Raw genomic sequence first — 55,538 nt, 5'->3', positions numbered from 1 at the left:
TGCTGATGGTGGCCCTCATCGGCGGCTTCTACCTGCTGCGCGAGCACTGGAGCCATGTCGCAGGCAATTGGGTATACCTGTTGCTGCTGGCGTGCCCGCTGATGCACCTGCTGCATGGCCACGGTGGCGATGGCGGGCATGGTGCGCCGCCCGACAAACCCGCCAACAGGGAGGCGTGAAGTCATGGACCTGCGATCAGACCACGAACACCGCCGACACGCCCATGACCACCCGAGCGCACTGCAGTGGGCCGAAGGTCTGAAGGACCCTGTCTGCGGCATGGACGTTACCGCGCAGTCCGAGCACCACGTCGAGCACGCAGGCCGACTCTTTTACTTCTGCAGCGCCAAGTGCCGGGCGAAGTTCGTCGCCGAGCCGGCGCGCTATGCCCACAGCGGCCACGCGCCTTCGTCTGTCGAAGCGCCGGCGCTGGCGGCAGGCACGATCTACACCTGCCCCATGCACCCCGAGATCCGGCAGGATCACCCCGGCTATTGTCCGAAGTGCGGCATGGCGCTGGAGCCGGTGCTGCCGGATCTCGAAGGAGAAGAGAGTCCCGAGCTGCGCGATTTCCAGCGCCGCTTCTGGTGCACCCTGCCGCTGACCGTCATGGTCACTGTGCTTGCCATGTTCGGCCACCAGTTGCATTGGTTCGAGGCGCGCACACAGACCTGGATCGAACTCGTTCTGTCCCTGCCCATCGTCCTGTGGGCGGGTCGGCCGTTCTTCGTGCGCGGCTGGCAGTCCGTGGTCCATCGCAGCCCGAACATGTGGACCCTGATCGGGCTGGGCACCGGGGCGGCGTTCGTCTACAGCGTGGCGGCGACCGTGGCCCCACAACTGTTCCCGGACTCGTTCGTGTCCATGGGACGGGTCGCGGTGTACTTCGAGGCGGCGGCGGTGATCATTTCCCTGACCCTGCTGGGGCAGATACTGGAACTCAAGGCGCGTTCGCAGATCTCGGCCGCCATCAAGTCCTTGCTCGGACTGGCCCCCAAGACCGCCCGGCGCCTTCGCGACGATGGCACGGAAGAGGACGTGCCCCTGACGCACATCCATGTCGGCGATCGGCTGCGCATTCGACCCGGCGAAAAGGTTCCGGTAGATGGTACGGTAATCGAGGGCAGCAGCGCTGTGGACGAATCGATGCTGACGGGGGAGTCCCTGCCCGTGACCAAGCGGGTGGGCGACAAGGTCATCGGTGCGACGCTCAATACCAGTGGCGCGCTCGTCATGGTCGCCGAACGTGTCGGCTCGGCGACCATGCTGTCCCAGATTGTGCAGATGGTGGCGCAGGCGCAGCGGTCCAAGGCGCCGATGCAGCGCATGGCCGATGTCGTGGCGGGCCACTTCGTGGTCGCGGTGGTGGTCATCGCCGTGTTGACCTTTTTTGCCTGGGGCCTGTTCGGGCCGGAACCGCGTTGGGTTTTTGGCCTCATCAACGCCGTGGCTGTGCTGATCATCGCCTGCCCCTGCGCGCTGGGCTTGGCCACGCCCATGTCGATCATGGTGGCGACCGGGCGAGGGGCTACGCAGGGGGTGCTGTTTCGCGATGCCGCCGCGATCGAGAAAATGCGCCAGGTCGATACCCTGATCGTCGACAAGACCGGCACATTGACCGAGGGCCGGCCGCGCTATCAGACGACGATCGCAGCCGAAGGCTTCACCGCCGGCGAAGCCTTGCGACTGGCTGCCAGCCTCGACCAGGGCAGCGAGCACCCGCTGGCGGAAGCCATCGTCACGGCCGCGCGCGAGCAGGGCCTGGTGCTCTCACGCGCCGAGGAGTTCGACTCGCACTCAGGCATCGGCGTGCGCGGGCGCGTCGATGGACATGCCGTGGCACTGGGCAACACCGCGCTGATGGAACAGCTCGGTGTGGACGTGCGGCCATTGGCCGAGCGGGCGGAGGCGCTGCGCACCGAGGGGGCCAGCGTCATGTATCTGGCCGTCGATGGCGTGCTCGCCGCAGTCCTGGCCGTCGCCGACCCGGTGAAGAAGACCACACCGCAAGCGCTGGCGTCGTTGCGCGCGGAGGGCTTGCGCGTCGTCATGGCCACGGGCGACGGTCTGACCACGGCCAAGGCCGTGGCGGCGCGCTTGGGCATCGATGAGGTGCATGGCGAGGTCAAGCCCGCCGACAAACTGCAACTGGTGGAGCGGCTGCAGCGCGAGGGGCGTATCGTTGCGATGGCTGGTGACGGCATCAATGATGCCCCGGCCTTGGCAAAGGCCGACGTCGGTATCGCCATGGGCACCGGCACCGACGTGGCGATCAACAGCGCACAGATCACGCTCGTCAAGGGTGACCTGCGCGGTATTGCGGTGGCGCGCGCCTTGTCAGTGGCCACGGTCCGCAACATGAAGCAGAACCTGATGTTCGCCTTTCTCTACAACGCACTGGGCATTCCCATTGCGGCCGGCGTGCTGTATCCGCTCACCGGTTGGCTGCTTTCACCGTTGATCGCCGCCCTGGCGATGAGTCTCAGCTCCGCATCGGTGATCGGCAATGCGCTGCGTTTGCGCGGCGTCCGTCTTGTCTGAACACGAGGATCGTCGCGCGTGCCGTGGTGGGTGCTGGTTGCACTCCCAGATCGCTGGGTCTGTCGTATCGGTTGCCACCCGACGTTGGACACCTGATCCCTATCGAGGCCTGGAATGCTCTCGACCACGGCACCTGAGCCGCCTCACACCGATACCGCACTTGGCGCCCAGTCGGCATCGCCATAAGCACTTGCACCGATGTGGCGATGAGTCCGCGCCCCCCGCCTCGGTGAGCAGGAATGCATTGAGATTGGCACACGATTAATCCCGATCCCATCCCGAACGGAATCTGACATATACGTAACGGCCGTCTCATCTTCCCGTCAGCGGTGGCTTCGCAGAATACTTCGCAGAATACATACTGTGCAGTCGCACAAGGCATTGACAGAAATGCCTTCACGTTTGATTGAAAGGAGTGTAGAGATGAAAGCCAGGATTACCGCTGTTGTCGCCGCCACCGTGCTGAGCGCCATCGTAACCCCATCGTTCGCTGGTGACGCGGCAGCGGCCAGCGCCAAGAAAATGTTCCTCCTCAAGGACGGTGGAACCCTGTATGTATTCGAGGACGGCAAGACGGCGCTGGAAGACAAGTTCGGACGGGCTATCAACCTGAAAGAGGGGCAATTGCTCGAAACGGCCGATGGCCAGAAGATTACAGCCAACGGCAACGAGGTCGCTCGACTCGATGGTCTTCTCCGTCAGGGTCATTCCGGCGGTTGACTACTCGATTCAATTCGTGAACTGCACGCCAGCGGATGTCGGGCCAACTCGTTGACCAACACGCGCTGGCGGGCCATCGGTCATAGCTGGGGCTAACCACTCGATGGTAGGCTGCGACGCTACCGGTCAATCGGCGCCGCACAAGGTGAGAGTCCGCCCTGCACTGACTGACCGGCGTTCATTGCCGAGGCCATTGCGTCCACAACAACCCGCAGGATTGCCCGGGATTGCTCAATCGTTGAGAGAGTGGGTTGGATTCCGGTCGCGTCTGCACCACCAATTCCAAAAAAACCAACCACTCTCGGTTGGTTTTTTTCGTCTGTTGTTCCCAGTGTTGGCGCGGTATCCAGGCATGGCCTCGCGAGCGCCGCTCCTTCAGAACTCGCGTTTTCTGCCCCACCGCCGCCTCTCCGTTCTCCGTTTTCTCTGGTGGTCTCGCGAGCGTTCGCGAGGGCACTTCCTGTGTTGGCGCGGGTTTAGAGGCGGTCGGTTGTGGTTGGCAAGTCCTGTAGCGGTGGCGACCGAGCGCCACGCGGTCACAAAAAAACTACCTCAACAGGCAGGCGACGCCGCTCGTCACGAGATCCGTGCCCAGATCCATTAACCTTCAACCCAAGGGCCACAACCGAATTACTGGTACGGCTGAAGGGGGCAGGTCACTTCCACCTAGTAGCTGAGCTGCTGGCAACAAGCTAGAATCTTCGAAACAAAAAGTAGATAGGAGGGAGGTTGCGTGAGCTCAACATCACGCTATGAAACTGCAGCAGACTGGCTCAGCAGCGCCGTCATTAGGACACGGTGCCTTGCGCCGTTGATGGTTGTTGTCGCTTTGGCGGCGATCTCAGCCCCGACTAGAGCTGACAACCGGACTGAGTTGGCTCTCGCCGGGTATGCGTACCTGGGCTCCGAGTCTCAGATATCGACGCGGTTTCCCTACTCAAGGCGCTACGAACAAGCGCAGCAGGCTGCGGGACTACCGATCTACCAGCGCTTAGTGGTCGGGCTGAAGGACGCCCCGCCGCAGAACTTCCGCATCTCGACGCAGCTCGAGTCGCTCAGAGGGCGTGATCAAGCGCTCGCTGCAGCTCTGGTCATCGGCAACGAGACCGTCTCTATCGAGCAATTCGGAAACCTCAGAAAGCTTGCCGTCATCATTCGCGGCCAAGCAATGGTGTTCGACTTCAAGTCGATGAACGTGGTCCGCGCATATCCATTGAGCTTTGCCTACGTCGACCTCCTAGATCACGCGCCAACAGACGAGGAGATTGACGCGCGAGTCAAGCTCGTGTTTGAAGGGGCAAATGGCAAACCTGGATTGATTAGTCGGTTCGTGCAAAGCCTCAGTGCTGCTGTGCCGCCGGCGTCGGTGAGCCGCTTCCTACAGGTCACAAAAGTCGAGATCAAGCCCGAAGCTAACGAAGGGCTGCCCGCATTCGTTCGAGACGTCCCCTCAGATGCTCAGACATGGGCTGCAGACGTGGTGGCTGAGGCTATCTCGACCCGAGTAGGTGTGCCAATCGTTCCGTACTCCAAGGGCTACGCCATCGGGAATGTGATGTCTGTTCGAGTTTCGGACGGTACGGTCTGGGAGCTTAAGCTGCCCAAGCCGGACTACGAGATCAGCGTGACTCTGTCTGGCTTCCGGAAGATCAAGTTTGCTGAGGTTGCCGGTGGTGCAACGAGCTACGTCTATGGCGCATATGCCGACCTTCGCATTGAGGAGCCGCTGAGCGGCAAGCTGTTCTTTAGTTCAGCACTGAAGAACGGTGAGACACGGGTCATTCCAGCCAGTCAGACGTACGTTGACGATGGACCGCACTTTTACGACGCATTGAACGGTCTGTTCGTCAAGACAGCATTGGCTATCAATGAGTCTGGTGACCCCAAGTGGATTCAGTCTGCTGCGTCGGCCAAAGACATTTCCGCCCAGCTTATCCAAGTTAAGGAGTTGATGAAGCTATGCAAACAATGAAGTACTTCGCTTTCTTCGCAGCATTGTTGGTGTTCCTCACGCCCGTCAAAGCTCAGATTCATCAAGCTCGCGGGCAGTTTGTTATTAACTACAAGGATGCACTCGGCACCTTCGACCGAAAGCAAGTGCCGGCTAGCGTCAAGCAGAAGGCTCAACAAGAGGCCATGCTGAAGGCCGTTGAAGCCTACTTTGCTGAGGCTGGGCAGGCAGAAGCCGCAAGCTTTGATTCAATTCGGGCAAAGGTCCTCGCCGAGCCAGGGCGGTACATCTTGGATTCGGTGGTGCTTTCCGAGGACGACAACACAAAGGACTTGAAGTACTCAGTCGTTGTTCGAGCTTCACTGAACGTTGCCAACCTGCGTAATGCCATGCAGTCAAGCTCGGCGATTGGGAAGGCTGCGGAGAGTGAGAAGTCGGCAATGAGCTTCGTGTTCGTCTCTCGGGAGATGGCGAGCATGAAGTCCTTCGACGATCGGGTCTACAAGCGTGCCGACGCGTCTGTTCAGGTAACGGCGAATGCATCCCAGTCCGGAAAAAGTACGGTCAAAGAGAAGACCAGCGAGGGGGAGTCGATCAAGAAGGGGCAGATCGAAACCTCTGGCTCTAGGACTGATGAGGTTGATGTCGCCGTTGCTTCCAAGGCCGGCACAACGAGTACCGCCATTGTCGAGACCGGCGGTAGCATCACCCGCAAGGCAAGCGAGACCTCATGGCGAATCTTGCCCAGCGCAAACCTCAACCAGGTGTTCGTCTCGGCGTTCTCGCAGGCGGGCTATGACGTCATTGAAGGCGCCATGGTCGAAACAGACAAGTTCAAGATCGCGGCTATTGAAGCCGACTACCAGTCGGGGAATGACCTTCAGCCGCAGACCCTGCGAAACATCGCGGCTGCTATGAAGCAGTCGGAGATCCCCCTGGTCGCTTTGGGTACCCTCGACGTGGGCTTGGCCGAGAAGGATCCGCAGACTGGTTTGCAGCGTGTCGCCGTCACTGTGAATGCCAAGCTTTGGGATGTGACTCGTCCCATTCCGCGTACTCGCGCAGCAGTCGGCCCTATCGTTTATGCAGGCGTCGGTCCGACAGAGGCTGAAGCAAGGGCCAATGCCCTCAAGTCCGCCGCTAGCAATGCAGCTCAAGAACTCTCAACTCGCCTGGCCAATCTGGGCGTACGTTGATTGCCCAGCCTAGTCGTAGGCAACGTTCCTCAACCCCAAATAGGAGCCCGCTGTGAATAAGTACCTCATTACCCTCTGCGCCATCGGTGCCCTCACTTTGTCCCCCGTCTGCCAGGCGCAATTTGGCGGCATGCTCGGCGGCATGCTCGGCGGCAAGAAGTCCGAGGCGTCCGCTGATCTTGGCGCACAGCAGGATCAACTAGTCCGTCGCTATGTCGCCGCCGGTAAGGATGTGCTGACAGCAAACGGTCACTTCGCTGATGCGCTTGGCATCAAGGCGCAGGCTGTCAATGCATCCGCTACTTCTGACTCGCTTTCGGCGAAGGACATCGAGGCCCAAGATAAGGTTATCAGCGCTGATGCAGCCGCAGTCTCAGAAGCCCTTAAGTCTGGCGCTAAGTTGAAGGATGCCGAAGCCAAGGCGAAGTACGCCCAAGGGCTGGTCGCACTTGCGAGCGGAGTCAAGAAGTACGTGGACATGCGCAACGATGCGCAAGGTTTCGCGTCGGGGCTGTCGTCGATATCTCCCCTGCAAATGGGCAAGCTGCAAGCTGGCGCCTACATCGTAAAGACCCTCCCGTCGAGCGTCACGAATCTGACGAGCGTTCTTCACAGCGCAGTGGACTTTGCCAAGAGCAACGGCGTCGAAGTGCCCAAGGACGCTACCAGCCTGCTCTGAACCTGAACTACCGCAACGAAAAGGGAGAGTCGTAATGCATCAATTGAAATGCTGTCTGGCTGGTGTCCTGCTCGTAGTCTTGGCTGCTTGCAGCAAGCAGGAGGAGGCGCCCGCACCTAGTGCGGCCAGCGCGCCTGCGCCAGCAGCCTCTACGCAAAAGGGCTCTCCTGATTTCGGTGGCGTCACTAAGGTCACTCGAGAGGTTGAAGGGATCGGCAGTACGCAAGAGTTGGCCGTAGTTTCTGCGTTGCAGTCCGCCGTGGCGCAGGTCAACGGTGTACGTGTGGCAGGTCAAATGCAAAGCCTCAGGGCAGAGCTCGGAATTTCCTCCAGCAGCGGGGGCGCCGACTCTATTCGAGGGGAGGCCTTCGTTCAGAAGGTCCTTGCGGCTAGCCAAGGTGCCGTGACCGGTTTTGAGATCCTGTCTCAAGAAGAAGTTACCAAGTTGGACGAGGAAACTATCGGGCGGGTTCGGGCAAGTGACGAAGGCTATAGCTACTCCGCGTCAGCTTCGGTTAGCAATTCGGCCAATGTGCGCAGCAACAGCAGCGCTACCGCCAAGTCGGGAACTGACTCGGCCAACGCGTCAGGCTCATTCAGCGGTTCGGCCAACTACAGCGAGAAGGCCCAGGTCGACGTCAAGCGCGGCGCCTCCTCTTACGAGTCTGACGTGCACTACAAGAAGATGCGTAGTTACTGGAAGGTGCGCCTGAAGGTAGATGTTGCGCAGTACCGAGCACCGGACGAGCAAGGACGCCCGAAGATTGTGGTCGCCATGCCGAAGATGCTGACCGCGACTTACGCGGTTGGTGACCGGAAAGTCCCGGCTGAGGAAGTAGCGCGCACAGTGCGCGCCAGGCTCTCAGACATCCTGACTCAGACGAAGCGCTTCATCGTTCTGGATCGCGAGTTTGGGGCTGATTTGCAAGCTGAGGTGGACCACATCAGCAGCGGAAATGTCCGTATCCAGGATTCGGCTCGTATCGGGCAACAATTGGCGACGGACCTAATCCTGATTCCTACCGTCGAGCAGTTTGAATACCCTCGTACGGTGCAGAAGCTACGGATGTCCGATCGGGAGCTCATCTCGTACTCGGGCGGTGGACGAATCACCCTCCGTTTGCTGAACGCTTCGACCGGCCAAGTGGTGATGTCCAACAGCTTTGAGCACAAGCTCGCCTCGGCTGATCCGAGCACGATGCCCCGCGTGATCGACGGCAAAAGCATGTCGGAGGAAATGATGAATTCGTTGGCGACACAGATCGGCGCAGCCATCGTCACGGAAATCTTCCCGGTGTCCGTGGTTTCTATGAGCGGCGACCAGGTGGTGTTGAGCCAGGGCGGAGATGTGCTGAAAGTGGGTCAACGGTGGCAAGCTGTCCTGCTGGGTGAGGAGCTCAAGGACCCCCAGACCGGCCGCTCCTTGGGCCGTAATGAGCAACCGGTTGGCACAGTTCGCATCGATCGAGTTTCTAGTCAGACCTCCTATGGGACCATGGAAGATGGAGCACTGAAGCAGCCGGTCCAAGCTGGGTCGATCCTCCTGAAGCAGTTGCTCGCTGCTCGCGCCTCTTCGGAATCACCGAATGGCGACACCGTCAGCACAGCTTCTGCTGCAGAGCGGCGTCCCCGGCCGGAGGCTCAGGCAGCCAAAGATTCAAAGCGAACGGAGAAACCGAAAGATCAAGAGCCGGCTCCTAAGCCTGCTGATGACAAGAACTGGTAACTGAGGCCGAATTCGACGGATCAGGGTGATTCCCAGGTCCGAACCTTTTCAGAGTCGGGCCTGCAATTCGGCTGCAACCCGCATGAACACTGGCTCGGCGGGGTGAATGCCGATGGCGATAACTCCCGGGAAGTGATTCAATGGAGCGCAGTTCCGGGGAGTTTTTGACTGGCGATGGCCACCGACGACTTCTTCCGCGCCCGCCTGGATCAGATGATCGACTTGCGCCACCCGCTGGCGGTAGTGGCCACGCGCATGCCGTGGGATGAGATCGAGAAATCGCTGGCGCCGGCGTTCGCGCACAAGGACCGCGCCGGCCGCGTGGTCGAGGGCGCGGATCTGTTCGGCACCACGCTGCAATTGGCTGGTGCTGGCGTGAGCAACCGCGGCCGGCCGCGGTTGCCGATCCGCCTGATGGTGGCGCTGCTGTACCTGAAGCACGCGTTCGACGTGAGCGACGAGAAACTCGTCGAGCGCTGGACCGAGAACGTCGTTTGGCAGTTCTTCAGCGGCATGCAGTACTACACGCCCAAGTTGCTGTGCGACGCCCGGTCGCTTCGAGCACTTCCTTGACGGTGAGGTAGAAGGAGTCAGCGGCAGACTCTTCCGGCGGAGGCGCTTCCTTCAGCGGGCGAGCGACGACCTTGGGCACACGTTCGCCGTCGTCGAGGATGGTGCTCCAGTACTAAGCGCCCCGGCGTTCAAACTCGAGCACGTCGGCCTTGTGGTAGCGGACGAGGTTGAACAGCTTATGCCAGCGCAGCCCCTCGCCGGACGCGCGCCAGCGCCGCAGCGTCTTGGTGCTGATCTTCCAGCGGTGGGCAACCTGCCATCCGCTCATCACGGGGTAGTCCATCGTCTTCTCCTTGTCGCCGAGGTCCCCATGACAACGCTGTTCGCAGCAGAAACCAAGCGCGACAACCAGGGCATGCCTGCGTCGCCCAGTTCGCGTGGCAGAGGAACATCGAGATCGACGTCCAAGCCTGCGCTCAGTGCGCGACAACGCCCTGCGAGTTTGGCATCGACCGGGCGCAACACGTCGGGATGCTGATCGATATCGCGCGCAATCGCATCGAGCATGGCTTGTTCCGGGGACTTCATAGCCTCACAGCACCGCCTCCAACCCTTTGCGCTCGATCAGGTTGAGGAGTTTTAGGGACGGGCCGCTCGGCTTCTTGTCGCCAACTTCCCATTTCTGCACCGTGGACAAGCTGGTATTGAGCACGGCCGCAAACACCGCCTGGCTCAGGTGAGCCTGCTCGCGCAGCGATTTGATCCGCTGCGGCGGCATCTCTTGGACGTCGAGATGGCACAGCGCATCAAACTCGCCCATGCGGCGCTTGCTGATGAACCCGGCGCTGCGCAGCCCGCGCGCGGTTTCATGCATCTCGTCCAGGATACGGCTCTTACGTTTGGTCGTTGCCATTGCATGCCTCCACAATCTCGCCCGCCGCCAGGGCGGTCGCCAACTGGCGGTCGTCAAACCCCAGCAGGTCTTTCGCCACCTCCTGGAGCACCTTCAGTTCGTCCTTGTCGATATTGGCCCGTTCATTCCAAAGCCGTAGAGAAAGAACCACCGGTCGGCCAGCTTGGTCGCGACGATGGTGCGCGCTCCACCGCGCTTGCCCTGACCAGGTAGCGCGACCCGTTTCTTCACCACATGGCCGCCTAGATCAGCGTCGATGAGCCCCTGAACCATCTCGGAGACGGCATCGCAGAGGGCGTCATCTGTCAGGCCTGCCTTCCGCATCCAGCGGGTGAAGGTTCGGGTGCGGAACACTCTTCTCATCGGCAAACCATACCACTTAGTGCAATAGATTTCCAGTAGAGGGTTCGCCGGCCGGCGCAGTCATCTACCGGTGCGCGATCCCGAATTGCCCGTTTCGTACAGGTGTCCGCCCTCAAGAGCCTTGCTTTACTATGGGAACTGAGAATCCGGCGTCGGTTCGGTTCCGTGCTCCGCCACCATATGCTCGGGCCCAAGCCTCACTGCTTGGGCTTTTTCGTTTGGGCTTTGCTTTCCGGGTTCGGCCTGAAAACCCGGCTCGGGGTAACGCCGAAGCAGCCCCCAGTGATGGCCGCACGGTACCCGCGGGACCTGTCTTGCGTTGCTCTAAGGCAACGCTGAACAAGTCCCTCGCGCGTCGCGCATCCCGGCTGCGGGCGGTCTGCTTCGTTGCAAATCCTCGCCATAGCTGCAGCTATGGCTGCGGTTTGCGCCTCGCATCCCATCCCGCGGCCAGGCGCGCGCCATCACGGGGACTTATTCAGCGTTGCCCTAAGATCGGCGCCAGTCTCAACAACCGCTCGGCCCTGGGGTCAGCCGATAGATGAATTCCATTGGAGATTTTTGGCGGGTCGCTGCGTGGGCGGGCGGCGGTGCATTTTTGGCATCGCTGTTGACGGCCGGTTTGATCGTGGGCACGCGCGGCCGTCACCTGCATCTGACGGGCGATCGGCCCGGAGACGGGCCACAGAAGCAGCACGACGAAGACACGCCGCGTATTGGGGGCGTGGCGGTGGCGGCCGGCTTGGCGGCAGCGGCTGGGATCGATGCGGCGTGCTTGGGGGCATCGCTTCGCGGGGCCTTTCCTGCGGGGGCGAGCGGGTGGCTGCTGGCGCTGTTGCCCCTTTTGCTTTTGGGCCTGACGGAGGATGTGCGAAAGTCGCTGAGCGTGCGGCTACGGCTGGCGGTGGCGATCGCATGCGGCGCGGCGGCTTGGTGGCTGGCTGGCGTGCGCATCGAGGCGCTGGGGATTGGCTGGGTGGACGCGGCACTGGCTCATGCGTCCTGGCTGAGCCTCGGGGTGACTGCGGTCGCCGTCGCCGGGCTCGTGCACGCGATGAACATCGTCGACGGTTTGCATGGTCTGTTGGCGGGCATTGCACTGACGGTTTTGATGGCGGTTGCTGCCGTCGCGTGGCGTTATGGCGACCTGGGCCTATTTTCCGCAGCGATCGTGACCGTTGGAGCGGTTGCCGGGTTCGCGGTGTTCAATTTTCCGAGGGGCGTTCTGTTTTGTGGGGATGGCGGGGCCTATTTGATCGGCTTCGTCTGTGCCAGCCTGCTGATCGTTCTGGTGCGCGCCCACCCGACGGTCAGCCCCTGGTTCGCCCTGGCGGCGGCTTTGCATCCGGTGACCGAGACCCTGTATTCGGCTTGGCGCCGATTTCGCGCCGGCCACAGCCCGACGGCGCCGGATGCGCGCCATTTTCATTCGCTGTGGTCTGCTTGGCTGGCCGTGCGGCAGGCGCGCGGGGAGCGCATCTGGGGCGGACCGAATGCCGGGGCGGCCTGGCGTACGGTGGTCTTTGCCGCCATGCCCCCTCTGTTCGCGCTTGGCTTCGAGACGCAAACGTATGTGTTGCAGGTGATTTGCGTTGCCTACGTGGTGGCTTACCTGGCATGGACGAAGCGCCTCGAGCAGGCCATGGCGAATGCCGAACGGAGCGCATCGATCCGGCGCGGCTGAGCGATCGCTTGGGCGCTGCCGCCGAACGGCTCTGTCTTGTGGCTATTTGGATGCGTCGATCCATCCGCGACGAAGCAACCAGGGCTTGAGCCACAGTTGATCGGCCGACCAAGCGCCCGGTCCGTGCAGCGCGAGATAGGCCAGCAACACGCCCCAGGTCAGATGCTGTTGCAAGGCGGCGGGGGCGATCTCGGACAGACTCAGCACGGCTACTGCATTGACCACGCTGAGGCCCAGTGCTGCGAAGCGGCCGCCCAGGCCGAACAGCAGCAGCACCGGCAGCACCAGTTCGCCCGCCGTTCCCATCACGGCCGCCACGGTTGGTGGCAGCAGCGGCACATGGTATTCGTCTTGGAACAGCGCGAGGGTGGTGTCCCAATCGCGGATCTTCGTCAGGCCCGAGAGGAAGAAGCCTTCGGCCACATACGCGCGGGCGAGCAGGGCGGCAAGCGGCTGGGCGTGGTCGAGGGTGCGCGTGAGCACCGACCACGCACGCAGGAGGGTCGGGATCAGGGGAGCGGACATGAGCAGGCCTCCATCAGCGTGAGTCGGGGTCAAGCGAGCGGATGCGGCGTGGGCTCTTCGCCTGGGTCCGGTTCGAGCCCGAGCACCCAGCCTTCTCGGATGCCCTCGCTGATCCAGGCCAGCGCCGCCTCGGCTCCGCCTTCTGCGGCCTCGATCACCGTCTGGAGTGAGGCGCCGGCCAAGGCGGCCGACAGACGCTGCGCGTCCGAGGACTGGATCGCGCGCAGCCGTGGCCGCAGACCCTCGCGCCAGATGCGCACGGTTTCGCCCACGCCAGCATGAAGCCGGGCGGCTGCCTCGCGCAGATCGGGCGGGTCGGTCTGGTGCGCAAGGATCATCGATGCGACCGGCCAGCGGCTGGTGTAGAGCGCGGTGCCGGGCGCGAGGCGCAGGCGCAACCGTTCCGGGGCGTGCTGGGCCAGCAAGGCAAAGCTCGCAGGCGCCGCCTCGCCATCGGCAGCGCTCGCCGCGCGATGCAGCCCCCATTCGACCCGGGCGACATCGGCGAGATAGGGCGTGTCGGCCAGTTGCGCGTCCGCTTCGAGGAAGGCTGCCAGGGTGGCGCCCCAATGCGCGAGGTCGCCTCGTTGCGGCGGGGCGTGGTGCCAGTACGCCCGCGAGAGGCTGTCGAAGCTGTCGGGCCCGAGCAAGGCACGCAGCACCGGGTAGGCGGCGGCCAGGGCGCGCGCGGCCGTTGCGTGGGCGTTGGCGCGATACGCCGCAAGCCCCATCGCCCACGGGCGGGCCAAGGTCGCGTCCAATGGGGTCGGGTCGGCCGGGGTGGCGCGAGTGGCGAAGAGGGCGGCCGCCAACGTCTGTTGTTGCTGCTCCAGCGTGGCCAGCGTGGTGGCGGTCATGGTTCGGCCTCCAGGGCAGGACTTGCGGTTCTTCCGCGGGCGGCGAGTGCGGCTGAGCCGATGTGGCGGGCGCGCGCCGCTTCGTCGAGTAACACGTCGAGAGTTGGGAGATCGGTGTCCCATTCGATCAAGCTGGGCACCGGGCCGTAGCGTTCGATGGCATGGCGGTAGAGCCGCCAGACCGGCTCGATCACGCGACTGCCGTGGTCGTCGATGACCAGACCGCCGCCGTCGTGGTGGCCGGCGAGGTGAATCTCGGCCACATGCTCGGGGTCGATGGCGTCGATCCATCGTTGGCATGCCTGGAGCGGGTCGGCGCTGCCGCCGAAGTGGCGCGCGTCGTTGAGCGCGTTCACGTAGAGATTGTTGACGTCTACCAGCAAATGGCAGCCGGTGCGACGAGCGAGGGCGCTGAGGAAGGCCGGCTCATCCCATTGCGCATCGCGCCAGCGCACATAGGCGGAGAGGTTTTCGACCGCGATGGGCCGGCGCAGTCGCTCTTGCACCTGCGTGACGTTGCGGCACAGGGTGTCGAGTGCGCTGTTGGACAGGGGCAGTGGCAGCAAGTCGGCGGCGTGCAAGGCATCGGTGTGCGCGGTCGATGCGCTGGGGACGATGCGCGCAAAGCTGGCGTGGTCGCTGACCCGCACCGGGTCGATGCGCTCGACGAGCCGGGCAAGCTGATCCAAATGCCAAGCATCGATGCCGCAGGCGCTGCCGAGGGACAGGCCGACGCCGTGCAGGCTGACGGGGTAATGGTCACGGCCCGCGCGCAGCACGGCCAGTGCGGCCCCGCCCTCGGCAAAGAAGTTTTCGGAATGGACTTCGATGAAGTCGAGTGCGGGCTGCTGCTCGAGCAGTACCGCGTAATGAGGGTGCCGCCAGCCGATGCCGACCGGCGGCGCCGCGGGCGTTGTCGATCGACTGGACTTCGGCATGGCGGCGGGCCTGTGGGTGTGTGACCCGGGTGCGGATCAGGACTTCTTCATGGCCGCCTTGGCTTCGTCCATGGTCATGCCGTTCATGGTCTTGCAGGTGCCGGCGGCGACGAACTTCCATTCGTCCTTGCCGTTGTCCACCTTCGCTTGTCCAGCGCAGGAGTGCGTGCCGGAGAGGTTCGCACAATCGTTCTGGCCAGCTTTGGCGATGCCAAAGCATTTTTCTTTGGCGGCGTTCTGCGCCATGGCGGGGCTCGAGAGCAGGGCGAGCGACATCAGCGAGGTGGCGGCGGCGAGCAGGGCTTTCTGGTTCATGGTGAGACTCCTAGGTTCCAGGGTTGAGGGTTGCGCCACATCGGGTTCGGCGGCTGCCGGAAACGCGCGGTGGCTGATCGTCAGTCGGATCTGGGCGAAGTGTCTTACAGGCTTCAAAAAAAATCGCGAGGCATCGGGCGGGATTTGCTTTTTTTTGGAGATGAGTTCGGTCCGAGCGCGCGGTGACGAACTAAACTGCCGCCCACATGACGATGCCCGATCCCACCGACTTTGAAGCCGAACTCGTCGCCCAGCGCAGCTACCTGATGCGCTTTGCGCGCCTGCAGCTGCGCAACGAAACCTGGGCGGAGGATGCGGTGTCCGAGACGCTGCTCGCGGCGCTGGCGCGGCCGCAGGCGTTTGGCGGGCGTGCGCAGCTCAAGACCTGGCTCGTGGGCATCCTCAAGCACAAGATCATCGATGCCTTGCGCGCGCGTGGGCGCGAGGTTTGCGTCGATGGCGCGTCGGCTGATGACGACGAAGATCCGCTCGCGCACATGGCCTTCCAGGCCGATGGGCACTTTGCCGAGCTGCCGGCAGACTGGGGCGATCCGGAGCGCGAGCTCGACAACCGGCAGTTTTTGGCCGTGCTCGAGGCCTGCACCGACCGGCTGCCGCCGGTGCAGGGGCGGCTGTTCCTGATGCGGGAGTGGCTGGAGCTCTCGAGCGAGGAAATCTGTAATGAACTCGGGCTGAGCGCGACCAACCTGTATGTGCAACTGCACCGTGCGCGGCTGCGGCTGCGCGAGTGCCTCGAAATCCATTGGTTTGCCGGAAAGCCCGTCGCATGATGTTCCGCATGCCTCTCAAACGCACCTGCCGCGAAGTCGTGGCCCTGGTGATCGCACGGGAAGACCGTGCGCTGCCCTGGCGTGAGCGCCTGGCCTTGCGGCTGCATATGGCGGTGTGCGCCGCCTGCCCGCGCTTCGAGCGTCAGGTGCTGACCCTGCGCCGCGCGTTTGGGGCGTGGCGCCATTACAGCGTCTCGGAGGATGAAGCGGACGCCCCGGCGGATCGGAGCGTCTAGAAAGCGCCTAGGGCAACGCTGAATAAGTTCCCGCGATGGCGCGCGCCCGGCCGCGGGATGGGATGCGAGGCGCAAACCGCAGCCATAGCCGCAGCTATGGCGAGGATTTGCAACGAAGCAGACCGCCCGCAGCCGGGATGCGCGACGCGCGAGGGACTTGTTCAGCGTTGCCCTAGTGCAGCAGCGCCTGCGCGAACTCGCGGGCGTTGAAGGTTTCGAGGTCTTCGAGCTTTTCGCCGACGCCGACGAAATACACCGGCACCGGCCGCTCGCGGGCGATGGCGCAGAGCACGCCGCCTTTGGCCGTGCCGTCGAGCTTGGTGACGATGAGGCCGGTGAGGCCGAGCGCGTCGTCGAAGGCCTTGACCTGGGCGAGCGCATTCTGGCCGGTGTTGCCGTCAATCACCAGCAGGATTTCATGGGGCGCGCTGGCGTCGGCTTTGGCGATGGTGCGCTTGATCTTGCGCAGCTCTTCCATCAGGTGCAGCTGCGTCGGCAAGCGCCCGGCGGTGTCGACCAGCACCACGTCGCGCCCCCGGGCACGGCCGGCGGTGACGGCGTCGAAGGCGACGGCCGCCGGGTCGCCGCCTTGTTGGCTCACGATTTCGACGGTGTTGCGGTCGGCCCAGATGGCGAGCTGCTCGCGCGCCGCGGCACGGAAGGTGTCGGCGGCGGCCAGCAGCACGGTGGCGCCGGCGTCGGCGAGGTGGCGGGTGAGTTTGCCGATCGACGTGGTCTTGCCCGCGCCGTTGACGCCCACGACCATGAGGACGGTCGGGCCGTGGCTGCCGTCGGGCCGAGCGGTGTCGGGCCGTTCGCCGACGACCAGGGTTTTCTGCAAGGGCGCGAGCAAATCGGCGATGGCGTCGGCGAGCAGGCCTTTGACGGCGGCCGGGTCCGTGGCCCGCGCTTCCTTGACGCGGCGGCGCAGATCGTCCAACAGGAATTCGGTGGCCTTGACGCCGGTGTCGGCCATGAGCAGGGCGGTTTCGAGCTCCTCGTACAGCGCCTCGTCGATCCGGGTGCCGGTGAAGACCTGGGCAATGCTCGAGCCGGTCTTGCGCAGGCCCTGGCGCAGCTTGTCGAGCCAGCCGCTGCGCGCGGGCGTCTGCGGCGGTGTGGCGTCGGCGCCGGAAATGGGGCTCGGTGTCGGTGCGGGGGCCGGTGACCGTTCCGCGTGCGGCGGGGCTGCAGCGGCGGGCGGGGCAGCGGTCGGCTCGGCATGGGGGGGCTGGGGCGGGGTCGGGATGGGTGGCTCGAGCGGTGGCACCTCGACGACGGCCTCTGGCGCCGCAGCCGCAGGTGTCACAGGGGCCGGAGTCGCCGCCGGTTGGGGTGTTATGGTTGCTGCCGGGGTGGGCGTCCCGGCGGGTGCTGCCGGCTCTACGGCCGCGCTCGGGCCCTCAGCCGCTGCCGGGGCGGATGGCGCAGCCGGTGTTTCCGGGGCGGGCTTGGGTTTTTTTCGGAAAAAACTGAACATTTTTGGGTTTCTCGTATCTTCCTCATTCTATGAAACGACGCTCTTTTCTGGGCTGGGCGCTGGGCCCGGCCGTCTTGTCCGGTGCCGGATGGGCGGGCTCGCTGGGCTCCGCAGGCCCCGGCGCGCCGAGCGGCCTGCTCGACCACACCCTACCCAATGGCCTGCGGGTTTGGGTTTCGCCGGACCGCCGCGCGCCCACGGCCGTGCACATGCTTTGGGTGCGCGTGGGCTCGATCGATGAGGTCGATGGCACGAGCGGCATCGCGCATGTGCTCGAACACATGATGTTCAAGGGCACGACGCGCATGGGGCCGGGTGAGTTCTCGCGCCGGGTGGCCGCGATGGGTGGGCGTGAGAACGCTTTCACCTCCTACGACTACACGGCGTATTACCAGCAGATTCCGGCGCGGCATGTGGCCGATGCGATGGCGCTCGAGGCCGAGCGTTTTGCCCACAACGCCTGGAGTGACGACGAGTTCCGCCGCGAAATCGAGGTGGTCAAGGAAGAGCGACGCCTGCGCACCGAGGACAACCCGCAGGCTTTGCTGTCCGAGGCTCTGCATGCCACGGCGTTCGTGGCCTCGCCCTACCACCGCCCGGTGATCGGCTGGATGGACGATTTGGATGCGATGACGGCCGACGACGTGCGCGGCTTCTGGCGGCAGTGGTATGTGCCTGCCAACGCAGCGCTGGTCGTGGTCGGTGACGTGGACCCGGCAAAGGTGCTCGCCGATGCCGAGCGGCACTATGGCCCTTTGATCGCACGTCCGGTGCCCGCGCGCAAGCCGCGGCGCGAACCCGAGCAGCGCGGCCCGCGGCGCGTGGTCGTCAAAGCGGTGGCCGAGCAGGCGGCGGTGGCCATGGCGTTCAAGGTGCCGCGGCTGTCGGCTTTCGACGACAGCGCTGAAGCGCGCGATGCCGTTGCCCTCACGGTGCTGGCCGCCGTGCTTGACGGCTATGCAGGCGCGCGGCTCGAACGAACGCTCACTCAAGGGCCCGACCGGCTGGCCGACCGCGTGGGCGCAAGCAACGGCCTCATGGGGCGCGGGCCGCAGCTCTTTGTGCTCGAGGGCATTCCTGCCGCGGGCAAGACGAGCGAGCAGCTCGAAGCGGCGCTTTTGGCGCAGGTTCGGCGCGTCGCCGAAGAGGGAGTCAGCGAGGCAGAGCTCGCCCGCGTGAAGACCCAATGGGTCGCGGCCGAGGTCTACAAGCGCGACCAGCTCATGAACCAAGCCAGCGAACTCGGTCGAGCCTGGGCCCTCGGCTTGCCGGCCGATGCGTCGGTCCGCCTCATCGAGCGCCTGCGGGCGGTCAGCGCCCAGCAGGTGCGCGAGGTCGCCGCGCGTTACTTTGGCGAGGATGGCCAAACGACGGCGGTGCTGGTGCCCCAGCGCGGCACGCCCCGCCCCCGGCCCGCGGTGCCGATGGGCCGTCATTGAGCGGCGGATGACGAGCAATCGATGACTATGAAAAAAAGAGCACTACCTTGCCTATTCACGCTGGCAATCGGCCTATTTCTTTCAAAAATGGCGGTCGCGGGCCTGCCGGTGGAGCGCTGGACGCTGCCCACCGGGGCGCGGGTGTCGCTGGTGCAAAGCCCCGCCATCCCCATGGTCGATGTACGCCTGGACTTCGACGCGGGCAGCCGCCGCGACCCGGCGCCGCAGGCGGGTCTGGCGCAAGGCGTCGCCCTCATGCTGGCCAAGGGCGTGGCGGCGCGTGGCGACGCGCCGGCGCTCGATGAAAACCAGCTCGGCGAGGCCTGGGCCGATTTGGGCGCGAGCCTCGACGCGCAGGTCGAGCCCGACCGGCTGAGCCTCACGCTGCGCTCGCTGACCGAGCCCGATCTGCTCGCGCGCGCCGCGGCCTTGGCGGCGCGGCAGATCGCCGAGCCCGCGTTCGACCCCGCTGTCTGGGCGCGCGAGCGTGCGCGCTACTCGGCCGATCTGCGCGAAGCCGCCACCCGTCCGGCCACCGTGACCGATCAGCAGTTCATGCCCGCCATCTATGGCCGACATCCCTATGGCCAGTTCCCCACGCCCGAGACGCTCGCGCGCATCGAGGCGGCCGACCTGCGCGCGGCACATGCGCGCGGCTTTGCGCCCTGCCACGCGCGCATCAGCATCGTGGGCGCGCTCGACCGGCCCGCGGCGGAACGCCTGGTGCAGCAACTGCTCGCGCGGCTCGATGCCCGCAGCTGCCCGAGCTTGCCCGAGTTGCCGGCGGTCGAGCCGCTGACCGCCGCGCGCGAAATCGCCGTGCCTTTCGGTTCGGCGCAGGCGCATGTGCGCGTCGGCCAGCCCGGCATCGCGCGCAGCGACCCCGACTACTTCCCGCTGCTGGTGGGCAACTACATCCTGGGCGGCGGCGGTTTCGTCTCGCGGCTGATGGAGGAGGTGCGGCAAAAGCGCGGCCTGAGCTACAGCGTTTACAGCTACTTCCAGCCCTTGCGCCAGAGCGGCCCCTTCGTCATTGGCCTGCAAACCCGGCCCGACCAGGCCGCGCAGGCGGTCGGAGTCGTGCGCCAGGTGGTGGCGGACTTCGTCGCCAAGGGCCCCACGGCGGAAGAACTCGAGGCCGCGCAGCGCGCGCTGATCGCGGGCTTTCCGTTGCGGATCGACAGCAACCGCAAGCTGCTCGACAACATCGCCGCCATGGCCTGGTACGACCTGCCGGCGGACTACCTCGACACCTGGACCGAGCGCGTGCAGGCGGTCACGCTGGAGCAGATCCGCTCGGCGGTGGCGCGTGTGCTCAAGCCCCAGGCCATGGTGACCGTCGTCGTGGGCGGCACCGAGCGCTGAGACCCTACGGGACGAAGCAGGCCGCCCTTGGCTGGGCGCTGCGGCATGCGAGGGGCTTGTTCAGCGTTGCCCGACTTCAGCGTTGCTTGAATTCAACGGGCGAGCGCCAGCCGCAGCCCGAGCGCGATGAACACCATGCCCGCGATCCGGTCGAGCCAGCGGCCCGCGCGGGGCCGACGCTGCAGCCAGCGGCCGATGCTGCCCGCAAACCAGCCGAGCGCGCCGAAGATCAGCGCCGCTTGCAGCGTGAACACGAGGCCCAGCGCCGCCATCTGCAGCGCCACTTGTCCATGGCCGGGAACGACGAACTGGGGCAGGAAGGACAGGAAGAACAGCGCCACCTTGGGGTTGATGGCATTGGCCAGCACGCCACGCGCAAAGGCGCGCCCGGGTGAGGACAGCGCCTCGCTGCCGACGGCGGGCAGGGCCGTGCTGCCCGCGCTGCGCAGCGCACCGATGCCCAGCCACACCAAGTAGCCGCCGCCCAGAAGCCGCAGCAGCGTGAAGGCCAGCGGCGACGCGGCCAGGGCCGCCGAGACGCCCAAGGCGGCCAGCAGCGTGTGGCTCAGGCAGCCCGCGGCGCAGCCCAGCCCGAACGCCACCCCCTGCGCGCGGCCGCGCGAAGCGCCCAAACTCAGCACCATGAGGTTGTCCGGCCCCGGGGTGAGGGTCAGCACGACGGCGGCAGCGAGAAACGGCAGCAGTTGGTCCAGGGTCAGCATGGTGTGGAAGCGGCGGGTCGAGGACGAGTCGATGGAGCGGCGGCATCAGGAAAGCAGCGCACGCGGTAGCGCCGCCAGCCCCTGCGCGAGCAGCGGCGCGAGCGGAACGGCATTGGTCTCATGAGGAACGCTGTCGCTGCTCCAGACGCGGCCCACGCCCGCGGCGCGCAAGAGCGCGAGCGCATCGCCCGCGAACAGCGCATGCGTGACGGCCACGTCCACCGAGGCGGCGCCGGCCGCATGCAGGCCCCGCGCGGCCTCGGCCAAAGTGTGGCCCGTGCTGGCCACGTCGTCGATCAACACCACGGCCGCACCGGCGAAGTTCACCCCCTCGGGCAGCGTCACCTCGACCCGGCGGTCACCGTGGCGGCGCTTGCCACAGACCGCCCAACGCAGCCCGTGGCGCGCGGCGGCCTGTGCCACCCATTGCTCGGACTCGGCATCGGGCCCCACCAGCCAGGCATGCGGCCGATACGCGACGACGCAGTCGGCCAGCAAGGGCGCGGCCGACAGCGCGAGCGCACGCTCCTCGGGCAGGGGGATGGCTTCGGCCAGGGTGTGGACACGATGCAGGTGCGGGTCCACCGTGAGGACGGCGTCGAACAAGCCCGCGAGAAAACCGCCGACGATGCGTTGGCTGACCGCTTCGCCCGGCGTGAACGCGATGTCTTGCCGCATGTAGGCAAGGTAGGGCGCGACCAGCGTGAGCGCGCGCACGCCCAGGCTGCGCGCGGTCTGCGCGGCCAGCAGCAGTTCGACCAGCTTTTCGTTGGGCTGCGCGAGGCTGCGCAGCAGCACCACCTGCTGAGGCAGCGGCGCGCGTTCGAGCGGCAGCCGCACTTTGATTTCACCATCGGGGAAACGGTGGCGTTCGATGCAGCGGGCTTCGAGCCCGGTGGCGGCGGCCAGCCGCGCGGCGCTCGCGGCTTCGTCGTCGAAATGCAGCAGGCAAGCGTCCATCAAAACTCCACGAAGACATGCGGCACCGCGCTGGCGCTGCCGATTTGGTAGCCGCCGTCGCGCTCGGCCGCCTGGCGGGCGAAGGCGAGGTCGGCCGCGTAGCCCGCATAGACCCGGTAGAGCAGGTCGCCGCGGCGCACCGGCTCGCCGAGCTTGACGGCCAGGTCCACACCGGCGCCGGCGACCTTCGGCGCGCCGGCCAGCCGCGCGATGCGCGCAATGTGCAGATTGTCGATGCCGGTGACCACGCCGTCGGCCGCGGCGCGCACCTCGAACTGCAGCGCACCGAGCGGCGGATGCTCGGGGTCGAAAGGCTTGCGGCCCTGGGCTTCGATGATGGCTTGCATGCGCGCGAGCGCCCGGCCCGAGTCGAGGATGTCGCGCGCAATCGCAAAGCCGTCGCCGCCGCGCACGTCGGGGTCGCACTCGATCAGCCGCCCGGCGAGCCGCAGGGCCTTCTGGCGCAGATCGTTCGGGGCGCGCGGGTCGTTTTCGAGCACGCGCATCACGTCGCGCGCTTCGAGCACCGGGCCAATGCCATAGCCCACGGGCTGGCGACCATCGGTGATGACCACCTCGAGCGACAAGCGCAGCCGGTCGGCGACGTACTCGAACAGCCGGCGCAGGCGCTGCGCCTCGGGCATGGAGCGCACCTTGGCGGTCGGGCCGATCGGGATGTCGAGCACGAGATGGGTCGATCCCGCGGCGAGTTTCTTCGACAGGATCGAAGCCACCATCTGCCCGGGCGAGTCGAGCGAGAGCGGCCGCTCGACCGAGATCAGCACATCGTCGGCCGGCGACAGCTCGGCCGTGCCGCCCCAGGCCAGGCAGCCGCGGTGTTCGCGCACGATTTCCGCCAACCGCTCGAAGGGCAGCGCCACCTCGGCGAGCACCTCCATGGTGTCGGCCGTGCCCGCGGGTGAGGTGATCGCGCGCGAGGAGGTCTTGGGGCACAGCAGCCCGTGCGCGGCGACGATGGGCACCACCAGCATCGACGTGCGGTTGCCCGGAATGCCGCCGATGCAGTGCTTGTCGACCACCAGCGGTTCGCGCCAATCGAGCCGGCGACCGGCGTGCACCATGGCCTCGGTGAGGAAATACACCTCCTCGCGGTCGAGCTCGCCGCGGTTGCAGGCCACCACGAAGGCAGTGAGCTCGATCTTGGAATAGCGGTGCGCGGCGATGTCGGCGACGATGCGCTCGAAGGCCTCGCGGTCGAGCCGCTCGCCGTTGATCTTCCGGTGCAGCGCGGCGATCGACGCCGGCGGCTCGGCCTGCTGGATGGTCGCCGCATGGCCGTCCTCGAGGCCGAGCTGCGCGAACGCATCCTCGGACAGGCCCAACTCCTCGCAGCTCACGATGCTCGCATCGTCGACCACGTTGACGCTGGCCAGGATGCGCCGCCCGTTCGCGCGCACCTCCACCTTGGAGAGCGCCTGAAACCCCTCGGCCCGGTAGACCGCACAGTCGCGGTGCAAATAGGCCACGTTCTCCTTCCAGGTGTCGATCGCCACGCGCTTGACGGCGAGCGCCTGCGCGGCGCGCGGGGGCGCCTCGGTTGGGGTCTCGGGACTGGCGATGACGGTCGGGGCGGATGAAACGGAAACGTCGGGCATGTCGCGCAGGAGGCCGCTCGGCCTGGAGTAAGCTCGGGTGCCATTCTGCCTTCAACCCAGATTGTTCATTAGGACGCACGAAGATGGCGCGGTGATTTGCGAGTGGATTGGCGCACGGGAGAGGAGCCAATAGCCGAGGCTATTGGCGACGAGCACGGGCGCGAAGACGCCGCAAAGCGACCGCCAGGGCGTGCGTAGGCCCGCAGGGCCGCCTAATGGACAATCTGGGTTCAAGAGGCCACGCTGAAACCATCCCTCGCGCACCGCGCATCCCGGCTGCGGGTACGCGCCACCGCGGGAACGGATGCAGCGTTGCCGGAACGCTGTTGCATCTCGCCTCCGAATGCCTGCCACGACGCTCTCTGCTGACCGCCTGCGCCTGCGCGTCGATCCCGCCGCGCTGGGCTTTGCCGACACGCGCGCACTCGAGGGCGAGCCCCTGCCTTGGATCGGGCAGGAGCGCGCCTACACAGCCGCCCGACTGGGCCTCACGCTGCCTCAGCCTGGTTACAACCTCTTCGTGCTCGGCGAGGTCGGCAGCGGCCGCAGCTCGCTGTTGCGCGCCCTCATGCTCGAGCAGGCGCGGGGCCGCCCGGTTCCGCCCGACCTGTGTTACGTGCACCACTTCGAGACGCCCGAGCGTCCCCTGGCCGTGCGCTTGCCCGCCGGCGGTGGGCGCGCGCTGCGGCAGAGGCTTGCGGCCTTCGTCGACGAGTTGCGCTCCGAGCTGCCCAAGCGGCTCTCCAGCCCGGCATTTCGCGAGCGGAGCGAGGCGCTCGAAAAGGAACATGCGGCCCGCGAGGCCGCGGCCTGGGATGCGCTGGTCGCTTTTGCCGAGGCGCGTCATTTCGCTCTGCGGCGCGAGGAAGGCCGCATGATCTTCACCTGGCGCGACGAGCAGGGTGCTCCGATTTCCGAGGCCCAGCTCGCGGCGATGCCGCGCGAGCGCCGCTCCGAAATCGACCGTGCCGAGCAGGAGTTGCGCGTACAGATCAACCGTTTCGTCGACGAGAGCAACGCGCTCGAGCGCGAACTCGAGCGGGCCTTGGGCGCTTTGCGCCGGGAGGTCGCTCGTCCCTGGCTCCAACAAGCGATGGCCGAGTTGCGCTCGGCCATCGACCCGGCTGCGGCCGACGCAGCCAAGATCGCGCGCTGGATCGATGCGCTGCAAGCCGACGTGCTCGACCATGTCGATGTGTTCTCCGCCCCGGCCGCCGATGAGGACGAAGACGCCGAGCGCGCCGAGGCGCTCGAAGGGGTGGTCGCGCGCTACCGCGTCAACGTCGTGGTCGACAACTCCGGCCTCGAAGGCGCGCCCGTCATCGAGGAAAACAACCCGCTGTTTCGGCTGCTGTTCGGCAGCATCGAATACCAGTCCGAAGACGATGTGCTCGTCACCGACTTCTCACGCATCCGCGCCGGCAGTCTGCTGCGCGCCCACGGCGGCTTTTTGATGCTGCATCTGCGCGACCTGCTCGCCGACCCGCTGGTGTGGGAAAAACTGCGCCGCTTCCTGCGCAGCGCGCGGCTGCAGATCGAAGAGCCGGGCACGGCGTATGCGCCGCTGGCGGCGGTGTCGCTCGAACCCGAGGCGGTCGACGTGGATGTCAAGATCGTGCTCATCGGCACGGTCGAGAGCTATTACGAGCTGCAGGAAGCCGACCCCGAATTCGCGCGGCACTTTCGCATCAAGGTCGATTTCGCCGAGCAGTTCCGCGCCAGCGCCGAAACCTGGCATGCCAGCGCGGTGTTCGTCGCGCAATGCTGCGCACGGCTCGCGCTGCCGCCTTTCGACGCCGGCGCGGTCGCGCGGCTGCTCGAAGACATGCACCGCCAGGCCGACGATCAAACCCGCCAAAGCGCCATCTTCGCGCACACCGAGGCGCTCGTCATCGAAAGCGCGGCGCTGGCGCAGCAGCGCGGCGCCGCGTGCGTGGCGGCCGCCGACGTCGCCGAGGCCTTGCGCGCGCGCAGCCGCCGGCACGATTACCTGGCCGACCGCCAGCGCGAAGCCATCGCCGAGGGCGAGCGGCTCATCGCGACCCGAGGCGGCTTGCTCGGCCGGATCAACGGACTCACGCAGATCGACCTCGGTGACACGCGCTTTGGCCTGCCGGTGCGCGTGAGCGCGCGCTGCTGGCCCGGGCGCGAGGGCATCATCGACCTCGCGCGCGAAGTCGAGCTCTCCGGGCCCATCCATGCCAAGGGGGTTCTGATCCTCAAGGGCTTTCTGTCGGCGCTGTTTGCCGACGCTGCGCCGCTGGCGCTGGCCGCATCGCTGGCGTTCGAGCAGGAATACGACGGCATCGAGGGCGACTCGGCCTCGTGCGCCGAATTGTTCGCGCTGCTCTCGGCGCTCTCGGGTCTGCCGCTGGCCCAGGGCTTGGCCGTCACCGGCGCGCTCGACCAGCACGGCGAGGTGCTGCCCGTGGGCGGCATCAACGAAAAAATCGAAGGTTGGTTCGATGTGTGCGCCGAAGCCGGCCTCGATGGCAGCCAGGGCGTGCTGATTCCGGCGCGCAACCAGCGCCATCTGATGCTGGCCGACCGCGTGGTCGAGGCCGTGGCCGCGGGGCGCTTTCGCGTGCTGACCTTCGCCCACGTCAGCGAAGGCATCGAGGTGCTGACCGGCACGCCGGCCGGATTCGACGCCGCCGAAGCCCGGGGCGGTGAAGACACCGTCTATGGCCGCGCGCTGCAGACGCTGCGCAGCTATCGCCGCGCCTGGCGTGGCTGGGGGCGCTGACCGTGGCCACCACACGTCGCCCCCAGAGCCCGCCGGCGCCCACGCCAGCGCGCGCGGCGCCGCCGCATGAAATCCGCATCATCGGCGGGCAGTGGAAACGCACGCGCATCGCTGTGCCCGAGCGGCCGGGCCTGCGTCCCACGCCCGACCGGGTGCGTGAGACTTTGTTCAACTGGCTCGGCCAGGATTTGTCCGGTTGGCGCTGCCTCGATGCGTTTGCGGGCACGGGCGCGCTCGGCTTCGAGGCGGCCTCGCGCGGCGCGCGCGAAGTGCGGCTGGTCGAGCGGGATGCGGGCCTGGTCGAGCGCTTGGCCGCGCTTCAGGCGCGCCTGGGCGCCGAGGCGGTGCGCATCGAGCGCGGCGACGGCGTCGCCGCGCTGCGCTCGGCGGCGCCGGCCAGCCTCGACCTCGTCCTGCTCGACCCCCCGTTCGATGCCCAGGCGCTGTATGCTGCGGCGCTGCCCGCGGCGGCCGCGGCGCTCAAACGGGGCGCGTACCTCTACCTCGAGGCGCCCCGCGCTTGGGACGCGGCGGCGCTGGCCGCGCTGGGCCTTGCGCTGCACCGTCACCTCAAGGCCGGCGCGGTGCATGCGCATTTGCTGGTGCGCACCGAATCCCACGAACCTCTGCCCGCTTCTGGAGCACGCCCATGAGCATCGATGTCCTCGCCGTCTACCCCGGCACCTTCGACCCCATCACGCTCGGCCACGAAGACGTGATCCGCCGTGCTTGCCAACTGTTCGACCGCGTCATCGTCGGCGTGGCGGCCGGCCACCACAAGAAAACGCTGTTCTCACTGCCCGAGCGCATCGAGATGGTGCGCGAGGCGGTTCAAGCCTACCCGCAGGTCAGCGTCGAATCCTTCGACGGGCTGGTGCGCGATTTCGTCGTCGCGCGAGGCGGCAAAGCCATGGTGCGCGGCCTGCGCGCCGTGACCGATTTCGACTACGAGTTTCAGTTGGCGGGCATGAACCGCGCGCTCATGCCCGATGTCGAAACCGTGTTCCTCACCCCGGGCGACCGCTTCCAGTTCATCAGCTCCACCTTCGTGCGCGAAATCGCGCTGCTGGGCGGCGAGGTCGACAAATTCGTCTCGAGCCATGTGCTGCTGCGCCTCAAGGCGAAGGCACACGCATTGCCAGGCGCAGCTCCTGCCTCGGGAAATTCCTAAAACAAGAGCAAAAAGTCGGCGAAAGACGCGGGCTGCCCGGCAAAAACGCGGGAATTTTCAGCCTTGCCTTTCAGCCGCATTTCAAATCCGGTGCGCGACGGTCGTCATCACGCGCGCGGCGAGCCGCATCAGGGCCGGGATCGGCGCGGGCAGCTCGGCGGCGCCTGCGGCGCGTGCGGCCTCGGCGTGACGCGCTTCGTCGGCCATCATCTGCGCCACGATGGCGCGCGACGCCGCGTCGGTCTCCGGGATGCGCTCCAAGTGCCCGGCCAGATGGGCTTCGACCTGGCGCTCGGTCTCCACGACGAAACCTAAGCTTGCGCGGTCGCCGCCGATGGCCCCGGCCGCAAGCCCAATGGCAAACGCGCCCCCATACCAAAAGGGGTTGAGCCACGAAGGGTGCGTGCCCAGCGCCTCGATGCGCTCGCGCGTCCAGGCCAGGTGGTCGGTCTCCTCCCGCGCCGCGTGCAGAAAATGCGCGCGCAGCGCAGCGTTGCGCGTGGCAAGCGCCTGCGCCGTGTACAGCGCCTGGGCGCAGACCTCGCCCACATGGTTCACGCGCATCAGCGCCCCGGTTTCGCGCCGCACCGGCTCGGGCAGGGCGGAATCGGCCGCTGGCGCGTCGTCACCGGGCGCGCCGGGTTCTGCAGGCCGCGGCGTGGGCCGGGTGGCGCGCGGCGGCGCGGCCAGCGTGCGCAAGGCGGTGTCTAAGGCGGTGATCCAGGCGTCCAGGGGACGGGGTTCGAGCGGGCGGGGCGGGGCAAGGTTCATGGCGTCTACATTCTTCCACAGCCTCGGTCATCGATGCTGAGCCGGGTATTGATCCGCACTGTTGCAAATGGGCAACGGATGCGGGCCCGAACGCATCATTTTCTTTGCCTAAGCCGCCCGGCTCTGGTGCAATAGACCCAACTTCCGAAAAGGAGGTTGGCCCGGTCGAAGGGCGTGCGCTCATGACCCCCTGCATGGGCGCTGCGTTTGTCACCGGCGCCCTCTGTTCAACCTTGGAGAAACCTGCAATGAAAAAGACCCTGATTGCCCTGGCTGCCCTGGCTGCCGCCGGCGCCTCTTTCGCCCAGTCCTCCGTCACCCTGTACGGCGTCGCCGACATGGCCGTCGGCAAGACCAACAAGGCTGGTCTCGGCCTCGCCAATGACAAGTTCCAGGCCATCGCTTCGAACACCCTGAACAACGGCACCTCGCGCTTCGGCTTCAAGGGCGTGGAAGACCTCGGTGGCGGCCTCAAGGCGGGCTTCAACTTCGAAGGCGGTCTGTCGCTGGCCGACGGCTCCGGCAATAAGAGCGGCGGTCAGCTGTTCTCCCGTGCCGCCAACATGTCCCTGATGGGCGGTTTCGGTGAAATCCGTGGCGGCCGCACGCTGACCACCTCCTTTTACAGCATCGCTTCCTGGGAACTGACCGGTACCGCCAACTACTCCGTGGTGGCCAACCAGTTCGGTTTCGCTGGTGCCGGTCCCCGTGACAGCGGCGTCGTGATGTACAACTCGCCCAATTTCTCGGGCTTCAGCTTCAGCGCCAGCACCATCCTCAAGGGTAACGCTGTGTATGGCACCGCTGCTGACCCCAAGGGCAAGTATGACCTGTCCGCCACCTACGCCAACGGCCCGATCGTTGCCTCCTTCGCCTACAACAAAGTGCAAGACGGCAACAAAGGCTATGCGCTGGGCGGCAAGTACAACTTCGGCCCCGCTGCCGTCGCTGCCTCGATCCAGAAGTCGCAAACCAACAGCGGCACCATTCTCGCCAAGGGTTACACCCTGGGCGTGAGCGGCAACGTCGGCGCCGTCGGCCTGACCTTCGACTACGCGCGCGACTCCGAGTACAAGGACAGCGACTACCTGCTCGAAGCCAAGTACCCCCTGTCCAAGCGCACCTTCGCCTATGCCGTCTACATGCGCGACGGCAAGGGCAAGCAACCTGAAGCCGTCAACGGCTATTCCCTCGGCCTGCGCCACAACTTCTGATCGTGCAGCAGCCGTTGGGCTGCTTGTGTGATCGGTTCCCAAAAGCCGCCTTCGGGCGGCTTTTTTGTGGGCGGATGGGCAGCCTTGCCCTGATTCAGCGTTGCCCAAGGGCCGACACCGCGCGAAAACCCCTAAGCCGGCACGCGGCTTGCTCTGCTAGGCTCGTCACAACGCTGTTCCGGACGTTTGCCGACCCGACCGCCGCATGCTTGCCTTCATCCTGCGCCGCCTGATCCAGGCCTTGATCGTCATGGTCTCGGTGGCGTTCATTGCGTTTTTGCTTTTTCAGTACGTGGGCGACCCCGTGGTCTTCCTCCTGGGGCAGGACGCTACGCCGGAGCAGATCCGCGCCTTGCGCGCCGATTTGGGGCTGGACCGTCCTTTTTTCGTGCAGTTTTGGCATTTCCTGCTCAACGCGGTGCAGGGTGAGTTTGGCTTGAGTCTGCGCCAGGGTGCCAAGGTCTCGCGCTTGATCGCCGAGCGCTTCCCGGCCACGATGGAATTGGCCCTGGTGGCCGCGACGCTCGCGGTTTTGATCGGCATCCCCATGGGCGTGGTGGCGGCGCTGCGGCGGGGTTCGTGGCTCGCGCAGACGCTCATGACGCTGTCTTTGCTGGGGGTGTCGCTGCCGACGTTTTTGATCGGCATTTTGTTGATTTTGGTCTTTTCGGTCACGCTCGACTGGCTGCCGAGCTTTGGCCGCGGCGACACCGTGTCCCTCGGCTGGTGGAGCAGCGGGCTGCTCACGCGCGACGGCTGGGCCCATTTGATCTTGCCCGCCACCACGCTTGCGATTTTCCAGCTCACACTCATCATGCGGCTCGTGCGCGCCGAAATGCTCGAGGTGCTGCGCACCGACTACATCAAGTTTGCCCGCGCGCGCGGCTTGTCTGACCGCGCCATCCATTTCGGCCACGCGCTCAAAAACACGCTGGTGCCCGTGCTGACCATCACCGGGCTGCAGCTCGGTGGCCTGATTGCGTTTGCCATCATCACCGAAACCGTGTTCCAGTGGCCGGGCATGGGCTTGCTGTTCATTCAAGCCGTGGGCTTTGCCGACATTCCGGTCATGGCCGCGTATCTGTGCCTGATCGCCCTGATCTTCGTCGTCATCAACCTGATCGTCGACCTGCTCTATTTCGCGGTGGACCCGCGCCTGCGCAGCGATGGCGGCCGCGCGCACTGAAAACCGGTCTCCAGAACCTGTCGCAACCCATTTTTCACTGCTCACAAGGAGCCAGACCATGAAGTTCAAGCGCCACCTCGTCTCTGCAGCCCTCGTCGCGGGCTTTGGATGTTTCGCCCTTGGCGCGCAGGCCGTGACCTTGCGTGTGGCCAACCAGGGCGACGCCTTGGGGATGGACCCGCATTCGCTCAACGAGTCGCTGCAGCTCTCGGTGCTGGGCAATGTGTATGAGCCGCTGGTCACGCGCGGACGCGACTACAAGCTCACGCCGGCGCTGGCCACTGAATGGACGCAGACTTCGCCCACCACCTGGCGCTTCAAGCTGCGCAAAGGCGTGACCTTTCATGACGGCACGCCGTTCACCGCCGACGACGTGATCTTCAGCTACGAGCGCGCCAAGGGCGAGGGCTCGGACATGAAGAGCTACGTTGGCCAGATCAAGGAGGTCAAGCGCATCGACGACCACACGGTGGATTTCGTGCTGAACGCCCCTTTCCCCATCTTGCCCGAGCTGTTCACGCAGTGGCACATGATGAGCAAGAAGTGGTGTGAAACCAATCAGGCCACTCGCCCCGTGGACCGTCGCAAAGGCATCGAGAACGCGGCTTCGTTCCGGGCCAACGGCACCGGCCCCTACCGCCTGCGCGAGCGCCAGCCCGGTGTGCGCACCAGCTTCGTGCGCAACGGCAATTACTGGGGCATGATCGACGGCAATGTGGACGAGGTGATCTTCACCCCCATCGGCAATGATGCTACCCGCGTCGCCGCGCTGCTCTCGGGCGAGGTGGACGTGATGGAGCCCGTGCCGGTGCAGGATGTGGACCGCGTGAAGAACAACCCCAAGCTCAAGGTACTGCAAGGGCCGGAGCTGCGGGTGATCTTCCTCGGCATGGACCAAAAGCGCGACGAGCTGTTGTTCTCCAACGTCAAGGGCAAAAACCCGTTCAAGGACAAGCGCGTGCGTCAGGCCTTCTACCAGGCCATCGACATCGAGGGCATCAAAACCCGCGTGATGCGTGGTGCGGCCACGCCGCGCGCCACACTGTTGGCACCGCAAATCCGCGGCTACGCACCAGACCTCGAAAAACGCCTGCCCTACGATGTCGAAGCGGCCAAGAAGCTCATGGCCGAGGCCGGCTACCCCAATGGCTTCGAGGTCAAGATGAACTGCCCGAACGACCGCTACGTCAACGACAGCGCGATCTGCCAGGCGGTGGCGGCCAACCTGGCCAAGATCAACGTGAAGATCAACCTGGAGGCCGAAACCAAGGCCACCTACTTCCCCAAGATTCTCAGCCGCAACACCAGCTTCTACATGCTGGGCTGGACGCCGAGTACGGTTGATGCGCACAACGTGCTCTACCCCATCATGTCCACGCCCGGGGAGGGCGGGCGCGGCCAGTTCAACCTCGGCAGCTACAGCAATGCCCGGGTGGACGAACTGACTGCCAAGGTGGCGTCCGAGACCGACGACAAGAAGCGCAACGAGATGATTCACGAAGCGCTCAAGATCCACCAGGACGAGATCGGCCACATCCCGCTGCACCAGCAGGCGCTGAACTGGGGCGCGAAGAAGAACGTTGAACTCGTGCAGTGGCCGGACAACGGCATGCCCTGGAAATACGTGGTCGTAAAGCCGTAACCGTCCGCTATGGCCGAGACTTCTTCGACGCCCGCCGCCGCAGGCGTGGCGCGTTGGCTCGACAGCGACCTCGTCCACAGTTTCCGCACCTCGCCGGTGGCGGTGGGCGCGGCGCTGATCGCTTTCGTCTGCCTGTTCTGCGCTGCCTTTGCGCCTTGGGTGGCGCCGCACAACCCCTTCGACCTCAGCACGCTCGAACTCAGCGACGCGCGCCTGCCGCCAGCCTGGAGCGAACAAGGCTCGCGCAAGTACCTGCTGGGCACGGACGATCAAGGGCGCGACATCCTCTCGGCCGTGATCTTCGGCGCGCGCATTTCGCTGGTCGTGGGACTGGCCTCGGTGGCGCTCTCGGTGCTCGTGGGCGTGACGCTGGGCTTGGTGGCCGGGTTTCGCGGCGGCTGGGTCGATGCCGCGCTGATGCGGCTGTGCGACGTGATGCTCTCGTTTCCGGCGATTCTGGTCGCACTGTTGATTGCGGGCGTGGGCCGCGCGCTGTTCCCGAACGCCAATGAGGGGCTGGCCTTTGGCGTGCTGATTTTGTCGATTTCACTGACCGGCTGGGTGCAGTACGCGCGCACGGTGCGCGGATCCACGCTGGTCGAACGCAACAAGGAATATGTGCAGGCCGCGCGCGTGACGGGTGTGGCGCCGCTGCGCATCATGCGCCGGCATGTGCTGCCCAATGTGATGGGCCCGGTGCTGGTGCTGGCCACCATCCAGGTGGCCACGGCCATCATCACCGAAGCCACCCTGTCCTTCCTCGGCGTGGGTTCGCCGCCCACGGCGCCTTCTCTGGGCACCTTGATCCGCATCGGCAACAACTACCTGTTCTCGGGCGAGTGGTGGATCACTGTGTTTCCGGGTGCGATGCTGGTGCTGATTGCGCTGTCAGTGAACCTGCTGGGCGACTGGCTGCGTGACGCGCTGAACCCGCGCCTGCGCTGATCCGAGGCCACATCAACTGCAGGCATGAGTCTTCTACAAGTCAAAGACCTGGTGGTCGAGTTCCCCGGGCGGCGCGGCACCTTGCGGGCGCTCGATGGCGTCTCCTTCGACATCGCGCCGGGTGAGGTGCTGTGCGTGGTGGGCGAGTCGGGAGCGGGCAAGTCGCTCACCGGTGCGGCGATCATCGGTTTGCTCGAACCCCCGGGGCGTATCGCCAGCGGGGAAATCCGGCTCGAGGGGGAACGCATCGACGGCCTGCCGCACGAGGCCATGCGGCACATCCGCGGCCGCAAGATCGGCGCGATCTTCCAGGACCCGCTGACCTCGCTGAACCCGCTCTACACCGTGGGCCGGCAACTCATCGAGACCATCCGCACCCACTTGAACGTGACGCCGGCGCAGGCCCGCGAGCGGGCCATCGCGCTGCTGCGCGACACCGGCATCTCGGCGCCGGAGCAGCGCATCGACCACTATCCGCACCAGTTCTCCGGCGGCATGCGCCAGCGGGTGGTGATTGCGCTGGCGTTGGCCGCAGAGCCCAAGCTCATCGTGGCCGACGAGCCGACGACAGCGCTCGACGTGTCGGTGCAGGCGCAGATCATCGCGCCGCTCAAGCGCGTGTGCGCCCAGCACGGGGCGGCCGTGATGCTCATCACCCACGACATGGGCGTGATTGCCGAAACCTGCGACCGCGTTGCGGTGATGTACGCCGGACGCGTGGCCGAGATCGGGCCGGTGCACCAGGTCATCAACCACCCCGCCCACCCGTACACCGCGGGGCTGATGGCGGCGATTCCCGATATGAGCGCGGACGTCGATCACCTCTACCAGATCGAGGGCAGCATGCCCCGGCTGGATGCGATTCCGCGCGGCTGCGCCTTCAACCCGCGCTGCCCGCGCGCGTTCGAGCGCTGCCGCAGCGAAAGGCCCGAGTTGCTGCTTGCCGGCGCCACCCAAGCCGCATGCTGGTTGCATGCCGATGCCGCCGAGGGGGTGCGCGCATGAGCACACGCGCCCAACAGGAGCAGCGCGTGACGCTGGTGCAGGCGAGCGACCTGGCCATGGATTTCGATGTGTCGGCGCCCTGGCTGAACCGCGTACTCGAGCGCAAGGGCCGGCAGGTCCTGCATGCGGTCGACGGCGTCAGCTTCGAGATCGCGCGCGGCGCCACGCTGGCGCTGGTGGGCGAATCCGGCTGCGGCAAGAGCACGGTGGCGCGGCTGCTCGTGGGGCTGTATGCGCCCACCCGCGGCACGGTGCAGTTCGACGGCATGGATGCGCATGCGGCCTTCCGCTCGGCCGACGCGCTGGCGTTTCGCCGCCGCATCCAGATGATTTTTCAGGACCCGTACGCCAGCCTGAACCCGCGCTGGACGGTGGAGCACATCGTCGCCGAGCCCTTGCTCGAGCACGGTCTGGCCACGGGCGCGCAGGCCTTGCGCGAGCGCGTGGCCGAACTGCTGGCCTCGGTGGGCCTGTCCGGGCGGGACATGGCGAAGTACCCACACCAGTTCTCGGGCGGTCAGCGCCAGCGCATCTCGATCGCGCGGGCGTTGGCCACGCATCCGGAGTTTCTGGTGTGCGACGAGCCCACCTCGGCGCTGGACGTGTCGGTGCAGGCCCAGGTGCTCAACCTGATGAAAGACCTGCAGCGCGAACGGGGGCTGACCTACCTGTTCATTTCGCACAACCTGGCCGTGGTTCGCCACATGAGCGACCGCATCGGTGTGATGTACCTCGGGCGGTTGGTGGAGCTGGCCGACAAGCGCACGCTGTTCGCGGCGCCGCGCCACCCCTACACGCGCATGCTGATCGACGCCATCCCGAAGCTGCGCGACACCGGCCGCGCCCGCACGCCGGTGCAGGGCGAGGTGCCCAACCCCTTGTCGCCGCCGCCGGGCTGCAGCTTTCACCCACGCTGCCCCTGGGCGAATGCGCGTTGCCGCAGCGAACGCCCGCAGCTGCAGACCTTGGCCGGGGTGCAGGTTGCCTGCCATGCGGTGGAGGAGGGGCGCGTCTGAGCCCGCAGTCTTCAGACGACCGTCAACGGCAATGCCGATAATGCGGCGCATGAACGCTCTCGATGCCTTGCGCCTATGGACCGTGGTCGTTGCCGACACGGGGGATTTCAACGACATCGCGGCCTACCGGCCGCAGGACGCGACCACCAACCCTACGCTCATCCTCAAGGCGGTGCAAAAGCCCGCCTATGCGCCTTTGCTCGCACAGGTACAGGCCGCGCACGGCGCCGCGCCGCTGGATGAGCGGGTGGACCGGCTGCTGGTGCGCTTTGGCTGCGAAATTCTCGATCGGGTGCCGGGTCGGGTGTCGACCGAGGTCGATGCGCGGCTGAGCTTCGATACCGAGGCGACGGTGGCGCGGGCGCGGCGGCTGGCGGCGTTGTATCGCGCCGAGGGCGTGGACACCGAGCGCCGCGTGCTCATCAAAATCGCCGCGACCTGGGAGGGCATCGAGGCCGCGCGCACGCTCGAACGCGAAGGCATCCACACCAACCTCACGCTGCTGTTTGCGTTTTGCCAGGCGGTGGCCTGCGCCGACGCCGGCGTTCGGCTGATCTCGCCCTTCGTGGGCCGCATTTACGACTGGTACAAAAAGGCTGCGGGCGCTTCCTGGGTCGAGGCCGAGCACGCCGGCGCGTACGACCCGGGCGTGCAGTCGGTGCGGCGGATCTGGAATTACTTTCGCCACCACGGCATCGCAACCGAGGTCATGGGAGCGAGCTTTCGCAACACGGGGCAAATTCTGGCCTTGGCCGGTTGCGAATTGCTCACCATCAGCCCGGAGCTGCTCGCGCAACTCGCGGCGAGCGACGCGCCGGTGGAGCGTGCGCTCGACCCGCAGGCGGCGCGCGCGATGGAGTTGCCCGAAGTGCATTACCGGGAGGCGGAATTTCGCTTCGCGCTCAACGAGGATGCGATGGCGACCGAAAAACTCGCCGAAGGCATCCGTGCCTTTTGCGTCGATGCGCGCAAACTCGACGCGCTGCTGGGTGCGGGAGGGTAAAGGCCGATGGATTGGAGAGAGCGCCCGCGTTGCGATGAAACGCCCGAGTGGGCGGCGCTGACCCGGCTCGCTGCGGCGCAGCCGGATTTCGATGTGCGCGCGGCTTTTGCGCGGGACCCCGAGCGGTTCGCGCGTCTGAGCCAGGGCGCGCCTGAGCTGTTTGCCGATTGGTCGCGCAGCCGCATCGACGCGGCGGCCGAGGCTCAGCTGCTGGCCTTGGCGCGCGCCTGCGGGCTCGAAGCCCACCGCGATGCGCTCTTTGCCGGCGAGCCGGTCAACACCACCGAGGGCCGCGCCGCGCTCCACCCCTTGCTGCGCGCGCCGGCTGTGGGCAGCGCGATCGCGGGCTGGCCGACGCCCGCACTCGCGCCGCTGCACCGGGCGGTGCTCGAGACGCTGGAGCGGATGCTGGCCTACGCCGAGGCGGTTCGGGCCGACCCGGACATGACCGATGTGGTCAACATCGGCATCGGCGGCTCAGACCTCGGGCCACGCATGGCGGTGCAGGCGCTGGCCGCCTGGGGCGCCGCCGGGCCGCGCGTGCATTTCGTGAGCAACCTCGACGGGCATGAACTGGCCCAGACGCTCGCCGGCCTGGCACCTGAGCGCACGCTGTTCCTCGTCGTCTCCAAAACCTTCACGACCCTCGAGACCTTGACCAACGCGCATTCGGCCCGCGACTGGTTTCTGGCGCAGGGAGGGCGTGATGTGGCGCGGCATTTCGTAGGCATCACGACGGCCGTGGAGGCCGCGCGCGCGTTTGGGATCGAGACCACGTTTGGTTTCTGGGACTGGGTGGGCGGGCGCTACTCGGTCTGGTCGGCGGTGGGGCTGGCCTTGGCGATCGCGATCGGGGCCGAGGGCTTTCGCGCTTTTTTGGCCGGCGCCCATGCGATGGACGCGCACTTTTGCACCGCGCCGCTCGAGGCCAATCTGCCGGCGCGCCTGGGGCTGCTCGATCTGTGGAACCGTGACGTGCTGGGTTTTGGCAGCCGCTGCGTCGCGCCCTACCACGCGGGGCTGGCGCGGTTGCCGGCCTATCTGCAGCAGCTCGAGATGGAAAGCAACGGTAAGCGCGTCGATCTGCGCGGCCGCGCGCTCACGCTGCCGACTTCGCCCGTGGTTTGGGGGGAGCCCGGCACCAACGGCCAACATGCCTTTTTCCAGTTGCTGCACCAGGGCACGGACGTGATTCCGGTCGAGTTCCTCGCGGTCGCGCGCGCGCGCCATGGGCTGGTCGGGCATCATGCGGGCTTGGTTGCCAATGCGCTGGCGCAGGCGCGGGCGCTGATGGTCGGTCAAGATGATCCGGGCGGCCACCGGCATTTCCCCGGCAACCGGCCCAGCAGCTTCCTTCTGCTCGAAGATCTCACGCCGCGCAGCCTCGGCGCGCTGCTCGCGCTCTACGAGCACCGGGTGTTCGTGAGCGGCTCACTCTGGGGCATCGACAGTTTCGACCAGTGGGGCGTGGAGCTGGGCAAAGCGCTCGCGCGCGATCTCACCCCTCGGCTCTTGAGCGGCGATGTGACCGGTCTGGATGCCGCCACAGCGGGCCTGATCGGCCGTCTGGCACCGTTTTTCGAGAAGAAATAGCCACTTCCCCGCGCCGGGTGGTCGGGTTTTGCTATAAAAATTTTTGTCTTCTCATGCCCGCGGGAGATCGACGAGCTGGCACACCTGTTGGTGCAAGCCCGGAAGGTCGCTGTGAATCGTCCTCCAGACGATTTCAAAGTCCACCTTGAAGTATCCGTGGGCCACAGCGTTTCGCATTTGGTAGGCGAACGACAACGGCAGTTCGGGATGCGCAGCCGCGAAATCCGGGTAAAGCTTCTCGATGTTGTTGCTGGCCTCGCCGATGATCTCGAGGTTGCGAATCACGGCGTCCTGCACCAACTCGTTATTCAGGAATGCCACTTCGTCCATGTCCTCGGTGTAGCGGTCGATGCGCTCGATGGCCTCCGCGATGTGCGCGAGATAGTCTGCAAGGCGTTGCTGCTCGCGACTCATACAGGGCGAGCTTCCGCGAGCACTGAGGCCCGGAATTTGTCGGGCAGCGCGTTGGGGGTCAGCACGTCCACAGGCACGCCAAGCAGCTTCCGGAGTTCATGGCGGATCGCGCCAATGTCGAAAAGGGTCGTTTCCGGCGTCGGATCGATGAGGATGTCCAAGTCGCTGTTGTCGGTGTCTTGACCGCGCAGGACAGAACCGAACACCCGAGCGTTGCGGGCACGGTGCGACTCGACCACACGCCGGATTGCGGCACGGTTCGAGGCCAAGGCATCAGAGGGCTTCATGTGCGCTTCTCCCACAATGAACCTAAATCCGGCTGTTGACCGCTACTCGCGAAAAGCAAGGTGTTGATGTTTCAACAATTTTCGGTGCGGAGACCGTTCACCGTTTGGGTGAGCGCTGCGCACCCGTTCGAGCCGCCCTCGGGTGCGGGGGCGGCGTTGCAAATCCTCGCCATGGCGCCCGCCATGGCTGTGGTTTGCGCCTTGCCCTCGCGCCCGATGACGACCCGACCGGGCGCGCCCAACTGCCGGATTTAGGTTGAAATTTGGTTTTTAAACAAACACGGTACGGAAAGCAACAGCAACATCTGGTTATACGGCACAACTTAGACGCCAGAAACACACTCAAATCCGGATACCCAAGAAAAAGCCCCGCAGGCGAACCCCGCGGGGCTTTTTTGGAAGTGGCTCTCGGTGGCGGGAGCCAGCCGGGCCCGCATGCGTGGACCCGGGCTGCGACTTACATCATGTCGCCCATGCCACCCATGCCGCCCATGCCGCCGGCGGCAGCGGGCGCTTCTTCCTTCGGCGCTTCGGCGACCATGCACTCGGTGGTGAGCATCAGGCCGGCGACCGACGCGGCGTTTTGCAGCGCGGTGCGGGTGACCTTGGTCGGGTCCAGAATGCCCATTTCGAGCATGTCGCCATAGGTGTCGTTGGCGGCGTTGAAGCCGAAGTTGCCTTTGCCTTCGAGCACCTTGTTGATGACGACGCTGGGCTCGCCACCGGCGTTGGCCACGATTTCACGCAGCGGCTGCTCGATCGCGCGCAGCACGATCTTGATGCCGGCGTCCTGGTCGTGGTTGTCGCCCTTGATCTCGCCAGCGGCTTGACGGGCACGCAGCAGCGCGACGCCACCACCAGCGACGATGCCTTCTTCCACCGCAGCGCGGGTGGCGTGCAAGGCATCCTCGACGCGGGCTTTCTTCTCCTTCATCTCGACTTCGGTGGCGGCACCGACCTTGATGACGGCCACGCCGCCGGCGAGCTTGGCCACGCGCTCTTGCAGCTTCTCGCGGTCGTAGTCGCTCGTGGCTTCCTCGATCTGCACGCGGATCTGCTTGACGCGCGCTTCGATGTCGGCGGGGGAGCCAGCGCCATCGATGATGATGGTGTTTTCCTTGCTGACTTCGACGCGCTTGGCCTGGCCGAGGTCAGCCAGGGTGACCTTCTCGAGCGTGAGGCCCACTTCCTCGGCAATGACCTTGCCGCCCGTGAGGATGGCGATGTCTTCGAGCATGGCCTTGCGGCGGTCGCCAAAGCCCGGAGCCTTGACGGCGCAGACCTTCAGGATGCCGCGGATGGTGTTGACCACCAGCGTGGCCAGGGCTTCACCTTCGACGTCCTCGGCAATGATGAGCAGCGGACGGCCGGCCTTGGCCACGGCTTCGAGCGTGGGCAGCAGGTCGCGGATGTTGCTGATCTTCTTGTCGTAGAGCAGCACGAAGGGGTTTTCGAGGATTGCGGCCTGCTTGTCCGGGTTGTTGATGAAGTAGGGCGACAGGTAGCCGCGGTCGAATTGCATGCCCTCGACCACTTCCAGCTCGTTTTGCAGCGATTTGCCGTCTTCGACGGTGATCACACCTTCTTTGCCGACTTTTTCCATCGCATCGGCGATGATCTGGCCGATCGAGCTATCGCTGTTGGCCGAGATCGAGCCGACCTGGGCGATTTCCTTGCTGGTCGTGGTGGGCTTGGATGCCTTCTTCAGCTCGGCGATCAGGGCGTCGACGGCCTTGTCGATGCCGCGCTTGAGGTCCATCGGGTTCATGCCCGCGGCCACGTACTTCATGCCTTCGCGCACGATGGCTTGCGCCAGCACGGTCGCGGTGGTGGTGCCGTCACCGGCGTTGTCGCTGGTCTTGGAAGCCACTTCCTTGACCATTTGCGCGCCCATGTTCTGGAGCTTGTCCTTGAGCTCGATTTCCTTGGCGACCGAGACACCGTCCTTGGTGACGGTGGGCGCGCCGAACGAGCGCTCGAGCACCACGTTGCGGCCTTTGGGGCCGAGCGTGACCTTGACCGCGTTGGCCAGGATGTTCACGCCTTCAACCATGCGGTGGCGTGCATCTGCACCGAAAATGACGTCTTTTGCTGCCATGTCTGTTTCTCCGTATTCAAAAAAGGGTAGGTTTCACACGCGAAGTGCGCTGGGCGGGGTTCACTTCTCGACGACCGCGAACAGGTCGTCTTCCTTCATCACCAGCAGTTCTTCGCCATCGACCTTGACGGTCTGGCCGCTGTACTTGCCGAAGACCACGCGGTCGCCGACCTTGACCGTCAGGGGCTTGACTTCGCCCTTGTCGTTGGTGCGGCCCGGACCCACGGCAATCACTTCACCCTGATCGGGCTTTTCGGCCGCGTTGTCGGGAATGACGATGCCGGAGGCGGTCTTGGTTTCGCTTTCGACACGCTTGACGATCACGCGGTCAGCCAGAGGACGCAGTTTCATGAGATCTCCTATGGGTTAGATGGATGCACGTTGGATGAAGCGGGAAGCGTCGGCGGCTCAGGCTGCCGGCACTCCCTTCACTCTGCGGGCGCGAATGTTAGCACTCGCGCGAACCGAGTGCTAATGATACGGTCAAACCGCGTGCTTTCAAGGCCCCGCGCGGCATCCGGCCCGCGCGCGCGGTGTGCAACACTTCCACCTTCATGTCTGCCGATACCGATGCTTCCGATGCCTTCGCGCGCGACGCGCTTGCCGCGTTCGATGCCGTGCTGGCGGCGGGTGCGGGTGAGCTGCGCCCGCGTCCGGGTCAGCGCCGCATGGCCGAAGCCGTGGCGCAGACGTTTTGTGCTGTCACGCTGGGCAAGCCCGAGCAGACCGCCGGCGGTGGTGAGGCCGCGCCGCGCCGCGCGATTGCCGTCATCCAGGCGGGAACGGGCGTGGGCAAATCGCTCGCCTACAGCGCACCGGCGATTGCGCTGGCGCTTGCGCGCGGCACGCGGGTGCTGATTTCCACCGCCACGGTGGCGCTGCAGGAGCAGCTGGTGAACAAGGACCTGCCCCAGCTGGCCGCACAAATGCCGCAGCCGTTTCGCTTTGCGCTCGCCAAGGGGCGCGGGCGCTATGTGTGCAAACTCAAGCTCAACCGTCTCAGCGGCGGCGAAGAGGTGGCGCTGTTCGACGAAGACGCCGAGCCCGACGAACCGCTCGACGCCGGCGCGGCCAGCCGCCACAGCGCGAGCGCGCGGCTGCAGTTCTACGCCAGCCTCACGCATGCGCTGGCCTCCAAGCTCTGGGACGGCGACCGCGACAGCCTGCCCACGCCGCCCGAGGCGGACCTCTGGGCGCCGGTGGGCGCCGACGCGCGCAGCTGCACCGGGCGACACTGCCCGCTGTTTGGCCAGTGCAGCTATTACGAGCGACGCAAGGAGCTCGTGGGCGCGCAGGTCATCGTGGCCAACCATGATCTGCTGCTGTCGTCGCTGGGCGCGCGGCTGCTGCCGGAGCTGGATCACTGCCTGCTCGTGCTCGACGAAGCGCACCACTTGCCCGCCACCGCGCTCGACCAGTTTTCGCACGCGATGGATCTTTCGCGCACGCTCTGGCTCGAGCGCCTGGCGACCCGCGTGGTGCGTACGGGCGGTTTGCTCGCGGTGTCGGAGGTCGTCGACGTGCCGCGGCTGGCCGGGCAAATCCGCCAGACGCTGGCCGATCTGGCGCGCTTGGCCATGGACGCTTGGGGCGACACGCTGCGCGCCGGCGGCGATGCTTTTGGGCCCGCGCGGGTGCGGCTGCCGCGCGGCGCGCTGCCCGAAGCCTTCGACGAGCCGCTGCAACTGCTGCAGGCGACGTCCGAAGCGCTGCTGGCCGCCGTGAGCGCCGTCGCGCGCGCGCTCAAGGCCGAGATCCGCGACAAGCCCGACGAGGCGCGGCGCCTCTCGGCGTTGTATGCGCAGATCGGCACGCTGGCGCCGCGCCTCGACGATGTGTATGCCACAGCCCGCGCCTTGCTCGCGCCGCCGGTCACCGCATGGCGCCCGAGCGACGCCGCGCCGGATGCGTCCGATGCGCCCGCAGGCGAGGGCGGCCTGCCGATGGCCAAATGGTTCAGCAGCAGCGTCGAAGGTGATTTCGTCGTGCTGCGCGCGCACGCCAGCCCCATCCTCAGCGGCGCGACCCTGCGCACGCACCTCTGGCCGCAGGTGCGCGGCGCGGTGCTGACCTCGGCTACGCTCACGAGCTGCGGGCAGTTCGACTTCTTCCTGCGCGAAAGCGGCCTCGCGGCCGACCCCGACGTGCGCGCGCTCGAGGTCGAAAGTCCGTTCGACTACGCAACCCAGGGGCGCTTCACCATCGTCGAAACCCGCGCCGACCCCAAAGACGCGGCCGCCTTCAATGCCGAACTGGCCGAGCGCCTCGTCGCCGATCTGGCCGCCGTCGAGCGCGGCGCGCTGGTGTTGTTCACCTCGCGCGAGCAGATGCGCGTGGCCGTGCAGGCGCTGCCCGAGGGCCTGCGCGCGCGCGTGTGGGTGCAGACCGAATGGCCGCGCAGCGTGCTGCTGGCCCGCCACCGCGAGCGCGTGGCGGCCGGCGAGCCGTCGATCATTTTCGGCATGCAGTCCTTTGGCGAAGGCTTGGACCTGCCCGGCGCCTTGTGCGAGCACCTCTTCATCACCAAGCTGCCGTTTGCCAGCCCCGACGACCCGGTGGAGGAGGCGCGGGCCGAGTGGCTGCGCGCGGCCGGGCGCGACCCGTTCAACGAACTCGTCATCCCCGCCACCGCCATCCGCCTCGCCCAATGGGCCGGCCGCGCCATCCGCACCGAAACCGACCACGCTTACGTCACCTGCTACGACCGGCGCCTGACCCGCACGGGCTACGGCAAACGCCTGCTGCGCGGCCTGCCGGGTTTTCCGCTGGTGCGGCGCGACGTGGAGGGGCGGGAGACGGCGCTGGGGTAGGGGACTCCTGAGCAAGCCCCTCGCGCGCGGGTTTGCGTTTCGGTCGAAGCGATCTATACTGTACAAACATACAGTTGATTTGTTTTTCGGCCCGCTTTTGACACCGTTTTCGCTTCCGCTCGTCCCATGGCCCTGGGCCGGCCGTTTTCAGGGCGGGCCGCAAGCGCGCCATTCTGCATATGCCTGCCGTTTCGCCTGTCCCGCCGACTTCGCGCCTGTCGACCCCGGTCTCTGGGAGCGAGGCGGGCCTGGCTGCGTCGGTGGATGGAGTGCAGGCCGCGCCGCAGGGTTGGCGGACGCGCCCCGATGTGTGGCGCGCCGATGCCTTGGGTACGGCCCCTGTGCGGGTGTGTGCCACGGGGCACGCGGCGCTGGATGCGGTGCTGCCCGGTGGGGGGTGGCCGCTGGGGGCTTTGGTCGAGGTGCTGCAGCGCGCGCCCACGCAGGCGCTGTGGCGGCTGCTCGCGCCCGCGCTGTCGGCCCTCGACGGCGCGGTGGTGCTGGTGGGCGCGCCGCTGCCGCCGTTTGCGCCGGCGCTCGAGGCGCAGGGCATCGCGGCGCAGCGTTTGCTGTGGGTGCGTGCGCGCACGCCGGTCGAGCGTGCCTGGGCGGCCCGGCAGGCGCTGGGCTGCGCCGAAGTGGGCGCGGTGTTGCTGTGGTTGCATGGGCCGCTGTTCGCAGGGGCGGCCGGTGACGGGGCTGCGGAGGACGCGGTGGCGATGCCGGTGCCGACACCGCCGTCGGCCTCACCCCAGCCGCCGCGTGCCCGCCGCGTTGCCGAACCACCGTCCGAGGCCCTGCTGCTGCGTCGCTTGCATCTGGCCGCGCAGGGCAGCGGCCGGCTGCTCGTCGCGCTGCGTCCCGAGGCGGCGCAGGCTGCGCCGAGCTGCGCGGTGCTGCGGCTGGCGGTGCAGGCCGAGGGCGACGAGCGGCTGCGCGTGCAACTGCTCAAGCGGCGCGGGCCGCCGCTGGCCGAGCCGCTGGGGCTGCCCCGCTTTCCGGCGCGCTTGCAGGCTTTGCTGGCGGCGCAACCGGTGTACCGGGCGCGGCTGCGCGCCGGGATGGCGCGCGGGGCCGTGACCGCTCCCACTCCCACAACTGCTTCCGCTCCCATGCCGGCACCCGTCGCTGCGCCGGCCACCGAGTCCTTGCCGGCGTCCGTGTCCGCGGGGCCGGGCGGGTCGCCGCAGCCGCTTGCCCTGGCATGAGGGTTGGCCATGACCCGACCGAGCGAGCATTGGCTGGCGCTGCGGCGGCCCGCCGCAGACGAGGCGGAGGCGTTGCCGGCTGGGGTCGACCGGTTGCTGGCTTGGCATGCGCTGCGCTTCACGCCGCGCGTGGCCTGGGTGGAGGATGCAGCGCCCAACCCGGCCACCGCTTCCCCGTCCACACCGGCGCCCAGGCGCCGCCGCGCACAGGCCCGCTCGGGCGATGCGGCGGCGCGCACGCTGGTGTTGGAGATCGCCGCGAGCGAGCGGCTGTTTGGCGGCCGCGCCGCCTTGATTCGGCGGTTTTTTGAGGAAATTCCGCCGATTCCCGGCATGAAATGGGCGCAAGGCGCTACGGTTTGGATAGCGGTTGGGCGACTCGACATGCCGCCGATCGCTCCGGTGGACGATGCGGGGTCGGCGCCGGCGATCGAGTGCGGCGCCCGCGTCGCGCCCGAGGCTTTGCCGCTGGCGGCGCTGGCGGCGGCGCGGCCGCATCTGGACACGCTGGCGCGGCTGGGCTGCCGCAGCTGGGGCGAACTGCGTGCTTTGCCCCGGGCGGCGCTGGCACGGCGCTTGGGGCCGGCTTTGCTCGAGGCGCTCGATCAGGCTTGGGGTTTGCGGCCGACGGTGCTGCCATGGCTGGTGCTGCCCGAGCGCTTCGACGAGGCGGTCGAACTGCCGTTTGCGCTCGAGTCGGCGCCGGCGCTGCTGACCCACGCGCAGGGCCTGCTCGCGCAACTGCGGGCCTGGCTGTGCGCCCGCACGCAGGGGGTGTTGGCGCTCGAACTCATCTGGCAGCACGACCGCCGACGTGACGGCCCGGTGCAAGGCCGTCTGCCGCTGCGCACCGCCGAGCCGACCGCCGACCTCGAGCACATCGAGCGGCTGCTGGCCGAGCATCTGGCGCGCGTCGTCTGGCCTGCGCCGGTGCAGCGCGTGCGGTTGCGCGTGCGGAGAACCGCGCCGCTCTCCACGGCCAGCGAGAGCCTGTTGCCGTTGGCGGCGGGCGAGCGTGCCGACGCGCTGGCCTGGCACGCGCTGACCGAGCGCCTGTCCGCGCGGCTGGGCGCCGGTGCGGTGCTGCGCGTGCAGCGCGAGGCCGACCCCCGGCCCGAAGCCATGCAGCGCTGGGTGCCGGCCGATGCTTCTAAAAACAGAGCAACCAAAGTCCAGTTTTCGCTGGCCTACCCAGGAAAGACCGCCAAAAACGGCACGCCGGAATGCGGCTCGGCGATGCCGGCTGCGTTGCTGCCGTCCTGGCTGCTCGAGCGCCCGCTGCGGCTGGCGCTGCGCGGCGAGCGGCCGCTGTACCAGGGGCCGCTTGAGCTGCGCGTGGGGCCGCAGCGCATCGAGGCCTTGCGCTGGGACGCCGCAGCAGCCGCACCCGACCCGCAGGCCCTGGTGGCCCAGCGCGACTACTTCATCGCCGAGAGCCCCGGCGCTGGCCTGGTGTGGGTGTTCCGCGAGCGCCGCCGCCACCGCGCGCACACCGATGCCGACGCCGGTGAGCAAGCGCAGTGGTTTTTGCACGGGTTTTTCGGATGAGCCTCTGGGCACCCACCGACCCCCAGCCTTCGGCCTCGCGCCTGCACCCGCCGCTGCCCGGCTATGCCGAGCTGCATGCCCGCAGCGCCTTCAGCTTCGGGCTGGCGGCCTCGCAGCCCGAGGAGCTGGTTGCGCGGGCGCATGCGCTGGGCTACGCGGCGCTGGCGCTCACCGACGAGTGCAGCGTCTCGGGCCTGGTGCGGGCGCACACCGAGGCCAAGAAGCTCGGCTTGAAGCTGCTCTGCGGCGCCGAGTTCGTCCTCTCCGTCGAGGCGGCAGAGGCAGCAGGTTCCGCTCCGACTGCGGCCGCGTTGCACCTCATCGTGCTCGCGCGCGACGCCGTGGGCTGGGCGGCGCTGTGCCGCTTCATCACCGATGCGCGCCGCGCCGCGCCCAAGGCAACGCTGCATCCGTTCCCGGGCGGCGCGGCGCGCGACGGACCGGTTCAGCCTTGCCCCAAGGGCCAGTACCGCGTGCGCTGGGCCGACGTGACGGCGGCGCGGCTGCCGCAGTGCGAGCTCATCCTCGCGCCCGCGCGGCTGCATCGGCATGCTCTGGATTTGGAAGCACTGCAGCACCGTTTGACGCTGGCGAAGCGGGAATTTGGTTCCCATTGTTGGCTTGCGGTGGAGCTGCTGCACCAGCTCGACGACGCGCTTTGGCTGCGCGAGCTCGAAGCCCTCTCGGCGGCCAGCGGCGTGCCGCTCGTGGCCGCCGGCGACGTGCGCATGCACCGCAGAGCGCGCAAACCCCTGCTCGACGTGCTCACCGCCGTGCGGCTGGGCCGGCCGCTGGCCGAGTGTGGTGGCGCGCTCGAACCCAATGCCGAGGCGCATCTGCGCGCGCGGCTGCGGCTGGCCGCGCTCTACCCCGTGCCGCTGCTCGAGGCCACGCTCGAAGTCGCCGCGCGCTGCCACTTCAGCCTCGACGCGCTGCGCTACCGCTACCCGCGCGAGACGCTGCTGCCGAGCCACACGCCGGCGCAGACGCTGCGCGCGCACACGCTCGCGGGCGCGGCCACGCGCTACCCCGCGGGCGTGCCCGAGAAGGTCATGGCGCAGCTGGAGCACGAGCTCGCGCTGATCGAGGAGCTCGGCTACGAGATGTATTTCCTCACCGTGCACGACCTGGTGCGCTTTGCGCGCAGCCGCGGCATTCTGTGCCAGGGGCGCGGCTCGGCGGCGAACTCGGCCGTGTGCTATTGCCTGGGCATCACCGAGGTGGACCCCGCGCGCATGAACACCTTGTTCGAGCGCTTCATCAGCCGCGAGCGCAACGAGCCGCCCGACATCGACGTCGATTTCGAACACCAGCGCCGCGAGGAGGTCATCCAGTACCTCTACGCCAAATACGGCCGCGACCGCGCCGCCCTCACCGCAGTCGCCATCGCCTGGCGGCCGCGCAGCGCGCTGCGCGCGGTGGGCGCGGCGCTGGGCCTGCCCGAAGCGCTGATCGCCGCCTTCGCACGCGAGCACCCGCCGCTGTATGCGCGCGAAGTCTGCGCCCAGCGCCTGGCCGACACGCTGCAGCGCCTCGGCCCCGCCGCGCCGCCGGTGCCGCCCGCGCGGCTCGAGCTGTGGCTCGCGCTCAGCGCCGAACTGCTGGGTCTGCCGCGCCACCTCTCGCAGCACCCGGGCGGCTTCGTGCTCACCGACGGTGCCATCACCGAACTCGTGCCGGTGGAAAACGCCGCCATGCCCGGCCGCACCGTCATCCAGTGGGACAAGGACGACCTCGACGCGCTCGGCCTCATGAAGGTCGACGTCCTCGCGCTGGGCATGCTCAGCGCCATCCGCCGCTGTCTCGAACTCGTCAGCGAACGCCGCGGCGCGCCCTTCCGTCTGCAAGACATACCCGCCGACTGCCCCGCCACCTGGGCCATGATCGGCGCGGCCGACACCGTGGGCGTGTTCCAGATCGAAAGCCGCGCGCAGATGAGCATGCTGCCGCGGTTGAAGCCGCGCTGTTTCTACGACCTCGTGATCGAAGTCGCCATCGTGCGCCCCGGCCCGATCCAAGGCGGCATGGTCCACCCCTACCTGCGGCGTCGTCAGGGCCTCGAGCCTGTCCGCGACGAGCACCCCGCGCTGCGCGAGGCGCTCGCGCGCACGCTGGGCGTGCCGTTGTTTCAAGAGCAGGTCATGCAGATCGCCATGCTCGCCGCGGGTTTTACCGCGGGCGAAGCCGACAGCCTGCGCCGCGCCATGGCGGCGTGGAAGCGCAAGGGCGGCGTGCAGGCGTTTTACGAGCGCATCGTCGGCGGCATGCTCGCGCGTGGCTACAGCGCGGCCTATGCCCAGAGCCTGTTCGCGCAGATCGAGGGCTTTGGTGAATACGGCTTTCCCGAGAGCCACGCCGCGAGCTTCGCGCTGCTGGTGTGGGCCAGCGCCTGGCTCAAATGCCACGAGAGCGCCTGCTTCCTCGCCGCCTTGCTCGACAGCCAGCCGCTCGGCTTTTACAGCCCGAGCCAGCTCGTGCAAGACGCACGCCGCCACGGTGTCGAGGTGCGGCCCGTCGATGTGTGCGCCAGCGACTGGAGCTGCACGCTGGAAGAGCCCGCGTCCCCGCCGCCGACCGCCGCCTCATCGAGCGCACAGCCCGCCGTGCGCCTGGGCCTGCAGCAGGTCAACGGCCTAGCAGAGGCTGCAGCACAGCGCATCGTCGCCGCGCGCCGGCAGCGGCCGTTCGAGAGCGTGGCCGACCTCGCGCAGCGCGCCGCGCTCGACGCCGCCATGCTCGACCGGCTCGCTGCCGCCGACGCACTCGCCACGCTCGCCGGCCACCGTCGCCAGCAGACCTGGGCCGCCGTGGCCCCGCACCGCGGCGTTGCGCTGTTGCGGCAGGCCCCGGTGCAGGAAGCCGCCCACGAGGCCGCACCCGCGGCACTGCGCGCTCCGCCCGAGGCCGAAGACATCGTGTTCGACTACGCCGCCACCGGCCTCACGCTGCGCCGCCATCCGCTCGCGCTGCTGCGGCCGCAGCTGGCCGAGCGGCGGCTCGCCACCGCCGCCGAGCTGCAAGCTGCGCCGCACCGCCGCCTGGTGCGCGCCTGCGGCCTCGTCACGATGCGGCAAAGCCCCGGCACGGCCAAGGGCGTGACCTTCCTCACGCTCGAAGACGAAACCGGCACCGTCAACGTCATCGTCTGGCCCGCACTCAAAGAACGCCAGCGCGCACCGCTGCTGCACGCGCAACTGCTCGCCGTCTACGGCCAGTGGCAGCGCGAACCCGCAAACGGCCCCGGCGCCGTCTGTCACCTCATCGCCGGCCACCTGCAAGACCTCACACCGCTGCTTGGCCGCCTCGCCGATACCGCGCCCAGCAGCCGGGATTTCCGCTGAACGCCGCCGACCCCGCCCAGCCGTGCACGCGTAAGCGCTTGCGGTCACAATCACGCGCTAAGGCAACGCTGAACCAGTCCCTCACGCGTCGCGCATCCCGGCTGCGGGCGGTCTGCTTCGTTGCAAATCCTCGCCATAGCTGCGGCTATGGCTGCGGTTTGCGCCTCGCATATCATCCCGCCGCCGGGCGCGCACCATCGCGGGAACTGATTCAGCGTTGCCCTATGTTCTGCCTTCCCACCGAGGAGACCCACGCATGTTCAGCCACGTCATGATCGGATCGAACGACATCGAGCGATCCCAGCGGTTCTACGACGCCGTGCTCGGCGTGCTCGGCGTCGGCGAAGCCGTGCGCAACCGCAATGCGACCGGCCAGATGCGGCTGTTCTACCGCCACGGCGGCGTGACCTTCTGCATCACCGAGCCCATCAACGGTGAGCCCGCGACCTGCGCCAATGGCTTCACCCTCGGCTTCAAATGTGAATCCGCCGAGCAAGCCCGGCAATTCCACGACACCGCCGTCGCGCACGGCGGCGTGTCGATCGAAGACCCGCCCGGTCTGCGCGAGGGCCAACTCGGCGCGCTCTACCTCGCCTACGTGCGCGACCCTGACGGCCACAAGCTCTGCGCGCTGTACCGGCCGAAGTAAGGCTGGCCTTCATCGATCGCGCCGTCGGGGTCAGACTCCGTCCTCGAACAGGTGCGCCTGCAAATACTCGAGGAACACCGCGGTTTTGAGCGGCAACCATTTCCGGGCCGGGTACACCGCGTGGATCGGCGGGCCGGGGTTGAGCCGGTACTCGGGCAGCAACTCGACGAGTGCGCCGCTGGCCAGTTCGGCAGCGACCAGCAGCCGGTCGATCACCGCCACGCCCGCACCGGCGCACGCCAAAGCCGCCAGCGACAGGCCGTCGTTGACGCGGATCGAGCCTTGCGCGCGCACCGTCATGGCGCTGCCATCTCGCTGAAACGTCCAGCTGTCCCAGACGCTGTTGCCGCTCATGAACAGCAGGCAGCGATGCTGCGCCAGGTCCTGCGGCGTCTGCGGTCTTTGCGCGTGTTCGAGGTATTGGGGCGCAGCGACCAGCACGCGCGGGTTGTCGGCGATTCTGCGCGCGACCAGGCTCGAGTCTTCGAGATGCGCCACCCGCAGCGCCACGTCGATCTGCTCGGCCACGAGGTCGATCAGCCGGTCTTCCACCTGCAGCGTCAGTTCCACCTTCGGGTAGGCGCGCGAAAACGCCGCCACCAGCGGTACGAGGTAACGCTGGCCGAGTGGGCGGGGGCAGGTTACGCGCAGCCGCCCGCGCACCTCTTGCTGAAACTGCCCGGCGATCTGCTCGACGTTGCTCAAAGACCGCTCGATCTGCTGCGCTTCGAGCCAGACCGCCTCGCCGACTTCGGTGAGCGTCAGCGTGCGCGTGGTGCGCTGGATCAGCCGTGCACCCAGTTCGGCTTCGAGCCGCGCGAGCTGCCTGGAGACGACCGACTTACCGCAGCCCAGCCGCGCGGCGGCCTTGCTGATGCTGCCGGCGTCGACGATGGCGGCGAAGGTCGCGAGGTGCAGGGGGTTGGGCATGGTTGATCGCGCTTTTGTTGCCTGATTGGCAACAGTATTGTGTCGCATTGGGTCTATGCAACGCGTGAATCCAGCCCTACATTGGCTGCCAAGGTGCCGACCGCACCTGTCGTTTTCCGTTTTTCAAGGATCTCTCATGCCCGTTCTCTCGTCTTCCACCCCCTCGACCGCCACCACCGCTGAACCGCTGCTCGAACGCCTGCGCTGGCGTTACGCCACCAAGGCGATGGACCCGAGCAAGCCCGTGCCGGCCGAAAAGGTCGAACGCATCCTCGAGGCCGCGCGACTGGCCCCGACCTCGAGCGGTCTGCAGCCCTATGAAATCATCGTGGTCACGAACCCGGCGATCCGCGAGCAGATCCGGCCGATCGCCTGGAACCAGGCCCAGATCACCGATGGCTCGCACCTGCTCGTCTTTGCGGCCTGGGACGACTACACGCCCGAGCGCATCAACCACATGTTCGACCTCACCAACGAGGTTCGCGGCTTCAAGAACGAAGGCTGGGAGAACTACCGCCAGATGCTGCTGGCCACCTATCCGCAACGGGGTGCCGAGCTGAACTTCCAACACGCAGCACGCCAGGCCTACATCGGGCTCGGCGTGGCGCTGGTGGCTGCCGCTTTCGAGGGCGTGGACGCCACGCCGATGGAGGGCTTCGATCCCGCTGCGCTCGACCAGATCCTCGACCTGCGGGCGCGCGGCCTGCGCAGCGTGGCGATGCTGCCGCTGGGCTATCGCCTCGAAAAAAAGGACTGGCTCGTCAAGCTCGAAAAAGTGCGCCGCCCGCGCAGCGCCTTCGTGACCGAGCTGAACTGATCGAGAAGGGGCGGCTCGCCACGGCGGCGCGCCTCCTGGGCCATGGTCCTCAAGCCCGCTTGCGACGAATCTTCTTGACCTCGGTCACGATGGCTTCGAGCTGCTCGAGCTCGGCGATGACGTTCTTGGAAAAGCCCGCGAACTGCGTGTTTAGCATCTTGCGGGCCTCGTCCTCGCGGCCGGCCTTGGCCAGCGCGACGACGTTGGAGGCCGCATAGTGGAACATCTTGTGATGGCCTTTGAGTGCGGTGAAGCCGGGAAAGCGCCCCAGGCGCTGCTGGCCGGGGCCGTAGATCCACTGGCCCAGGTCACAACGGTCGTCGAAGCAAATGGTTTCGGCACTGAGATCTTCGGTGGACGCGCCGTCGAGATAGGCCTGGAGACGAATTTTCCAGTTTTCATGCGCCGCCTTGGCCATCTGGATGTCGAGCGCATCCATGGCTTGCGCGGCCTCCTCGGCGATCTGGCTATCGTTGACGGAGTTGCCAAAGAAACTCTTGAAAAATCCAAACATCGTGATGCCCTTTGAATACCTGTGATCAACCCGGCCCGGCAGGCCAAAAATGAATTGTTGCAGTGCAGTAAGAGGCGTTCAATCCGTCAGCTCCAAGTCAATGACGGTTTCGTGACCGAGTTCACACGGGCGTGCGCTTTTGAAATCACCCGATCGGGTTTGCACCCAATTGACACCGGCCGCGGCTTCGGCGCAGAGTGGCGAACGGTCAAGGGCAACACTGAGTCGGTGGGCTGTCTTGGAGGTGTGCAATGTCTGTCCATGCTGCGCTCGATGCACCGTCGCCTGCACCCTTGCGTTGGCGCGACGGCAAGCGCTATGCCTGGTTGTTGTCGCTGGCCGTGCCATTGCTCGTCGCCGCGGGGCCGCTCGTCTGGTTGCAGACAGGCGAGGCCTGGACCTTGTGGCTGCCCGCGCTGCTGCTGTACGGGCTGGTGCCCCTGATCGACGCCTGGCTGGGCCCGGACCGCAGCAACCCGCCCGAGTGGGCGGTGCCACAACTCGAAGCCGACCCGTATTACCGCCGCATCACCTGGGCGCTGGTGCCGCTGCTGTGGGCGGCTTTCGTGTTCGAAGCCTGGTTCGTTGCGCGTCACGCGCTGCCCTGGCACGGCTGGGTGGCGATGGTCTTGATCGGCGGCACCATCGGCGGCTTTTGCATCAATCTCGGGCATGAACTGGGCCACAAGACGACGCGGCTCGAGCGCTGGCTGGCGCGCCTGGTGCTCGCGCCCACGGGCTATGGGCACTTCTCCATCGAACACAACCGCGGCCACCATCGCGACGTGGCCACGCCCGAAGACCCGGCCTCTTCGCGTATGGGCGAGTCGATCTGGCGGTTCGTCTGGCGCGAGATGCCCGGCGCGGCCCGGCGTGCCTGGGCGCTCGAGGCCGACCGGCTGCGCCGCAACGGCTACCCGGCATGGTCCTGGCGCAATGAAATCCTGCAAACCGGGCTACTGACGCTCACGCTTTGGGTGGCTCTGGTGGCGTGGCTGGGTTGGGGCGTGCTGCCCTTCATCGTCGCCATGTCGGCCTGGGCGAACTTCCAACTCACGTCGGCCAACTACATCGAACACTACGGGTTGCTGCGGCTGCGGGGCCCCGACGGCCGTTATGAGCGTCCGGCGCCGCGACATTCCTGGAACAGCAACCATGTGTTTTCCAACTGGGCGCTGTTCCACCTGCAGCGCCATTCGGACCACCACGCGCACCCCGGTCGGCGTTATCAATCCCTACGCCACTTCGAAAGCGCGCCACAGTTGCCCAGCGGCTATTTCGGCATGTTCGTGCTCGCCTACATCCCGTGGCTGTGGTTCCGCGTGATGGACCCACGGCTGCTCGCCGCGGTCGGCCACGACCCGCGGCGCATCAACTTCGACCCATCCCGCCGCGAAGCCTTGATGCAACGCTACGGTCTTGCTGCCTGACGCTCCGGCGGCGCTGCCTTTCCAGCGCGCGATCCGGTCGGGGCTCGTGGGATCAACCGTGCCAGAATCCGCCCACAGTTCCCCGCACGAGGGCAACCGATAACGCGCACACGCTGGAGGGCAGATGGAAATCGGCACGCTACTTGGCCTCATGGCCGAACAAAAAGCTTCGGATGTGTTTTTGAGCGCCGGCGCGCCACCCGCCATCAAGATCAACGGCGAGACGCACTACCTCGAACAGCCCCCGCTGGGTGCGGCGCAGGTTCACGATCTGGCGTATTCGGTCATGAACGACCGGCAGCAAAAGGCTTTCGAGGCAAGCCTCGAGATGAACCTTGCCATCGGGCTGCCCGACGTGGGGCGCTTTCGGGTGAACATTTACCGCCAGCGCGGCACCGTGGCGATGGCCATCCGCTTCATCACCATGCAGGTGCCGCCTTTGTCGTCGCTGAATCTGCCCGCGCGCATTCAGGATCTCGTCCTGATTCCGCGTGGCCTCGTGCTGGTCGTTGGGGCGACGGGGTCGGGCAAGTCCACGACTTTGGCGTCCATGATCGACCACCGCAATCAGAACCGCAGCGGACACATCCTGACCATCGAAGACCCCATCGAGTTCCTGCACATGCACAAGAAGTCGATCGTCGACCAGCGCGAGATTGGGCTCGACACGCTCGACTATGACTCTGCCTTGAAAAACGCGATGCGTCAGGCGCCCGATGTGATTCTGATCGGCGAGATCCGCGACCGCGCAACCATGCAACAGGCGATTGCCTATGCTGAAACCGGGCACCTGTGTCTGTCGACCTTGCATGCGAACAATGCCAACCAAGCGATCGACCGGATCGTCAACTTCTTCCCCGAAACGGCGCGCCAGCAGGTGTTGACCGATTTGTCGCTCAACCTCCGCGCGGTCGTCTCACAGCGGCTGCTGCGCGGCACGGACGGCAAGCGCGTGCCCGCGGTCGAGTTGTTGCTGCATACGGCCTATGTCGCGGACCTGATCCAAAAAGGCGAAATCGACAAGCTCAAAGACGCCATGGCGCAGAGCGTCCCCCAAGGCATGCAGACCTTTGACGAGTCGCTCTACCAACTCTACGTGAGCGGGCGCATCAGCCTGGATGAGGCGCTGAGCCAGGCCGACTCACGCACCGATCTGTCCTTGCGCATCCGCTTGCACCACGGTGCCGTGATGCCCACCGACGACCTGAAAATTCAGGTCGACACACCGACACCGCGTCTCTGACGGGTCTGAGGGCGTCGCTGCACCCGGCTCCCTGGGCACCGGCCCGGGGGAACGGATGCCGCGCAGTCTAGACTTGAGCCCGGCCAGGTCGCGCAGCACGGCGACCTTGTGGTCTGCGTTCACGTCCGCTGCGCGGACATCAACTTCGCCCCAAAGCCCAGGGCTCGCCGGCACGAACGCTGGACCTTACGGCAACGCTGAACAAGTCCCTCGCGCGCCGCGCATCCCGGCGGCGGGCGGTCTCGTCGAAAGCAAATCCTCGCCATAGCTTGGGCTATGGCTGCGGTTTGCGCCTCGCATCCCACCCCGCGGCCGGGCGCGCGCCATCGCAGGAACTTATTCAGCGTTGCCCTTACAGCCCAGCGAGATCGCGCAGTATCTGGGCTTTGTCGGTGCGCTCCCAGGTGAATTCGGGTTCTTCGCGGCC

52 protein-coding genes and 1 pseudogene (2 of these 53 running past the window's edge) are annotated in these 55,538 nt (G+C 66.7%); 33 read left to right on the top strand and 20 right to left on the bottom strand.

Annotated features, from left to right (window positions below):
* From EDC62_RS04690 to EDC62_RS04655, 8 genes and pseudogenes are all read left to right on the top strand, one after another.
* A protein-coding gene (locus tag EDC62_RS04690; RefSeq protein ID WP_207895076.1) for a DUF2933 domain-containing protein crosses the window boundary here: on the top strand, positions 1-179 show its 3' portion. Its footprint begins 76 nt before the window's first position; the window shows 179 of its 255 coding nt (coding positions 77-255); its start codon lies off the left edge, out of view; it ends in the stop codon at positions 177-179.
* A gap of 4 nt (positions 180-183) precedes the next feature.
* On the top strand, positions 184-2,541 hold the full coding sequence (locus EDC62_RS04685; RefSeq protein WP_124220942.1) for a heavy metal translocating P-type ATPase: 2,358 nt from the start codon (positions 184-186) through the stop codon (positions 2,539-2,541).
* A 423-nt stretch (positions 2,542-2,964) separates the two neighbouring features.
* Complete coding sequence (locus EDC62_RS04680; RefSeq protein WP_124220940.1) at positions 2,965-3,261, top strand: CopK family periplasmic copper-binding protein; 297 nt, start codon at positions 2,965-2,967, stop codon at positions 3,259-3,261.
* An 814-nt stretch (positions 3,262-4,075) separates the two neighbouring features.
* Positions 4,076-5,233: a hypothetical protein gene (locus EDC62_RS04675; RefSeq protein ID WP_124220938.1), complete on the top strand. Its 1,158-nt coding sequence runs from the start codon at positions 4,076-4,078 to the stop codon at positions 5,231-5,233.
* On the top strand, positions 5,230-6,408 hold the full coding sequence (locus EDC62_RS04670; RefSeq protein WP_124220936.1) for a hypothetical protein: 1,179 nt from the start codon (positions 5,230-5,232) through the stop codon (positions 6,406-6,408). Before EDC62_RS04675 ends, EDC62_RS04670 begins: the two co-directional genes overlap by 4 nt.
* A gap of 52 nt (positions 6,409-6,460) precedes the next feature.
* Positions 6,461-7,087 carry a hypothetical protein gene (locus EDC62_RS04665; protein WP_124220934.1) on the top strand — a complete coding sequence of 209 codons (627 nt, stop codon included), beginning with the start codon at positions 6,461-6,463 and terminating at the stop codon, positions 7,085-7,087.
* 34 nt (positions 7,088-7,121) lie between these two features.
* Entirely contained in the window at positions 7,122-8,813 is a 1,692-nt protein-coding gene (locus EDC62_RS04660) for a CsgG/HfaB family protein (RefSeq protein WP_124220932.1), read from the top strand.
* Between the two features lie 174 nt (positions 8,814-8,987).
* Positions 8,988-9,371: pseudogene (locus tag EDC62_RS04655) on the top strand (transposase); the annotation flags it as partial.
* Positions 9,372-9,498: 127 nt separating this feature from the next.
* Here the strand turns inward: EDC62_RS04655 and EDC62_RS04650 are convergent.
* From EDC62_RS04650 to EDC62_RS04635, 4 genes are all read right to left on the bottom strand, one after another.
* Positions 9,499-9,669, bottom strand: a complete 171-nt coding sequence (locus tag EDC62_RS04650) for a MerR family transcriptional regulator (protein ID WP_124220928.1) — start codon at positions 9,667-9,669, stop codon at positions 9,499-9,501.
* On the bottom strand, positions 9,654-9,893 hold the full coding sequence (locus EDC62_RS04645; protein ID WP_148089182.1) for an AbrB/MazE/SpoVT family DNA-binding domain-containing protein: 240 nt from the start codon (positions 9,891-9,893) through the stop codon (positions 9,654-9,656). Before EDC62_RS04645 ends, EDC62_RS04650 begins: the two co-directional genes overlap by 16 nt.
* 25 nt (positions 9,894-9,918) lie before the next feature.
* Entirely contained in the window at positions 9,919-10,239 is a 321-nt protein-coding gene (locus tag EDC62_RS04640) for a helix-turn-helix domain-containing protein (protein WP_124220924.1), read from the bottom strand.
* 93 nt (positions 10,240-10,332) lie between these two features.
* Complete coding sequence (locus tag EDC62_RS04635) at positions 10,333-10,593, bottom strand: type II toxin-antitoxin system RelE/ParE family toxin (RefSeq protein WP_245968737.1); 261 nt, start codon at positions 10,591-10,593, stop codon at positions 10,333-10,335.
* A 550-nt stretch (positions 10,594-11,143) separates the two neighbouring features.
* On the opposite strand from EDC62_RS04635, the gene EDC62_RS04630 reads away from it, so the two are divergent.
* Positions 11,144-12,286, top strand: a complete 1,143-nt coding sequence (locus tag EDC62_RS04630; protein WP_124220922.1) for a glycosyltransferase family 4 protein — start codon at positions 11,144-11,146, stop codon at positions 12,284-12,286.
* A gap of 42 nt (positions 12,287-12,328) precedes the next feature.
* On the opposite strand, the gene EDC62_RS04625 is transcribed toward EDC62_RS04630, so the two are convergent.
* The 4 genes from EDC62_RS04625 to EDC62_RS04610 are packed head-to-tail and all read right to left on the bottom strand — an operon-like array spanning position 12,329 to position 14,921.
* On the bottom strand, positions 12,329-12,811 hold the full coding sequence (locus EDC62_RS04625) for a DoxX family protein (protein WP_124220920.1): 483 nt from the start codon (positions 12,809-12,811) through the stop codon (positions 12,329-12,331).
* Positions 12,812-12,840: 29 nt separating this feature from the next.
* Complete coding sequence (locus tag EDC62_RS04620; protein WP_170159008.1) at positions 12,841-13,668, bottom strand: HvfC/BufC N-terminal domain-containing protein; 828 nt, start codon at positions 13,666-13,668, stop codon at positions 12,841-12,843.
* Entirely contained in the window at positions 13,665-14,606 is a 942-nt protein-coding gene (locus EDC62_RS04615; RefSeq protein ID WP_124220916.1) for an MbnB/TglH/ChrH family RiPP precursor modification enzyme, read from the bottom strand. Before EDC62_RS04615 ends, EDC62_RS04620 begins: the two co-directional genes overlap by 4 nt.
* A 36-nt stretch (positions 14,607-14,642) precedes the next feature.
* The gene (locus tag EDC62_RS04610) at positions 14,643-14,921 is read right to left on the bottom strand and encodes a BufA1 family periplasmic bufferin-type metallophore (protein ID WP_124220914.1); all 279 of its coding nucleotides are present in this window, start codon (positions 14,919-14,921) and stop codon (positions 14,643-14,645) included.
* 212 nt (positions 14,922-15,133) lie between these two features.
* Here EDC62_RS04610 and EDC62_RS04605 point away from each other — a divergent pair, with 212 nt between their 5' ends.
* Both EDC62_RS04605 and EDC62_RS04600 read left to right on the top strand, forming a co-directional pair.
* Positions 15,134-15,712 carry a sigma-70 family RNA polymerase sigma factor gene (locus EDC62_RS04605; RefSeq protein ID WP_124221160.1) on the top strand — a complete coding sequence of 193 codons (579 nt, stop codon included), beginning with the start codon at positions 15,134-15,136 and terminating at the stop codon, positions 15,710-15,712.
* Between the two features lie 8 nt (positions 15,713-15,720).
* The gene (locus EDC62_RS04600) at positions 15,721-15,948 is read left to right on the top strand and encodes a zf-HC2 domain-containing protein (RefSeq protein WP_124220913.1); all 228 of its coding nucleotides are present in this window, start codon (positions 15,721-15,723) and stop codon (positions 15,946-15,948) included.
* Between the two features lie 172 nt (positions 15,949-16,120).
* On the opposite strand, the gene ftsY is transcribed toward EDC62_RS04600, so the two are convergent.
* Entirely contained in the window at positions 16,121-17,428 is a 1,308-nt protein-coding gene (gene ftsY, locus EDC62_RS04595) for a signal recognition particle-docking protein FtsY (RefSeq protein ID WP_124220911.1), read from the bottom strand.
* Positions 17,429-17,457: 29 nt separating this feature from the next.
* Between ftsY and EDC62_RS04590 the strand changes: the two genes are divergently transcribed.
* A complete protein-coding gene (locus EDC62_RS04590) occupies positions 17,458-18,867 on the top strand; it encodes a M16 family metallopeptidase (RefSeq protein ID WP_124220909.1) in 1,410 nt (469 codons plus the stop codon).
* A gap of 21 nt (positions 18,868-18,888) precedes the next feature.
* Complete coding sequence (locus EDC62_RS04585) at positions 18,889-20,232, top strand: M16 family metallopeptidase (protein ID WP_124220907.1); 1,344 nt, start codon at positions 18,889-18,891, stop codon at positions 20,230-20,232.
* Between the two features lie 92 nt (positions 20,233-20,324).
* On the opposite strand, the gene EDC62_RS04580 is transcribed toward EDC62_RS04585, so the two are convergent.
* The 3 genes from EDC62_RS04580 to EDC62_RS04570 are packed head-to-tail and all read right to left on the bottom strand — an operon-like array spanning position 20,325 to position 23,530.
* The gene (locus EDC62_RS04580; RefSeq protein ID WP_124220905.1) at positions 20,325-20,954 is read right to left on the bottom strand and encodes a LysE family translocator; all 630 of its coding nucleotides are present in this window, start codon (positions 20,952-20,954) and stop codon (positions 20,325-20,327) included.
* Between the two features lie 45 nt (positions 20,955-20,999).
* The gene (locus EDC62_RS04575) at positions 21,000-21,914 is read right to left on the bottom strand and encodes a ribose-phosphate diphosphokinase (protein WP_124220903.1); all 915 of its coding nucleotides are present in this window, start codon (positions 21,912-21,914) and stop codon (positions 21,000-21,002) included.
* Complete coding sequence (locus tag EDC62_RS04570; protein WP_124220901.1) at positions 21,914-23,530, bottom strand: thymidine phosphorylase family protein; 1,617 nt, start codon at positions 23,528-23,530, stop codon at positions 21,914-21,916. The genes EDC62_RS04575 and EDC62_RS04570 overlap by 1 nt, the downstream gene beginning before the upstream one ends.
* Positions 23,531-23,873: 343 nt before the next feature.
* On the opposite strand from EDC62_RS04570, the gene EDC62_RS04565 reads away from it, so the two are divergent.
* Genes EDC62_RS04565 through coaD form a run of 3 tightly spaced genes read left to right on the top strand, consistent with a single transcriptional unit; the run spans position 23,874 to position 27,447 of the window.
* A complete protein-coding gene (locus EDC62_RS04565) occupies positions 23,874-26,276 on the top strand; it encodes a Lon protease family protein (protein WP_124220899.1) in 2,403 nt (800 codons plus the stop codon).
* Positions 26,277-26,278: 2 nt separating this feature from the next.
* On the top strand, positions 26,279-26,929 hold the full coding sequence (gene rsmD / locus EDC62_RS04560) for a 16S rRNA (guanine(966)-N(2))-methyltransferase RsmD (RefSeq protein ID WP_425469943.1): 651 nt from the start codon (positions 26,279-26,281) through the stop codon (positions 26,927-26,929).
* Positions 26,926-27,447 (top strand): pantetheine-phosphate adenylyltransferase, encoded by a 522-nt coding sequence (coaD, locus tag EDC62_RS04555; protein ID WP_124220895.1) that lies wholly within the window; start codon positions 26,926-26,928, stop codon positions 27,445-27,447. The genes rsmD and coaD overlap by 4 nt, the downstream gene beginning before the upstream one ends.
* A gap of 81 nt (positions 27,448-27,528) precedes the next feature.
* Here coaD and coq7 read toward each other — a convergent pair whose 3' ends face one another.
* On the bottom strand, positions 27,529-28,218 hold the full coding sequence (coq7, locus tag EDC62_RS04550) for a 2-polyprenyl-3-methyl-6-methoxy-1,4-benzoquinone monooxygenase (RefSeq protein ID WP_124220892.1): 690 nt from the start codon (positions 28,216-28,218) through the stop codon (positions 27,529-27,531).
* A gap of 248 nt (positions 28,219-28,466) precedes the next feature.
* Between coq7 and EDC62_RS04545 the strand changes: the two genes are divergently transcribed.
* The 8 genes from EDC62_RS04545 (at position 28,467) to pgi (ending at position 37,822) form a co-directional block, all read left to right on the top strand.
* Positions 28,467-29,432, top strand: coding sequence for a porin (locus EDC62_RS04545; protein ID WP_170159007.1), 966 nt, complete (start codon positions 28,467-28,469; stop codon positions 29,430-29,432).
* Between the two features lie 205 nt (positions 29,433-29,637).
* The gene (locus EDC62_RS04540; protein WP_124220888.1) at positions 29,638-30,618 is read left to right on the top strand and encodes an ABC transporter permease; all 981 of its coding nucleotides are present in this window, start codon (positions 29,638-29,640) and stop codon (positions 30,616-30,618) included.
* Positions 30,619-30,676: 58 nt separating this feature from the next.
* Entirely contained in the window at positions 30,677-32,260 is a 1,584-nt protein-coding gene (locus tag EDC62_RS04535; protein WP_124220886.1) for an ABC transporter substrate-binding protein, read from the top strand.
* Positions 32,261-32,269: 9 nt separating this feature from the next.
* Positions 32,270-33,205 (top strand): ABC transporter permease, encoded by a 936-nt coding sequence (locus EDC62_RS04530; RefSeq protein ID WP_124220884.1) that lies wholly within the window; start codon positions 32,270-32,272, stop codon positions 33,203-33,205.
* 24 nt (positions 33,206-33,229) lie between these two features.
* On the top strand, positions 33,230-34,210 hold the full coding sequence (locus tag EDC62_RS04525) for an ABC transporter ATP-binding protein (RefSeq protein ID WP_124220882.1): 981 nt from the start codon (positions 33,230-33,232) through the stop codon (positions 34,208-34,210).
* Complete coding sequence (locus EDC62_RS04520) at positions 34,207-35,226, top strand: ABC transporter ATP-binding protein (protein ID WP_124220880.1); 1,020 nt, start codon at positions 34,207-34,209, stop codon at positions 35,224-35,226. Before EDC62_RS04525 ends, EDC62_RS04520 begins: the two co-directional genes overlap by 4 nt.
* Positions 35,227-35,275: 49 nt before the next feature.
* Positions 35,276-36,229, top strand: coding sequence for a transaldolase (tal, locus tag EDC62_RS04515; RefSeq protein WP_124220877.1), 954 nt, complete (start codon positions 35,276-35,278; stop codon positions 36,227-36,229).
* Positions 36,230-36,235: 6 nt separating this feature from the next.
* On the top strand, positions 36,236-37,822 hold the full coding sequence (pgi, locus tag EDC62_RS04510; RefSeq protein WP_124220875.1) for a glucose-6-phosphate isomerase: 1,587 nt from the start codon (positions 36,236-36,238) through the stop codon (positions 37,820-37,822).
* A gap of 51 nt (positions 37,823-37,873) precedes the next feature.
* Here the strand turns inward: pgi and EDC62_RS04505 are convergent, their stop codons facing one another.
* Positions 37,874-38,236 carry a HepT-like ribonuclease domain-containing protein gene (locus EDC62_RS04505; RefSeq protein ID WP_124220872.1) on the bottom strand — a complete coding sequence of 121 codons (363 nt, stop codon included), beginning with the start codon at positions 38,234-38,236 and terminating at the stop codon, positions 37,874-37,876.
* Positions 38,233-38,523, bottom strand: coding sequence for a nucleotidyltransferase family protein (locus EDC62_RS04500; protein ID WP_124220870.1), 291 nt, complete (start codon positions 38,521-38,523; stop codon positions 38,233-38,235). The genes EDC62_RS04505 and EDC62_RS04500 overlap by 4 nt, the downstream gene beginning before the upstream one ends.
* 66 nt (positions 38,524-38,589) lie before the next feature.
* Here EDC62_RS04500 and EDC62_RS04495 point away from each other — a divergent pair, with 66 nt between their 5' ends.
* Positions 38,590-38,778, top strand: coding sequence for a hypothetical protein (locus tag EDC62_RS04495; RefSeq protein ID WP_124220868.1), 189 nt, complete (start codon positions 38,590-38,592; stop codon positions 38,776-38,778).
* A gap of 202 nt (positions 38,779-38,980) precedes the next feature.
* Here the strand turns inward: EDC62_RS04495 and groL are convergent, their stop codons facing one another.
* A complete protein-coding gene (gene groL / locus EDC62_RS04490) occupies positions 38,981-40,621 on the bottom strand; it encodes a chaperonin GroEL (RefSeq protein WP_124220865.1) in 1,641 nt (546 codons plus the stop codon).
* 60 nt (positions 40,622-40,681) lie between these two features.
* Positions 40,682-40,972: a co-chaperone GroES gene (groES, locus tag EDC62_RS04485; RefSeq protein WP_124220863.1), complete on the bottom strand. Its 291-nt coding sequence runs from the start codon at positions 40,970-40,972 to the stop codon at positions 40,682-40,684.
* A 203-nt stretch (positions 40,973-41,175) separates the two neighbouring features.
* On the opposite strand from groES, the gene dinG reads away from it, so the two are divergent.
* From dinG to EDC62_RS04460, 5 genes are all read left to right on the top strand, one after another.
* Entirely contained in the window at positions 41,176-43,431 is a 2,256-nt protein-coding gene (dinG, locus tag EDC62_RS04480; protein WP_124220861.1) for an ATP-dependent DNA helicase DinG, read from the top strand.
* Between the two features lie 179 nt (positions 43,432-43,610).
* Entirely contained in the window at positions 43,611-44,639 is a 1,029-nt protein-coding gene (locus EDC62_RS04475) for a hypothetical protein (protein ID WP_124220858.1), read from the top strand.
* Between the two features lie 9 nt (positions 44,640-44,648).
* The gene (locus tag EDC62_RS04470; RefSeq protein WP_124220856.1) at positions 44,649-46,187 is read left to right on the top strand and encodes a DNA polymerase Y subunit UmuC family protein; all 1,539 of its coding nucleotides are present in this window, start codon (positions 44,649-44,651) and stop codon (positions 46,185-46,187) included.
* The gene (locus EDC62_RS04465) at positions 46,184-49,528 is read left to right on the top strand and encodes an error-prone DNA polymerase (RefSeq protein WP_124220854.1); all 3,345 of its coding nucleotides are present in this window, start codon (positions 46,184-46,186) and stop codon (positions 49,526-49,528) included. The genes EDC62_RS04470 and EDC62_RS04465 overlap by 4 nt, the downstream gene beginning before the upstream one ends.
* 256 nt (positions 49,529-49,784) lie before the next feature.
* Entirely contained in the window at positions 49,785-50,177 is a 393-nt protein-coding gene (locus EDC62_RS04460; protein ID WP_124220851.1) for a VOC family protein, read from the top strand.
* 30 nt (positions 50,178-50,207) lie between these two features.
* Here the strand turns inward: EDC62_RS04460 and EDC62_RS04455 are convergent, their stop codons facing one another.
* Complete coding sequence (locus tag EDC62_RS04455) at positions 50,208-51,107, bottom strand: LysR family transcriptional regulator (protein ID WP_124220849.1); 900 nt, start codon at positions 51,105-51,107, stop codon at positions 50,208-50,210.
* Positions 51,108-51,243: 136 nt separating this feature from the next.
* Here EDC62_RS04455 and EDC62_RS04450 point away from each other — a divergent pair, with 136 nt between their 5' ends.
* Positions 51,244-51,924: an NAD(P)H-dependent oxidoreductase gene (locus EDC62_RS04450; RefSeq protein ID WP_124220847.1), complete on the top strand. Its 681-nt coding sequence runs from the start codon at positions 51,244-51,246 to the stop codon at positions 51,922-51,924.
* A gap of 49 nt (positions 51,925-51,973) precedes the next feature.
* On the opposite strand, the gene EDC62_RS04445 is transcribed toward EDC62_RS04450, so the two are convergent.
* Complete coding sequence (locus EDC62_RS04445) at positions 51,974-52,438, bottom strand: CZB domain-containing protein (protein WP_124220844.1); 465 nt, start codon at positions 52,436-52,438, stop codon at positions 51,974-51,976.
* Positions 52,439-52,689: 251 nt separating this feature from the next.
* Between EDC62_RS04445 and EDC62_RS04440 the strand changes: the two genes are divergently transcribed.
* Together EDC62_RS04440 and EDC62_RS04435 are read left to right on the top strand one after the other, a co-directional pair.
* Positions 52,690-53,868: an alkane 1-monooxygenase gene (locus tag EDC62_RS04440; RefSeq protein ID WP_124220842.1), complete on the top strand. Its 1,179-nt coding sequence runs from the start codon at positions 52,690-52,692 to the stop codon at positions 53,866-53,868.
* Between the two features lie 124 nt (positions 53,869-53,992).
* Positions 53,993-55,111, top strand: coding sequence for a PilT/PilU family type 4a pilus ATPase (locus tag EDC62_RS04435; RefSeq protein ID WP_124220840.1), 1,119 nt, complete (start codon positions 53,993-53,995; stop codon positions 55,109-55,111).
* 352 nt (positions 55,112-55,463) lie between these two features.
* Here the strand turns inward: EDC62_RS04435 and metK are convergent, their stop codons facing one another.
* On the bottom strand, positions 55,464-55,538 hold the 3' end of the coding sequence (gene metK / locus EDC62_RS04430) for a methionine adenosyltransferase (RefSeq protein ID WP_124220838.1). It continues 1,107 nt past the right edge of the window; the window shows 75 of its 1,182 coding nt (coding positions 1,108-1,182); the start codon falls outside the window, past its right edge; it ends in the stop codon at positions 55,464-55,466.

The organism is Tibeticola sediminis, from assembly GCF_003843835.1.
Lineage (GTDB): Bacteria > Pseudomonadota > Gammaproteobacteria > Burkholderiales > Burkholderiaceae_C > Tibeticola > Tibeticola sediminis.
The sequence above is the reverse complement of the archived record's forward strand: the minus strand, read 5'-3'. Positions and strand labels throughout refer to the sequence as shown.

Coding starts and splice junctions, on each gene's coding strand:
- EDC62_RS04685 (WP_124220942.1), top strand. CDS start 184: ATGGACCTGCGATCAGACCACGAACACCGCCGACACGCCCATGACCAC.
- EDC62_RS04680 (WP_124220940.1), top strand. CDS start 2,965: ATGAAAGCCAGGATTACCGCTGTTGTCGCCGCCACCGTGCTGAGCGCC.
- EDC62_RS04675 (WP_124220938.1), top strand. CDS start 4,076: ATGGTTGTTGTCGCTTTGGCGGCGATCTCAGCCCCGACTAGAGCTGAC.
- EDC62_RS04670 (WP_124220936.1), top strand. CDS start 5,230: ATGAAGTACTTCGCTTTCTTCGCAGCATTGTTGGTGTTCCTCACGCCC.
- EDC62_RS04660 (WP_124220932.1), top strand. CDS start 7,122: ATGCATCAATTGAAATGCTGTCTGGCTGGTGTCCTGCTCGTAGTCTTG.
- EDC62_RS04650 (WP_124220928.1), bottom strand. CDS start 9,669: ATGGACTACCCCGTGATGAGCGGATGGCAGGTTGCCCACCGCTGGAAG.
- EDC62_RS04645 (WP_148089182.1), bottom strand. CDS start 9,893: ATGCTCGATGCGATTGCGCGCGATATCGATCAGCATCCCGACGTGTTG.
- EDC62_RS04640 (WP_124220924.1), bottom strand. CDS start 10,239: ATGGCAACGACCAAACGTAAGAGCCGTATCCTGGACGAGATGCATGAA.
- EDC62_RS04630 (WP_124220922.1), top strand. CDS start 11,144: ATGAATTCCATTGGAGATTTTTGGCGGGTCGCTGCGTGGGCGGGCGGC.
- EDC62_RS04625 (WP_124220920.1), bottom strand. CDS start 12,811: ATGTCCGCTCCCCTGATCCCGACCCTCCTGCGTGCGTGGTCGGTGCTC.
- EDC62_RS04620 (WP_170159008.1), bottom strand. CDS start 13,668: ATGACCGCCACCACGCTGGCCACGCTGGAGCAGCAACAACAGACGTTG.
- EDC62_RS04615 (WP_124220916.1), bottom strand. CDS start 14,606: ATGCCGAAGTCCAGTCGATCGACAACGCCCGCGGCGCCGCCGGTCGGC.
- EDC62_RS04610 (WP_124220914.1), bottom strand. CDS start 14,921: ATGAACCAGAAAGCCCTGCTCGCCGCCGCCACCTCGCTGATGTCGCTC.
- EDC62_RS04605 (WP_124221160.1), top strand. CDS start 15,134: ATGCCCGATCCCACCGACTTTGAAGCCGAACTCGTCGCCCAGCGCAGC.
- EDC62_RS04600 (WP_124220913.1), top strand. CDS start 15,721: ATGCCTCTCAAACGCACCTGCCGCGAAGTCGTGGCCCTGGTGATCGCA.
- ftsY (WP_124220911.1), bottom strand. CDS start 17,428: ATGTTCAGTTTTTTCCGAAAAAAACCCAAGCCCGCCCCGGAAACACCG.
- EDC62_RS04590 (WP_124220909.1), top strand. CDS start 17,458: ATGAAACGACGCTCTTTTCTGGGCTGGGCGCTGGGCCCGGCCGTCTTG.
- EDC62_RS04585 (WP_124220907.1), top strand. CDS start 18,889: ATGACTATGAAAAAAAGAGCACTACCTTGCCTATTCACGCTGGCAATC.
- EDC62_RS04580 (WP_124220905.1), bottom strand. CDS start 20,954: ATGCTGACCCTGGACCAACTGCTGCCGTTTCTCGCTGCCGCCGTCGTG.
- EDC62_RS04575 (WP_124220903.1), bottom strand. CDS start 21,914: ATGGACGCTTGCCTGCTGCATTTCGACGACGAAGCCGCGAGCGCCGCG.
- EDC62_RS04570 (WP_124220901.1), bottom strand. CDS start 23,530: ATGCCCGACGTTTCCGTTTCATCCGCCCCGACCGTCATCGCCAGTCCC.
- EDC62_RS04565 (WP_124220899.1), top strand. CDS start 23,874: ATGCCTGCCACGACGCTCTCTGCTGACCGCCTGCGCCTGCGCGTCGAT.
- coaD (WP_124220895.1), top strand. CDS start 26,926: ATGAGCATCGATGTCCTCGCCGTCTACCCCGGCACCTTCGACCCCATC.
- coq7 (WP_124220892.1), bottom strand. CDS start 28,218: ATGAACCTTGCCCCGCCCCGCCCGCTCGAACCCCGTCCCCTGGACGCC.
- EDC62_RS04545 (WP_170159007.1), top strand. CDS start 28,467: ATGAAAAAGACCCTGATTGCCCTGGCTGCCCTGGCTGCCGCCGGCGCC.
- EDC62_RS04540 (WP_124220888.1), top strand. CDS start 29,638: ATGCTTGCCTTCATCCTGCGCCGCCTGATCCAGGCCTTGATCGTCATG.
- EDC62_RS04535 (WP_124220886.1), top strand. CDS start 30,677: ATGAAGTTCAAGCGCCACCTCGTCTCTGCAGCCCTCGTCGCGGGCTTT.
- EDC62_RS04530 (WP_124220884.1), top strand. CDS start 32,270: ATGGCCGAGACTTCTTCGACGCCCGCCGCCGCAGGCGTGGCGCGTTGG.
- EDC62_RS04525 (WP_124220882.1), top strand. CDS start 33,230: ATGAGTCTTCTACAAGTCAAAGACCTGGTGGTCGAGTTCCCCGGGCGG.
- EDC62_RS04520 (WP_124220880.1), top strand. CDS start 34,207: ATGAGCACACGCGCCCAACAGGAGCAGCGCGTGACGCTGGTGCAGGCG.
- tal (WP_124220877.1), top strand. CDS start 35,276: ATGAACGCTCTCGATGCCTTGCGCCTATGGACCGTGGTCGTTGCCGAC.
- pgi (WP_124220875.1), top strand. CDS start 36,236: ATGGATTGGAGAGAGCGCCCGCGTTGCGATGAAACGCCCGAGTGGGCG.
- EDC62_RS04505 (WP_124220872.1), bottom strand. CDS start 38,236: ATGAGTCGCGAGCAGCAACGCCTTGCAGACTATCTCGCGCACATCGCG.
- EDC62_RS04500 (WP_124220870.1), bottom strand. CDS start 38,523: ATGAAGCCCTCTGATGCCTTGGCCTCGAACCGTGCCGCAATCCGGCGT.
- EDC62_RS04495 (WP_124220868.1), top strand. CDS start 38,590: ATGTTTCAACAATTTTCGGTGCGGAGACCGTTCACCGTTTGGGTGAGC.
- groL (WP_124220865.1), bottom strand. CDS start 40,621: ATGGCAGCAAAAGACGTCATTTTCGGTGCAGATGCACGCCACCGCATG.
- groES (WP_124220863.1), bottom strand. CDS start 40,972: ATGAAACTGCGTCCTCTGGCTGACCGCGTGATCGTCAAGCGTGTCGAA.
- dinG (WP_124220861.1), top strand. CDS start 41,176: ATGTCTGCCGATACCGATGCTTCCGATGCCTTCGCGCGCGACGCGCTT.
- EDC62_RS04475 (WP_124220858.1), top strand. CDS start 43,611: ATGCCTGCCGTTTCGCCTGTCCCGCCGACTTCGCGCCTGTCGACCCCG.
- EDC62_RS04470 (WP_124220856.1), top strand. CDS start 44,649: ATGACCCGACCGAGCGAGCATTGGCTGGCGCTGCGGCGGCCCGCCGCA.
- EDC62_RS04465 (WP_124220854.1), top strand. CDS start 46,184: ATGAGCCTCTGGGCACCCACCGACCCCCAGCCTTCGGCCTCGCGCCTG.
- EDC62_RS04460 (WP_124220851.1), top strand. CDS start 49,785: ATGTTCAGCCACGTCATGATCGGATCGAACGACATCGAGCGATCCCAG.
- EDC62_RS04455 (WP_124220849.1), bottom strand. CDS start 51,107: ATGCCCAACCCCCTGCACCTCGCGACCTTCGCCGCCATCGTCGACGCC.
- EDC62_RS04450 (WP_124220847.1), top strand. CDS start 51,244: ATGCCCGTTCTCTCGTCTTCCACCCCCTCGACCGCCACCACCGCTGAA.
- EDC62_RS04445 (WP_124220844.1), bottom strand. CDS start 52,438: ATGTTTGGATTTTTCAAGAGTTTCTTTGGCAACTCCGTCAACGATAGC.
- EDC62_RS04440 (WP_124220842.1), top strand. CDS start 52,690: ATGTCTGTCCATGCTGCGCTCGATGCACCGTCGCCTGCACCCTTGCGT.
- EDC62_RS04435 (WP_124220840.1), top strand. CDS start 53,993: ATGGAAATCGGCACGCTACTTGGCCTCATGGCCGAACAAAAAGCTTCG.